This is a genomic window from Streptomyces sp. NPDC048417 (assembly GCF_040651615.1).
Classification (GTDB): domain Bacteria; phylum Actinomycetota; class Actinomycetes; order Streptomycetales; family Streptomycetaceae; genus Streptomyces.
The window spans coordinates 57252-112339 of record NZ_JBEZKI010000026.1 but is presented as its reverse complement, the minus strand read 5'-3'; the positions used below and the strand labels follow the sequence as shown (position 1 = coordinate 112339).

The window sequence follows — 55088 nt, the reverse complement described above, 5'->3', positions numbered from 1 at the left end:
TCGACAACCGCCTCTCTGGCCGGGACGACGAAACCGTCACGCTGTGGGCCGGCCCCCCGGGCTGGGGCACGCGCGCGGAAGCGGTCTTCACGGCCCGCACACCAACCCACCTGATCGCCGCGACGGCAGCCGCCATGGCGGACTCAGCCCCGGCGCTTCGTGAGCGGCACCAGATCAACCGCAAGGTGGAGCACCTGATCACGCTGACCCCAGCCGGCCCAGCCGCCGATCCCCAGATCTCTCGGGCTCCGACCCCACTCGACGTACGCCGCACCGCTGTCGCCCAAGCCGTCCACCGCGCCGCACGCACCCCGCAGACAGCAGCCGACCTCCGCGTGATGGCCGCTCGCAGTCGCACCGCGACTCCGGCACAGAGTCGGTCGAGCAACCTCGCACACGCAGCCGTGGCCAAGCCGCTGGCCAGCCCGTCGACCCCACGGCACAGCCGCTGACTCCCGCCCCCGGATTCTCCGGGACATCACCTCTGACTGAAGCAGCACCTCCGAATACCGGGAGTTCCGTCATGACCGACGCCACCGCACTCGACCAGGCCACAGCCATGATCGAGAAGGCCTGGGGCCGCCCCATCGACGTGCTGGAGACCCTCGCGGTCCGCCGCCCCGTCGAAGACCCGCTCCTGCGCTCGGCGATGCATATCCGTTCGAGCCTCGTCGTCTCAAACAACGCGGTCGCCGTCCACCAGGACCGCTTGCACGCCCTCACCCGGCCCGGCCATGTGCCGGCCTTCTACGACCAGGAGCGGATCACCAGCTCGGCGGTGGACCTGCGGGTCGCGCAGGCCGAGAGCCGCACGGCCCTGCAGGCGATCAGCCACGTGATCGAGGCCCGCGACGCCGCCGTGACCGCGGACCGTGCACCGGCACTCCGCCTGGCCCAGGCCGCTGTCGCCCGCTCCGCGCACGCACCGCGCGACCTGGGCCAACCACCGGACCAGCCCGCCCCGTCGACCGCTGTCGGCGCGACAGTGGCCGTGACCGGGCCCCGACGGTAACCGGTCAGTCCGCGTCTTCGTTGCGATGGGCCTCCCCGAACCGGGAGCCCACCGCGCGGGCCAGCTCCGCCAACGTCAGCTCGACGCGCCGCCCGTCCGCGATCCGGCGCTCCACCACGGCTTCCCCGTCACGCCGCATCTCGGCCTGGGTGTTCACGGCCCACTGCCCGTCGGCCACCATCGCGATGTCGCCCACCGTCCACGGCCGCCCGGCGCTGCGGATCTTGCGCTCCAGCCCGGCACCGCCCCAGTGTCTGCTCGGCTCCGCCACGCCTGCTGCCCCTTCGGCTCTGTGCGGCCCTGCGCCGCAACCGACTTACGACAACCGGCCGCGCCGATCCATTCCCCGGCCCGCCGGTCTTTCGTCCCCGGAGGCCACTTCGCCCACGGCAGACAGCACCTTCCCGGAAACGACTACGTACTTCGGCACACCGCATGTCAACGTACGAGTGTCGGAAAAACCGCAGGTCAACGAAGGGACCGTCCACTCTTGAACGCCTCCAGCACCCTCCTGCCCGCTGTCGTCCGCCCCGCCGTCGAGGAACGCGCCTGGCTCTCCAGCGACCACTGCGCGGGCCCAGTGCTCGAACTGCTCGGCGCACTCGGCTGGGCAATCGTCGACACCCCGGAGGCCAACGTGCACTGCACCAGCCCGGACGGCCGCGTCTACGTCGGCTGGCTCCCCGAGGACACCGCCGCCTGGAAGCGCGGCATCGTCTGGCAGGTCCGAGTCATCCCCGCCGACGCCGAGCCCTGGATCCAGGAGTTCGGCCCCTACACCCCCTCCGAGGCCGTGGCCGGTTTCCTCGCCGCGCTCATCGCCAACCCCAGCCGCTGAAACGCTCGGCAGCCGGTCTCCCTCCAGTCCGCCGCACGCACTGCCCCGCCGCCGGTCGGCTCACATGCCGGGCCGACCGGCCCCGACCAAATCGAGAGGAACACCCCTTGACCCACCGCGCGCCGCTGACCAGCCACCACGCCGACGGCACCGACTGCCCAGCCGAGCACAAGCACACCACCTCCGGCAAGCCGCTCCACCCCGACTGCCCCGGCCGCGCCTACACCCAGGCCATCTGCTCGTGCGGCGACTGGCAGATGAAGAACCCCGGCAAGGGCTACGTCAACGAGTCCCGCAGGCGGCACCTCGCCAACCACCCCAAGCCGGACCCGACCGGCCCGAAGGTCTTGCGCGACCTGCTCCGCCTCGACGCCCGCTGACGCTCCACCACCACACTGATTCACCAGCCCATCTCACTCTCGGAGGTTCCCGTGCCCCACTACCTGACCGTCGGCCACCTACTCCGTCAACTTCAGAACCTCGACCCCGACCTGCCGATCCGCCTGGCCGTCAACCCCGACTGGCCCTTCGCGCACTACCTCGGCACCGACGTCGTCGTGGGCGACGGCATGGCGTTCATCGCCGAGGACGGCCAGGAGGGCTACCTCCCGGCAGCTGTCCGCAACGCCCTCGCCTGGGCCTGACCCGCCGTACCGACCCGGTCCAGGAGGCCCCGATCTCACCGCGACCCCACCCCTTCGCCGCCCGCCCGCTGCACGCCCTCGCCGTGCGGCCCATGCCGTCGGGAGCGCGCGGCGCACTGGTCCAGCGCGTCTCCACCCTCCCGGAGGGACCGCTCGACGTCTCCTGGCTCCCGGCGGGCACCCCCGGACTCCCGCTCGGCCGTATCCGCCTGCACTGGGAGCCCGCCTCCCGCGCGGGCTGGGACGTAACCGCCCACCTCGGCCTAACCACCACCGAGGTCCTCCTCGCCTCCTGGCCCGCCGCCCCCGACAACTGGCCGCGCCTGGTCCGCCCCACCATCCACGAGGTGACCGGCCTGTGCGCCGCCCTCGCGGTCGCCACCGTCGCCCTGGACATATCTAACCGCCTCGCCGAGGTCTGACCGCAACCGCAGAAGGCCGCCCCGCGCCGACCGGCAGGGGCGGTCTTGCCGTACGCCCGCCCATCCGGATCTTGCGTACGCTCATCACCGACGAACGAGGAGGACACGATGGCCGACGACCAGCAGCTCTGGGGATATCCGGAGGTCGCCGCCCACCTGGGCATCAGCGTCCGGGCCGCCCGCAGCCGCAAGAGCCGGGGCAGTCTGCCGGAGCCCGACGACACCAGCGTTCCGGACCGGCCCCGCTGGAGGCCCTCCACCTTCCAAGGCTGGCAGCCGGTCGGCCGAGGGTTCCGCAGCGACCTGCACGGCACCGGCCAGCACGACAGCACCGCATCCGGCTGACCGGCGGTCGGCCCCGCCCGTAGTCTGCGGCCATGGCGACCGACTCACCGATGCCGTCCCCGCTGTACCCGGCACCCGACAGCGCCGTGCTCCGGCTGATTGTCGGCAACGCCATCGCATCGGTCCGCAACGGCGAAGCCTCGGTGGAGGAGGCGATCCACCACGCGCACGTCCACGGCTGGTACGCCCACGTCCAGGGCGAGGACGACTGCCCCGGCTGCGACTTACGCGGCCAGCTTCCCAAGCACAGCAACCGCGGCTGAGCGCGGCTAGATTCCGGAGCCCGCAGCTCGGCCAAGCGTTCGCGCGACTCGCCGCACCAGGGTGGTCGGCTTCAGGTTCCGTTCCACCCTGAGCAAGTAGCTGACCGGAGAGCCACCGAGCTGAGCATCGCGTGCCTCCGCCGTGGCTTGGCGCAGGGTCGCGGCGGCGACCGCGAGACTTCCAGCGGCGATCGGCACGTTGCCTGCCCAGCCGCTCGCCGCAGCGGCAAGGGCGGGCAGTTCGAACTTGTAGTTCAGCGCGCTGTAGAAGGTTTTGAGGTTGAGGCCGCTCATTGCCTTGCGCAGCTCCTCAAGCGGCAGCGCGATGCTCTCGTCGAACTTCAGTCGAAGGTAATGCTCGAACGCCGCGCGGTCTTCGATGCCGGCCACATGCTCTCGCAGGTCCGTCGCAGCTTTGTCGACCGCTTGGGTGAAGGCATTGAATTCCGCTCGGTGGTCCTTCCGCAGTTGGATGATCTTCGCCACCGGCACCGAGCGCAGGCCGTCCGGGAGGACGCACTCCACGGCCATCAGCCCGAGTCGTGTTGACTGGTCAGAGCTTGCCGGTCGGGGCGGCTCGCCCAGCATGGCGGCAGCGATCCGGTCGCTGTCCCAGCCGTCCGTGGCGCTGTGGGCCGCGACCTGGTCCGTGATCGGCGCGTACCGCGTACGGCGGGCCAACTCCTGGGTGAGCACACACTTATAGATCCAGGCCAGGACCGGGTCCATAGCCAGCCACGTCACGTCCGTGAATCTGGCAACGCGCGACCGCATGGCTGGCACAGCGAGACCTGCACCGCGAAGGACGTCCGCAAGCTGTGGGTCTACCTCATGCGGGTACAGGCCGGCGAGGGGGCGTTCGTCACGCGGAAGCGTTCGCACGTCGTCAGATGAGGTCGGCTCCGCGTTGACGATGCGCTGTCCCATCATCAACGGCTCAGGCCGGTTCCCCCGATGCGCGTGGAAAGTTCGGGTGTCGGCAGTTGCCAGAAACCGTTGCCTCAGTTCGGCGCCGTGGTCCTCGACAGCCTTCAGGAAGGCTGGAGCGACAGCGGCTGCGGCTTCCCTGGGGTCCACGTCGGTGACGAAGTCCAGCTCGTCGCGCAGGGCCTTGACCAGGTCCGGGTCGGTTACAGGAAACCCGCGCGGGACGACCCGGGCAAGGCCCGGCCAGTAGAGGGCGGCGGCCTTGATCCACTGCTCATTACGGAAGTGCACGTACGGGTAGTAGAGGCCGATTCGCTGCACTGCTGCCCTTTCGCCGCGTCCTGTCGGCCTCGCCGGATGCGTCCGGGGGCCGACAGCATGCTACGCAAGCAGTGTGCGCCCTGGCGCATGGAACTGAGCGTGCTTTCTATACGGACGAATCTCGCCAATTCCGGGCCGGCCTTATTCCTCTGCGGGAACGCAGACCCCGCGCCACGTGTGTGGCTCACCCTCCCATCCACTGCGGATCATTCCGCACATCGTCGAGGAAGCGGGGAAGCGTGACTTTGATATTGAGGAAGAACTCGGGACGGTTCGCCGGATTCTCGCCTGCGGCAGCTGAGAGTGTTGCGGCGCTGGTACTTCCCAGCCACATGCCTGCCGCCAGATCGGTCAGGTAGTGCTCCAGACTCACGGCGGCATGGCGTACGTCGCTGTGCCCGACGGTAAACAAGGAATCGCGACCGGAGCGGGCAGCACCAACAGCAGCCAGGAACTTAGCCGGTACGACGTAGACATCACCGCTGCCGGGAATGAGCCAGTACGTCGCCGTCGAACTGAGCTCTAGCAGGGTGTCGAGCTGCAGGCGGTTGATCTTCCAGGAATCACTACGTGAGGCGCTGGGAATAAGGGCGTTGGCCTTCTTGACCTGCACCAGGTCACCGATCCTCGTGGTCAGCCGACCGGGGACCGTGACCTCGAGGACGATACCGATGTCCGCTCCGGTCGCCTTCTCCGCGTTCTTGGTCTCCTGGCGACTCGCCAGCGCTACCTCTGGAGAGTCGGGATCCGTCCACTGCCCTGCCTTCGATCCGGCGGCGAACCGTTGCCCGAGCTTCTCCAGCAGGCGGGCAGTGAGCGCTTCCTCGTCCTGCGCGCCGGATCGGGACACAAAGTCCATGAAGTCCTTGACCGCGCCCGCCACCGCTCCGCGTGTCAGATCCTCCAGACCGGTGCTGGCGAGCCACGTCGACGACGGAGCGTCGAGAGGCCTCGGGAAGACATGGCGCCGAGCGTCCATGGAGCCGCCCAGCGCGTCGATCAGCTTCTGCTCGATGGGGCCGCTGCCGTCGGCGATGGCCTGGATTCCTTCGGCCCGCCGCCGGACTTCTGGTACCGCGCTTCGTGTATTCGCCTTGACAGCCGCTCGCACTGACCGGTGCTGCTCGGCCAGGGCCAGTGTGAGGAAGACATCGAGACCGTCCAGGTGACGGGCAAGGGCGAGGAGCCAGGGGAGCGACCTGGACCACAGCGTGGGGCGGCGACTCACGGACTTTTCCACTCTGGCTCGGAGCCCCGCAGCCTCCACGGGGTAGCGCTCCACGCTGAACAGCGTCAGATCGCGCCACAGATCCACCAGCGCACGTTCAGTGTGCGGCGCCAGCCACCTCATCACCTTGCCGGCCTGGCCGCCTTCGAGATCCTGGTTGAGTTCGATCAGGCTCGCAGCAATGCCGCCGGCTATCGCGGCCGGCACCGGCAAGGCCTCGGCGACTCGGGCGGGGCTCTTGAGACGAGCCATCCACTCCACCAGGCCCGGGGTCGACGGGTACATGCGGCCGCCTGTGACCCAGCTACCGATCGTCAACCGCAGCAGGTGCTGCTCGACCAAGGAGCCATGCTCGTCTACCAGCCCTTCAAGGCCGCATGCCGTCGCAAATTCATCGGCCGCAGGAGGACGAGTACGCAGTACGTCCAAACAGCATCGGGGGCAGTTGGGGTCCTGGCGGCGGTAGCGGTAGTCGTCACGATGGGGGATGTGGTCCACCGGGCGACAGTACGCGGCGCGGTCAACATCCCACCGTGAAGTGGCCGGATCAACACGGGACCTGGCTTCATACGTAACGGACGGCGGGCAGTCCGGCAGTCGGCACCGCCATGGGAGCACGCCCGACACGTTGATGCCGTTTGGTCGGCTTGTCCGCCGATTCCCGCCAGCTCGGTTCGTATTCGGTGGGTGGACCGCTCGACTCGATCCACTCGGATGCGCCCCAGACCGGCTCAGCGTGCGGAGCTGGCCGCTGTCGTACCGGAGATAATTCCGCTCACTACTCCAGGTACGAGCCGGCGAAGGCGCCGTCGAAGCCGAGTGCGATCAGGCCCTGCTCGACGCTGGGGTAGGTCGTCCCGTCCGGGATGGCGATCATGGCGTCGAAGTCGGCACGGCTGATCTCGGGCTCGAGCCACTGGTTGCTGCAGCGGCAGCGGACCCAGACATTGCGGCCGTGGTTGATGAGCAGCCAGTCGCGCCGGGCCCGGCAGGCCGAGCACATCACGGGGATCCCGCGCAGGGACAGCTCCGGCGGGTGGCTGAGGCAGCGCGTTGCGCCGGTTCCGCTGGGCGGCTGTGTCTCGTACTGGAGTTGCGGCAGCGGATCGCTTCCGGCCGGGGCGGCGGGCAGGACGAGGGTCGGCTCTACGCGGTGGTCGGTGGTTCTGAGCACGAGCGTCATCTCCCGGTCGAGGCCTTCTCTTCATCCGTAACAGCCGGTGGAGCCGGTTGTCCATGGGTTTCGCGCAGTCCGGCAGGCCGGTGGCAGGCCTGCCGGACTTCTGGTCAGCGGCGCGGCGGGCGGCTACGCGGGTCCGGTGCGGCGGGCCTCGGCGAGGCCGGGGGGGCGGCCCGGACGCCGGTCCGGTTGGCCGGAGGCTGGGCGCGACCGGTGCTGGCCTGCGGGCTTCGAGTGGCTCCGCCAGGGTGGGCGGGGAGCTGGGCAAGACGGCGCAGTCGCCAGACCAGGACGTCATTCACGTCCTCGGCTGTGTCGAGTTCGCGCATGGCGATGGCCTTCTGCAGGAGGGCCTTGGGGTCGTGGCCTGCCTGCTCGGCCTGGGCCAGGGTGGCGGCCAAGGCGTCGCTCTTCGTGCTCGTGCCGGGTCGGGTGCGGTTCTCGGGCAGGGCGGCGCGGATGGTGGTCTCGTAGGCGCGGCGCTGAGCTTCGGGCAAGGCTCGGCCCTGGTCGCGCAGGGCCTGCATGGGTGCGGCAGCGGCCTGGCGGTAGGCGGCGCGAAGGTGCTCGGCGGCCTGCCGGGAGGCTTCGGCCTGCTGGGCGTGACCGCGTGCGGAGTGCCAACGGGCGGCGGCCAACGCCACCAGGACCAGAGTGGAGACGAGCATGGCGGTGGTGCCGCCATCTTCTCCTCGGCCGAGCGCGCCGCCGGCCTGGATGATGCCCCGGGCCGCCGAGCGGATCGCCCGGGTGTCGGCGCGTTCGGCTCGGACGTGGCTGCGGGTGGCTCGTTCGAAGGAGCGAGCAGCGGCGCCAAGTTCGGCGCGGGTGGCGGCCGGAGAGGTCTGGGCGACCGCGTCCAGGAGTTCGCCCACTCCTACGAGTTGGGCTGCGGCATCGTCGTCGTCGCTGTCCAGGAGGATCGCGGCGCGCTCGGCGACCCCTGTGGCGGTGCGTCGCCCCCGTGCTGGTGGCGACCAGTCCGATGGGCCGCTGTCGGCCTCCCGCATCATGACCGCGTCGGGAGTTCCGTCGGCAAGGCGGCGCTGGATCTTCGGATAGGAAAGGTCGGGGGCCAGGGTCGAGCCCGCGAACCAGACCGGCTCGCGGTCACGGTTGCGGTCCCCGGGCAGCGCGACCGTGTAGCCGAGGACGTCACCGGAGGGGGCGTGCCGGAGCTTGACGCGCAGGCCCGCCTCACGAAGGCGGGTGAAAAACTCGGCTTCGCTGGCGGCCCCGGCAACGGCCTGGCGGACGGCCTCGCGCAGCATTTCGCGCGGTGTCTCGGGTCGGCCGACCCGCTCCGCCTTGAAGCGCTCGGCGCTGGTGGGCGTCTTGGCTCCGGTGCCGTCGCCGGGCTTGAGCCGGCGCAGGCCCATCTCCTGTTCGATGCGGCGGCATTCGGCCTGGGCCTTCTTGAAGTCGTAGTTCATCCTCGGGCGGCGCAGATCGCCTCGGACCATGGTGGCCACGATGTGGATGTGGTCGTCCGCGTGGCGCACCGCGACCCAGCGACAGCCGTCGGGATCGCCTTCGGGGGCGAGGTTGACGGCGTGGACCAGGCGGCGAGCGACGGTGTTCCACTCGGCGTCGGTCAGGGTCCGGTCGCCGGGGTCGGTACGGACCGAGCAGTGCCAGACGTGCTCAGCCGGGGCCTTGGGGCCTGCCTGCTTGACCCGCATGTCCAGGGCGGCGGCGAGCCGGGCGAGGGTGACCTTGGGGTCGGGGTCGGGGCTGGTGTCGCGGCCGGGGAGTCCAGCGCCCATGGCCCCATTCTGCCTACGGCCAGGCCGAGTTGAGGCGCAGCCAGAGGCGAGACCAGGTGGAACTGACCGAACCAGCCCATGTGCGACAGTTGGGCTGGATTCAGCCGGGATGAACTGGCCTCACGTCAAGGGGTGGAGCGCAGAAACCCACGGACAGATTGTCCGGTCGCGCTCACTACTCAGCGGCATCAAGGCGTCGCGCTCAGTTGCCGATCGGGGTCGAGGGCCACTCCTTCTCCACCGCGCACGAGCACATCCAGTTGCCCGGCGAGCTGAATACCGCACCACTCAACGCTGGCCAGAAACGCCTACTTGGCAATGCCATCACGCGCTTCCACACTGCCCACCAGATTCACCACAGGGGAAGGGGATCCAATGCCCAAGCGGAAGGTGCGCCGCACGAAGGCGCGACGGCAGCGAGAACTACGCCAACGGGCAGGTATAGCGGCGGCCGGTATCGCGGCCGTGCTCTTCGTCCTGTGGCAGTCGCCGTGGCTCCTGCTGGGCATCGCCGGAGCAGGGACTGTGGGCATCGCCGCCTGGCTTCTATGGAAGGCCCACAAACGAGAGCGCGCCGGCGACCGCACGTGGCGTGAACAGGACCGGCGCATGGAACTGGAACGCTCCATGACCACCATCGACGCCATGACCTGGCAGGACTTCGAACACTACGTGGCCGAGTTGTGCCGCCGAGACGGCTGCACCAACGTCGCTGTGGTCGGCGGCTCGGGGGACCTTGCCGCAGACATCCTCGGTAACATGCCCGACGGGCGGCGCTTGGTCGTACAGGCCAAGCACTACGCGCCCCACCGCACGGTGCCCAGCGGCGACATGCAGAAGTTTGTCGGCATGGCCTTCAACGAACACCACGCGGACGTCGCCCTGTTCGTTGCCATCTGCGAGTACGGAAAAGCCGCACGAGACCTCGCGATCAAACACCAAATCGTGGCTCTGAACCGCAACTTGTTCGGCTCCTGGAATAGCGGAGCACCACTGGAATCGCTCCTGTCCTTGAGTGGGACCGGCGGCGGAGTGCCCCGCCGACGCTCGGCAAGAAGGCGCCCGGAAAAGGCTTCCTGATCTCTCCACGGGTGTCTGCAGCCTCCGCTGTCTGTTGTGTGGAGATCGCCCGCGAGGTGGTGGCGCCCGCCGGGTGGATCGGCAGGGACGGAGACCAGAACTGGTGGCGCCGGGGACCGCAATTCCCTAACGCTGACGCAATGCCCAACACGATCACCCCGCGCCTTCAGTACAGCTCCACAGCCGTACGCCCGCGCTGAGCCGACCTGCCACGGGACGTCCGTCGGCTTGTCTCCCGACGCCTGGGCGGCGCGGTGGGCGCCGGGCCGAGGGCCGGAAGCGGGTTCACCAGCGGCTTCGCCGCCGTGCTCCATGGCGCCAACGGGCCCGAGTTCGTCAAGGCAGTCAACGCCAAGGGCAACGCTGTGATCGCCGACTGCTACCAGCAAGAGGCATTGATCAACCACGCATTGCCGACCGTGATGAGGATCCCGCGCCTGTGGCGGGCCGCCATGTACCAGGCACTGGCTGGCAGCTCCTGGTACATCGACGGTGGCTACGCCTTGGAGTAATCGTCGGCATGCATCGTGGGTCAGGGGACAGGTAGCCAGGCGATGCTGAAGGGGAGTTCCGTGACGCCTGAGCCATCTGCGACTGTTACAGATCTTCGCGTCCAACCGGTCCATTACCTGCTGGACCGTGTGGGGGCGACGACTTGAGGTACTCCTGGACCGCGAGACGACAGTCTGCAAGCGCCGCTCCTGCGGAGCATGGACTAATCGCGATACGTGGGTGCGGATTGAACGGCGCGAACTCAACAGGATCGACAGTCAGAGCTGGAACGGCACCGAGTGCGACCGCCCTGAGCGGGATGGCAAAGCTCGCCTGGCACTCGGGCACGGTGCGGCGGGGGACAGACGGCACGCAGCGTGGAGAGTCGACTCTCTCTGTCATACCTTGAAGGAGGTAAAGCTTGTCAACGTCATACGACGTTCACTGGGCAATGATCACAAGGGGCTGCCCTTCGGAAATCGGCGGGTGAGGCAACGACCTCAGCGTGCCCCGGCTGCTGCGGCTTGGTCTACGTCACTCAGGCCGCTTGATGCTCAATTCGTGGATGTACGTCGGCTATCAGCACAGGTTCCGCGACACCCGGCTGGGCGACGCCGGCACAGGTGACGATCGCCCTCTCAGCAGACACGTCACCCTGCAAGGACACCAGAGTTGCGGTGTGCTTCGCTGAGATGGGGATTGCCAGTTCGAACCAAGTGTTCTTCCCCGCTGCGCAGGGATGCGATCCCCACTCTGTTGCCAATGCGGCGACAAGGAAGAGGCCGCGCCCATGCTCGTCCGTGGACAACGCCTCGGACGAAGCCACCAAGGCGGGGTCAACATCAGTGACTTCCACGCGGAGCCGCTCTCCAGTCCACCGTACGCACACCACGCACGCGGCCTTCGTGTGCGTGACCGAGTTCGCGACCAGTTCCCCGGTGAGCAACTTCAAGTCGTGGATCAGTTCCTCGCCCAGATCCAGCCCAAGACGCCGAGCACGGTCCGCGACGCGGTCCCGTGCTGCCGACACCGCCTCGACCAGAGGCGGGACGGTGAACGCGTAGGGCGATTCTTCGAGCGGGCGCGACATGGATGGAACCTCTCGACGGGCAGGAGCCAGGGCAGCAGCGCGATCTCCCATAAATGAACGGATCGCTCGCCGACCTCGCCGGGCAGCCCCACAGGGCAACCGGGAGATCCGGTAAATGCCCGGCAAGTGGCGGATGACCACCATGGACCACAGGCCGCCGACGCCCTATCCCTCTGGTGATATCACCGTCGCGATGTCAATGAGACTGCGCCAGCCACTCGCCCAGGGCCGCGACGGGTGCAGTTCCTTTCCGGGGAAGCTCGTGATCAGGCCAGGGCTCCGTCGTTCTCGCGATCGGTGAGGAATGATCACGTGAGTCCGAGGGCGGCCGGTGGCCGGGTCATGTCCCGCCCGTGATGACGCAGGCCCGCGGCGATGTTGTTCCACCCGGTCAGGCGGAGCGCGCCGATGGCCAGGTTCCGCAGTGAGGCCATCGCCCGCGGCGCACCGGCCGTGCGTACTTGCGAGGCGTCCTCTCCGAACGTCACGTCCCTGACGTGGTGCTCACGATTCTCGATAGCCCAGTGCCCGCGAACGCGTTCCGCAAGGTCACCGGACTCGACGAGACCGACGCCGACTCTTGAAGACTGGGGGGCTGACCTGGGATTTCATCGGTCTGCCGGGCACGGGAGGTGTGTCGCTTCCAGGACGGTCGTTCCGGCACAGTCACCCTGAGTTCGTGAGCAACCACCCTCTCATCGTCGTGGAGGCCCCGGACGCACGGGGGTTGCGGGCCGTGCGCGTGCGAGGAGAGACCGTCGGTCGGGTCTGGTCGGCGCGCGGGCTGAGACGCCTTCTCCGGCGGGCGGGCCTGCCTCCGGACGACCTTGATGTCGACGCCCCCGGCCGGGTCCACTGGGAGGCGGATAAGTCCTCCTGGCCCGACTGTCCATGGCGAAGACGCGCCGCCGGCGCCTTGATGGCGCTGGGCCTCCTGGTCTCGGCCGCGGTCCTCTTCCATGTGGGCACTACGGACGCGTTCAACGCCCTGGCGTACGGCGGTCGCGTCGTGGGCGTCGCCTTCATCGCCGCGGCGCTGGCCGAAGCGGTCGCAGCGCTGGCCGTGTGCGACTACTGGGGCAAGAGGGCTATCCGATACTCGGGCCCGGTCGTCCTGGCGGGCGTCGGCACCGTGCTGGTCACGGATCTGCTGTTCCTGATCACACAGATCCAGGGCCGGGATTACACCCCGCTCCTCGGGCTGTGGATCGGCCTGGTGCTTTGGGCGGTCTGGGCCCTGTGGACTCTGACACGGCAGAAGGTGTGGCAGGCGATCCAGCATCCCAGGGGCATCGCACTGAGCGTCGTGGTGTCCGGAGTCATCGGGCTGGTGAGCCTGACCTATTCACAGATGTACGTCCCATACTCCACTCCCGTGAAAATCCCGTTCAGCATCTCGTTCGGCGAATCCACCCTCAGTGCGGACGGCACGGCGCTTCACGTTCCGGCACATGTGGAGTTCCGCAACACCGGTTCGGTGAGGGTCTATGTCGTCGGCACCATGTGGACGGTCCTAGGGTGGCCGACTCAATACTCGGAAAAGGGCATCGGGGAGAGCGATTGGAAGTGGGAGACGTTGAATTACGACCGAACATTCAAGCACGTAAAGTATGGGGACTCGCACATGTTGGGCACCGGGAAGTTCGCCGACCCGGGCAGTCGGCTTGACCCGGGGATGGACTTCTCGCACGACTTCGTCATCGATGTGCCGCTGCGATCCGGGCTCGGTCGCGTCGAGATCGACGCGACCGCCTCCTTCGTCCGAGCCGACCGAGGCAAACTGGGAAACAGCTATGCGAGTTCGCGTGAAGTCTCCTGGGACTCGGAAACCTGGAGGCATCTCCGGGATGCCCCAGACTGGCTCACACAGAAAGGAGACGATTTCTATCGCTTCCACTCCAAGATTTACCACAGCAGCGAGATGCTGAACCTGACGCACTCCACGGACTATGCGACGGGCTGGTGGGTGTTTCCGAAAGGGGGATTCGACGTAGCCAAGGGAGATACCAATCCCTGGCTGGACGTTTCCATTTCCCGAGACCCGGAAGGTAAGGAAACACTGAGCGATTCAGAGCAGGAACCCTACGGAATGACCACAGAAAAACAATCGACTGAACGCACAGTCGATCAGCTCCTTCGGGCCGCGAAGAAGTAGCGCTCCGCGGCCCAGGGCTCGTCGTCCTCGCGATCGGTGAGGAATGATCACGTGAGTCCGAGGGCGGCCGGTGGCCGGGTCATGTCCCGCCCGTGATGACGCAGGCCCGCGGCGATGTTGTTCCACCCGGTCAGGCGGAGCGCGCCGATGGCCAGGTTCCGCAGTGAGGCCATCGCCCGCGGCGCACCGGCCGTGCGTACTTGCGAGGCGTCCTCTCCGAACGTCACGTCCCTGACGTGGTGCTCACGATTCTCGATAGCCCAGTGCCCGCGAACGCGTTCCGCAAGGTCAGCAGCGTTCGCCTGGTACACCGTCAGGCTCGTGAGCGCGTAGACGCGTTCAATCGAAACCCTCCCGGTGCGCAGGGAGCGTCGTCGGCGGACAATCTGCAGGGCCTGGTCGGCGTACGGGAACGGCAGTCCCGGCACGGTGGCGGCCTTGAGCCGGCGGATCTCGTCGCGGCCGTGCGCGGTGGCCCGGGTGCGGTCCAGCAGCGGAACCTCCTTCCATGGCAGGTCCTTCACCGGCGTGTGCAGGCTCGGGTGGTTGCCCTTGAGCACGGCGATGTAGTGCGCTCTCTTCTCCTCGACCAGGAACTTTGCGTGGTCGGTCTGGGTCAGCAGCGCGTCGAAGGTCACCACCGCGCCGGTCAGGTCCAGCGGGTCCAGCAGTGGCCGGAATGCGGTGATCTCGTTGCTCTTGGCGTCGACCTCGCGCTGGGCCAGCACGATGCCGTCGTCGCGCAGAGCCGAGATCAGGTGGACGCAGCGGCCGTCGGAGCGGATCGCGCCGCGCAGAGACTTGCCGTCCACTGCAACGGCTGCCCGTACCGGGCGGGTCGGCGGGTGTCCCTCCTGGCCGGCGGCGCGGGAGGCGGCGGCACGAGCGGTGAGCCAGCCGCCGATCGCCGCGTCGAACGCGTCGCCGTCGATGCGCTGCAGTACTCGGCGCACGGTCGCCTCGCTGGGCGCCCGGCAGGGCCGGTCCGGATCACGCAGCGCGGCCCCGCAGCAGAACAACAGCCGGTCAGAAGCATCGGCGGCCCACTCAGCGATTGCAGTGAGGGACTTCGCTCCGGCCAGGACCGCGCAGGCGGCCACAGCCAGAACGTACGGCAGCGGGTGACGGCGGCCCCGGCGGCGGCGCGGGTCGGGCAGGCAGGACAGCCGAGCCAGCAGATCGGGTAGCTCGTCGGGGCAGGCCGGATCACAGCCCGCGAGTTGACCCAGCCCGGCGGGAATGGGTGACGGTGGAGCAGCAGGCACGGTCTTCCGTTGTGGTGATCAGCGAACTCGATAGTCCATGATCACCGGAATCCGTGCCTGCGCGCGTATCCGCCGCCCTTCACGAACCGCCCATCACCGCCGACTTGAGGCACCGGGCACATACCGGCAGCTTCAGGCCAACCGCGAGAACGACGGAGCCCTGTGCTCCGACGGCTGTCGCGAATGCCCAGCCCAGAGGCCTCGCGCGCCCCTCCGTTCCAGGGACTTTTCAGGGACTTTCAGCTCTGTCCGAGGGACTTCCGAGGGACGTTTCGCCGCCTAATGCGGTAAGCCCCCGAAAGACCGGAAAGGGCCTCCGACGCAGGTCAGAGGCCCTTTCCTAGGAAAAGCCGCAGGTGGCGGCAGACGAGTCGGGCTGTACGCCGGGTTCTGTGCCCCGGTCCCTCGCGGGTGCCGGGGTGACGGCCATCCATCTAGGGCCGGTGTTGCCACCGGCCTCGTGCGGTCTACCCGGGGGCTCGGGCGGGCAGCCCTCGAACGTCCCCGCAGAAGCACCGGGGTGCTTCCTTTTGACCTTGCTCCGGGTGGGGTTTACCTAGCTGCCCAGGTCACCCTGGGCACTGGTGGTCTCTTACACCACCGTTTCACCCTTACCCAGCGCCTGAGCGCTGGGCGGTTTGCTTTCTGTGGCACTGTCCCGCGAGTCGCCTCGGGTGGCCGTTAGCCACCACCCTGCCCTGTGGAGCCCGGACGTTCCTCGGGAAGCCCCCTGAGGGGACTCCACGCGGCCGTCCGCCCGGCTCGTCTGCCGTGTCGACCATGTTACCGGGCGCCGGCCTCGTCTCGTTCCGGCCGGGGGTCCGCCCCGCGGCGGAGCCACTGACGGGCGGGGCGCACCGGCACCGGGTCCGGGTCCGCCGACCCCTTCGGTGCCGAGGCCATCGTCGCCAGTACCGACCCCGCCAGGATCAGCGCGAAGGAGACCCCGATCGTCGCGGTGAAGCGCTCGTCCAGGAACAACGCGCCCGCCGCCACCGCCACCGCCGGGTTGACGTACGTGATCACCGTGGAGCGGGTCGGGCCTATCTCCTTGATGAGCTCCAGGAAGGCGACGAAGGCCACCGCGGTGCACAGGACGCCCAGGGCGAGGAGGGAGAGGAGGGCCCCGGAGGAGGGCATCGAGGCGGGCCAGGTCGCGGCCGCCGCGGGGGCGTAGACGATCGTCGCCAGGGTCAGGCAGGGGGCTATGAGCTGCAGTGTCGGGACGTCCTTCAGGCGGCGGGCCGCTATCAGGGGCGCCGTCGCGTAGCCGATGACCGTGAGCAGGACCTCGCCCAGGGAGCGGGCGTCGCCGCCGGTGAGGTGGGGGACGGTCAGGACGCCCACGCCGGCCAGGCCGATCAGGAGGCCCGCGATCCGGCGTGTGCCCAGGTGTTCCGTGTCGCCGAAGTAGCGAGCCGCGACCACGCCCACGATCGGCACGCCCGCGATCAGCAGGCCCGCCGTCGAGCTGGACAGGTGGCGTTCCGCGTCCGTGAGCGTGAACCACGGGCCCATGATCTCTATGCACGCGAAGGCCAGCATCGGGCGCCAGTGGGTGCGGATCGTCAGCCACAGGCCTCCCTGGCGGATCGCCAGGGGGAGAAGGAGCAGGGCGCCCACCGCACAACGCGCGAACACCACCATCGACGGGGACACCTCGTCCACCGCCACCTTGATCATCAGATAGGGGATACCCCAGATCACTCCCATGAGGGAGAAGAGGAGCCAGCCTCGTGCAGTCATGCGCACAGCATCGGTGTCAGGAGCGTCCCGCGTCTTGAACGCTGTTGCGGTAGGCGGCGGGGGTCACGCCCAGCACCCGGCGGAACCAGCGGGTCAGGTGGGCCTGGTCGGCGAAGCCCACCAGGGCGGCGGCCTCGGCCGGGCGTAGGCCCGCCTCCAGCAGACCGCGGGCCCGGGTCACCCGGTACTGGGCCAGCCAGGCGTACGGCGGGACGCCCATCGTCGTACGGAAGGCCCTGAGCAGCTGGTAGCGGGAGAGGCCCAGGTCGGCCGCCAGGTCGGCGAGTGAGGGTGGGGCGGTGAGTTCGTCGGCGAGTCTGTCCCGGACGAGGAGGGATATGTGCTGCGACCCGGGGACGTGGTCCGTTGCCGGGCGGGCCGTGGAGTGGCGGCGGGACAGGGCCGTCAGGAGCCAGGGGAGGCGGGATTCCGCTTCCAGCGGGTCGGGGCAGATGGCCAGGTCGGTGTGGGCCTGGCGGAAGGCCGCGGCCAGTTCCGGGTCGTCCAGCACCGGGTCGCGGAAGTGCGGTGTGCCGTCGGTCAGGGTGCCCTCGGCGAGGAGGGACGGGCCGGCGTACAGGGCGCGGTAGGCGTAGCCGTCGGTGGCCGTGGCCGGACCGCCGGTGTGCATCTCACCGGGCGCCAGGACGACGATCGAACCGGGGCCGGTGCGGATGTGGCCGCCCCGGTAGTCGATGATCTCGGAGCCGCCCACGCACACCCCGATCGTGAACTCGGCGTGTGCGTGCGGGGCGTAGATGTGGCGTTCGAAATGCGCCGTCAGCAGGTCGAGCGGCGGCCCGCAGCGGCCCAGCCGAGCCCTCGTCCACCGTGCTTGTTCTGCCACCTTCGCCACCCCCATGTGCGCCCCCTGCGCGCGTCAATGGTGCAACGCCCTCAGGTACCGGTTCCATCCCCCATCCGTTCCAGCGCGTCGAACGCCGCCCCCATCCGCACCCGGTGGTCCTCGGCGATCTCCGGGAACGGCTCGCCCGCGAGCTGGCGCCGCACGGAGGCGACGCACACCGCGCGGTACGCGGCGACGGTCACGGCCGCCAGCAGCTCCGGGTCGGCCTGCCCGGCCTCGGCGAGCGCTCCGGCCAGGGCCCGTTCCACCTCCTCGGCCCCCTCGCGGGCACGCGCCAGCAGGGCCGGCGAGGCGGCCACGACCGGCCAGAAGCCCTCGAAGCCCTCCCCCAGCCCGCCCAGCGGGTGCCCCGCGTCGATGAACCGGAAGGCCAGGTGGCGCAGCGCCGTGAGCGGGGGCTCGCCGGGGGCGCGGTCCCGTACCGCCCCGGAGAAGGCCCGGACGGCCTCCGGGATGCGGTCGAGGAACAGGTCCTCCTTGCGCGGGAAGTAGTTGAAGACGGTCATCGCCGAGACGCCCGCCGCCCGCGCGACCTCGGCGACGGTCACCCGGTCGAAGCCGTGTTCCCGGAACATCACCGTCGCGACGTTCGAGATCCGCTGCCGCGTCTCCCGCTTCTTGCGCTCCCGCAGGGACTCCCCTGGCCTGTTCTCATCGATCACAAGAAAACTATAGCCGCTCGAAACTTTTAGTGACTACAGTAAAGTCATGACGACGACGACAACAGAACGCAAGAACGGCGACGACTTCGACGTGGTGGTGGCCGGCGGCGGGCCCGTCGGGCTCTTTCTCGCCGGTGAGCTGCGGCTCGGCGGGGCGAGTGTGCTGGTCGTGGAGCGGCTGGCCGAGGTGGACGTGACCATCAAGGCCGGCGGCATCAACACGGCCGGCGCGGTGGCCCTCTACCGGCGGGGCATGCTGCCCGAGCTCGCGGAAGCCTGGGAGCGGAACCGGTGGCGGTTGCAGGCCTTCCTCGGGGAGCGCGGTGCGGACGCGTCCCGCACTCCCCCGAAGTTCGCCGGGCACTTCGCCGGGATCATGATGCGCGGTGACCTGTTCGACGGCTCCGACCCGGCGTTCGCCGACATCGGCCCCGCTGACCGGGTCGGCCTCGGTGTCCCGCAGGCCGACCTGGAGCGGATCCTGGCCGCCCGCGCCGAGCGGCTCGGCGTCGAGGTCCGCCGGGGCGTGGAGCTGACCGGCTTCGACGCCGATGGCGGCGGCGTGGTCGTACACCTCGGCAGCGAGGACGTCCGGGCCGGATGGCTGGTCGGGTGCGACGGCGGGCGCAGCACCGTCCGCAAGCTCGCCGGGTTCGACTTCCCCGGTACCGAACCGGAGATCACCGGCTATCAGGCGGTCGTCGAGATGAGCGGGAGCGAGCGGCTGGGGAAGGGGTGGAACACCACCGACGTCGGGACGTACGTCAACGGTCCCTTCCCCGGCCGGATCCTCACCGTCGAGTTCGAGGGGCCGCCCGCCGACCGCTCCGCGCCGATCACCGCCGAGGAGCTCCAGGCCGCCCTGCGCCGGGTGTCGGGGGTGCCCGAGGTGACCATCCACGAGGTGCACTCGTCGACCCGGTTCACCGACAACGCCCGGCAGGCGAGCACCTACCGAAAGGGCCGGGTGCTGCTCGCCGGGGACGCGGCGCATGTGCACTCGCCGTTCGGCGGGCAGGGGCTCAACCTCGGCCTCGGCGACGCCATGAACCTAGGCTGGAAGCTCGCCGCCGTCGCACGCGGCCGGGCCCCCGAGGCCCTCCTGGACAGCTACACCGGCGAACGGCATCCGGTCGGTGCCTGGGTGCTGGACTGGACCCGCGCCCAGATCGCCGTGATGCGGCCCGACCGGCACGCCCGCGCCCTGCGCCGGGTGGTCACCGATCTCGCGCTGACGCGGGACGGGACGACGTACCTCGTCAAGCAGATCTCCGGTGTCTGGCAGCGGTACGACCTGCCCGGCGAGCACCCGCTGACCGGGCGGAGCGCCCCTGACCTGGAGTTCTCCGACGGCACCCGGCTGGGCGACCGGCTGCATGGCGGCCGGGCGGTGCTGTTCGACCTCGCGGACGACCCGAAGCTGCGCGCCCGGGCGGAGGGGTACGGCGACCGGGTGGACGTCGTCGGTGCGGTCTGCCCGGGGCGGCCGGAGCTGACCGGCCTCCTCGTCCGGCCCGACGGGTTCGTGGCCTGGGCCGCGGACGGGGACGACGACCGGGGCGACGACCTCGACGACGCTCTGATCCGCTGGTTCGTCACCGCCTGAGCCCGCGGCTGCTCGGTTGACCTTGCCGCGACGTCAACGTCTGTACTGGTGTCATGCGGATCGGAGAACTCGCCGCCACCGTCGGCGTCACCACGCGCACGGTGCGGCACTACCACCACCTGGGCCTGCTGCCCGAGCCCGAGCGCCTCTCCAACGGCTATCGGGACTACACCCTCCGGCACGCCGTGGTCCTCGCCCGGATCCGGCGGCTGACCGAGCTGGGCCTCGGGCTCGCCGAAGTGCGGGACGTACTCGCGGACGACGCCGGCAAGGACCTCGTCGAAGTGCTCACCGAACTCGACGAGGACCTCGCCCGGCAGGAGGCGGGGATCCGGGACCGGCGGCAGCGGCTGCGGGCCCTGCTGGACGCGGGTGAACTGCCCGCCGAGGGGCCCGTCTCGCCGGAACTGGCCGCGCTGTTCGCCGAGACGGCTCCGCGGCTGGCCGGATCCCCGATGGCCGCCCGGGACCGTGAGGTGTTCGCCCTGATGGACACGGTGGCCGACCCGGCGGCACGGGACCGGCTGATGTCCCTCGCCGGTGCCATCGCCGGGTCGCCGCAGGCGACGGCCCGGGTCCACGAGGCCTACGCCCTGCTCGACGCGCTCGCCGACGCGGACCTCGGCGACCCACGGGTGGCCGAGGCCGCCCGGGTCCTCGCGGACTGCATCCCGCGCGAGGTCTTCCCCGAAGGCGCCGTGGACCACGAGGACAGCTTCCTGCGCGCCCTCTACGCCGACCTCGCCCCCGCGCAGGCCGCCGCGATCCGCCGGGCGCTGGACATCATCGACGGAGAACGACCGTGAAGGCCGTGTACGCCGTGCTCCGGCACGAGCTGAGGCTGCTGGCGAGTCTGGTGCTGTGGGCCGCCCGGCGCACGAGGGGCTCCGGAGAGCACTTCGGGTACGCCCGGGGCCAGGGCGCCGTGATGTTCGGGCTCGCGTTCGTGTGCGTGATCGAGACGGTCGCCCTGTCGGTGCTGCTGCGCGACTGGCCGGCCGTGCACCGGATCATGCTGGTCCTGGACGTCTACACGGTCCTCTTCGTCGTCGGCCTGCACGCGGCCTCCGTGGTCCACCCGCACCTGCTGACCCCGGACGCCCTGCACGTCCGCAACGGTGTCCGGCTCGACCTGCGCATCCCGCTGGACGCGATCAAGTCCGTACGGCACGAGACGCGTTACCAGCACGACCGGAACGCCGAGGCCCAACTCGACGTGCCCATCGGCTCCCAGACCTCGGTGACCCTCGAACTGGCCGCGCCCCTCGCCCACTTCACCCTGCTGGGCCGCCGCCGCGAGGTGAGCGTCGTGCGGTTCCACGCCGACGACGCCACCGGACTCGTACGACGGCTCACGCGGGCGCGAACCGCACCTTCGCCGTCCCCGGATCGGCCTGGGTCAGCCGCACCGGCAACCGCTCGCCCAGCGGAAGAGGCGCGCCGCCCTCGATTCGGCCTATGACGGCGGGCTGCTGCAACAGCACCTTCCCCACGGTCGGCTGACGCGGCTCGACCTCCACCACGCACCCGTCGAAGACCTCCCCGACCCGGTCCTTGAGCAGGGCCGCCTCGACGATGTCGACGCACTCCCGCTCCACCGTGCCCGCCCGCCGCGAGCCCTCGGCCATCTCCTTGGGGAGCAGGTCCAGCGCCATCAGCACCCAGTCGGGCGGGGCCTCACCGGCGGCCGCTGCCAGGCACAGCTCGGAGGCGTAGCGGTCGGCGAGGCGGCGCAGCGGCGCGGTGCAGTGCGCGTAGGGGGCGGCCACGGCCGCGTGGGTGGTGATCGCGGGCAGCACGCCGTCCCGGAAGACCGTGTAGCCGGCGCCGCGCAGCAGCGTGGTGCACTCCTGGAGGAAGGCCGCGTGGCGGGGGCGGCGCGGGTTCAGGGAGCGGATCAGCGCGGCGTACGAGACATGGTGCGGCCAGTCGATGTGCAGGGCGGTGGCGGTACGGCGCAGCCGTGCGACGGCGCCGTCGGGGGCGGTGGGCAGGGTGCGCAGGACGCCGGTGCCGTGGGCCAGCATCAGATCGGCCGCGGCCATGCCGGTGAGCAGGGAGATCTGGGCGTTCCAGGACTCGGCGGGCAGCGGGGCGCGGTAGCTCAGCCGGTAGGTGTGGTCGTCCTCGACGATCTCCTGCTCGGGCACGTTGAGCGAGATGCCGCCGCGCTCCACCTCCAGGCGTTCGCGTGCCTCGCCGATCTCCTTGAGCAGGGCGAGGGGTTCCTCGGCGGTCCCCTCGTCGATCTGCCCCTGCACGCCCGCGTAGTCCAGCTTGGCCCGGCTGCGGACCAGGGACCGGCGGACGTCGGCGGTCAGCGTCCGTCCCGCCTCGTCGAGGTCGATGGTCCACAGGACGGCCGGGCAGGTCTGGCCGGGGAGCAGGCTGGCCGCGCCCTCGCTGAGCAGGGCGGGGTGCAGCGGAACCCGCTCGTCCGGGAAGTAGAGCGTGTTCACGCGGTGGTGTGCCTCGGAGTCCAGCGCGCCGCCGGGTACGACGAAGGCGGCGACGTCGGCGATGGCGTACCGGACGCGGTAGCCGCCGCGGCGCCGGGAGAGGTGCATCGCCTGGTCGAGGTCCTGGGCGGTGGGCGGGTCGATCGTGAGGAAGGGGAGGTCGGTCGCGTCGTGGGCGGGCACGGCCGGGTACCTGGCGGCGCTCTCGGCCTCCAGGAGCACCTCGGTCAGGAAGCTCTCCTGGATGCCGAGGTCGGCCCGGAGCGCGGCGAGCGCGGCCCGGAGGGGAGCCTCGGGGGCACCCTTGACGCGTATGTGGCGGCTGGGCATACGACGAGCGTAGTCACATCGTGCCGGTCCGGCGCTCTACGCTGGCGCGGAGCGTCGGTGACGCGCTTGATGACGAACTTGATGTCGAGCTTGCTGGTGAGCTCGACGGTGATGAGGAGTACGTGTGCTGGTCCTGCTGCCGCCCTCGGAAGGCAAGGCGTCCTCGGGCCGTGGTGCCCCGCTGAAGCCTCAGGCGCTGTCCCTGCCGGGGCTCGCCGACGCCCGCGAGGCCGTGCTCGCCGAACTGGTCGACCTGTGCGCCGGTGACGAGGAGAAGGCGCGCGAGGTCCTCGGACTGAGCGAGGGGCTGCGCGCCGAGGTCGCCAAGAACACGGAGCTGCGGACGGCGGGCGCGCGGCCGGCCGGGGAGATATACACGGGGGTGCTGTACGACGCCCTCGGCCTGGCCTCCCTGGACACGGCGGCGAAGCGGCGGGCCGCTCGGTCGCTGCTGGTGTTCTCGGGGCTGTGGGGCGCGGTCCGGGTGACGGACCGGATCCCCTCCTACCGCTGCTCGATGGGGGTGAAGCTGCCCGGGCTCGGGGCGCTGGGGGCGCACTGGCGGAAGCCGATGGCCGAGGTGCTGCCGGAGGCGGCCGGGACGGGGCTGGTACTGGACCTGCGGTCGGCGGCGTACGCGGCGGCGTGGAAGCCGAAGGGGGAGGTGGCCTCGCGGACGGCGACCGTGCGGGTGCTGCACGCGCCGACGCGGAAGGTGGTGAGCCACTTCAACAAGGCGACCAAGGGGCGGATCGTACGGAGCCTGCTGACCGCCGGGATCGCGCCGAGCGGTCCGGGCGAGCTGGTGGAGGCGCTCGGGGACCTGGGGTACGAGGTGGAGGTGGCGGCGCCGGGGAAGGCGGGGCAGGCCTGGGCGCTGGATGTGTTGGTGGCGGAGGTGCACTAGGAGCCGGCCCGGGCAGCCCAGCCCATCCCCAGCCCAGCCCAGCCCAGCCCATTGCAGCCCAGCCCAGCCCATTGCAGTATGCGCAACGACCTTTGCGCGGTGCGCATCACCCCGGCAGGATGTCGGCCATGCCCACCTCCATGCTGGACCTCGCCCCCGTCGTCCCCGTCGTCGTGATCGAGGATGCCGGCGATGCCGTACCGCTCGCGCGGGCGCTGGTCGCCGGGGGGCTGCCCGCGATCGAGGTGACCCTGCGGACCCCGGCCGCGCTGGACGCGATCCGGGCGATCGCCGGTGCGGTGCCGGACGCGGTGGTCGGGGCGGGGACCGTGCTGACGCCGGGACAGGTCACGGAGTGCGTGGCGGCCGGGGCCCGGTTTCTCGTGAGCCCGGGGTGGACGGACGGGCTGCTGGGGGCGATGGCCGCGTCCGGGGTGCCGTACCTGCCGGGCGTGTCGACCGCCTCGGAGGTGGTGGCGCTGCTGGAACGCGGGGTGCGGGAGATGAAGTTCTTCCCGGCGCAGGCCGCCGGCGGCACGGCCTATCTGAAGTCCCTCGCGGGTCCCCTCCCGCAGGCCCGCTTCTGCCCGACCGGAGGGATCGGCGCGGACAACGCCCCGGAGTACCTCGCCCTGTCCAACGTCGGCTGCGTGGGCGGCACTTGGATGCTCCCGGCGGACGCCGTGGCCGCCCGGGACTGGGCCCGCGTCGAGTCGCTGGCGCGGGCCGCGGCGGGCCTCAGGGACGCAGGTGGGACGTGTCGTTGAAGAGCCGTACGCTCGCGTTGCCGTCCGCGTAGTAGGCCACCGCCGACAGCGAGGCCGCCGACAGTTCCATGCGGAACAGGGACTCCGCCGGGGCGCCGAGGGCGAGCCGCACGAACGTCTTGATCGGCGTGACGTGGGTGACCAGCAGGACCGTGCGGCCCGCGTAGGCCGCGACCAGCTTGTCCCGGGTGGCCGCGATGCGGGTCGCCGTCTCGGCGAAGCTCTCGCCGCCGCCGGTGGGGTGGGCCTCCGGGTCGGCGAGCCAGGCGTTCAGGTCGTCCGGGTAGCGCTCACGGACCTCGCCGAAGGTGAGGCCCTCCCAGGTGCCGAAGTCCGTCTCCTTGAGCCCCTCCTCGACGGTGACGTCCAGGCCGAGGCGCTCGGCGACCGCTCCGGCGGTCTGGCGGGTGCGGGTGAGCGGGGAGGCGAGGATCACCTCGATCGTGCCGCGCCGGGCGAGGGCGTCGGCGGCGCGCTGCGCCTGCTCCTGGCCGACGTCGGAGAGGGCGGGGTCGGTGCCGCCGCTGCCGGAGAAGCGTTTCTGGGGGGTGAGGGGGGTCTCGCCGTGGCGGAGGAGGACGAAGGTGGCGGGGGCACCGAGGTCGGGGGCCGAGCTCCAGCCGGGGCTCGCCACGGAGCGGGCGGCACGGGTGTCGGCGGTGGGCTTCTCGGTGGTCGTCACAGTGCCGGCCGGTGGGGGCTGGTCGCGCCCACGCGGCGGAGCCGCAAATGTCTCAGCCCCGCGCCCCTGACGGGGCGCTGACGATGCCGTCGGCGAATTCGCACCCGCCGAGCGCACGGCCCGCGCGTCGAGTTCGGCCGTCGACCGCGACGCCGACCACTGCTCGCCCCGCTTGCCCGCGTCCATCGCCTCGTTCGCCAGGCGGTCGGCGTGCTTGTTCTCGGCTCTCGGGATCCACTCGTAGGTCACCCGGTCCGCCGGGAACACCCGGGCCGCCTCTGTCGCCAGGGGCTTCATGTCGGGGTGTTTGATCTTCCAGCGGCCCGTCATCTGCTCGACGACCAGCTTGGAGTCCATGCGGACGTGGACGACGGCGGCCGGATCGAGGTCGTGCGCCGCGCGCAGGCCCGCGAGGAGGCCGCGGTACTCGGCGACGTTGTTGGTGACGACGCCGAGGTACTCGGCCACCTCCGCCAGCGTCTCGCCGGTCGCCGCGTCGATGACCACCGCGCCGTAGCCGGCCGGTCCCGGGTTGCCCCGGGAGCCGCCGTCCGCCTCGACGATGAACTCCCTTGCCACGTACGCCCCTTAAGTGTTCCTACAGACCCGACTCGGACGTGCGCACCAGGATGCGGCGGCAGTTCTCGCAGCGCACCACCGTGTCGGGCGCGGCCGAGCGGATCTCGTTCAGCTCGGTGATGGCGAGCTCCTGACGGCAGCCCTGGCAGCTGCGCGCGTACAGCTTGGCCGCGCCGATGCCGCCCTGCTGCTCGCGCAGCTTGTCGTAGAGCTTCAGCAGGTCCGCCGGGACCGTGCCCGCGATGACCTCGCGCTCCTTGGTGACCGTGGCCGCCTCGGCCTCGAGCTCTCCGGACGCGGCGTTGCGGCGGGCGGTGGCCTCGTCGATCCGGCCCTGGACGGCGCCGGTCCGCTCGGTCAGTTCGGCGACCCGCTCCTGGGCGGACTCGCGGCGCTCCATGACCTCCAGGACGACGTCCTCCAGGTCGCCCTGGCGCTTGGCGAGGGAGACGATCTCCTTCTGGAGGTTCTCCAGGTCCTTGGGGGAGGTGACCGCGCCGGAGTCCAGGCGCTGCTGGTCGCGGGCGGCGCGCTGGCGGACCTGGTCCACGTCCTGCTCGGCCTTGGTCTGCTCGCGGGCGGTGTCGCTCTCCTCGGTCTGCGCGGCCACGAGCAGGTCGCGCAGCTGGGTGAGGTCCTTCGTCAGCGAGTCGATCTCGGCGTGTTCGGGCAGCGACTTCCGCTTGTGCGCCAGCTGCTGGAGGCGGACGTCCAGGGCCTGGACGTCGAGGAGTCGGATCTGGTCGGCGGGCGCGGCGTTCAGTTGGGGGCTCCAAGGGAGGGGGAGTGGCTGGTCCAGGGGTCGGTGACCGTCTTGGAGACGTGCACGCGGAGGTCCCAGCCGTGGCGGTCGGAGATTTCGTCGAGCTGGGTTGCGGCCAGCTCGCACCAGGGCCATTCGGTGGCCCAGTGCGCCGCGTCGAGCAGCGCGAGGGGACTGTGGGCTACGGCCTCGGAGGCCGGGTGGTGCCGCAGGTCCGCCGTGAGGAAGGCGTCCACCCCGGCGGCGCGTACGACGTCGAAGAGGCTGTCGCCGCTGCCGCCGCTGACGGCGATCGTACGGACGAGGGCTTCGGGGTCGCCGGCGACGCGGATGCCCTGCGCGGTGGCGGGCAGCCGGGCGGCGGCCCGTTCGGCGAGGTCGCGGACGGTCACCGGGTGGTCCAGCTCGCAGACCCGGCCCAGGCCCCGGCGGCCCTCCGGGTCCGTCGGGTCCGGGACGAGGGGTCGTACGACGCGCAGGTCGAGGGCTCCCGCGAGCGCGTCGGAGACGCCGGGGTCGGCGGTGTCGGCGTTGGTGTGGGCGACGTGCAGCGCGATGTCGTTCTTGATGAGGGTGTGGACCACCCGGCCCTTGAAGTGGCTCGCCGCGACCGTCGTCGTACCGCGCAGGTAGAGGGGGTGGTGGGTGACCAGCAGGTCGGCGCCCAGCTTCACCGCCTCGTCGACGATGTCCCGCACCGGGTCGACGGCGAAGAGGACCCGGGTGACCTCCTGCTCGGGGTCGCCCACGACGGTGCCGACCGCGTCCCAGGACTCGGCCCGCTCGGCGGGCCACAGGTTCTCCAGCGCGGTGATGACTTCTGACAGACGGGGCACGGGGAAAGGCTACCTGCCTGTTCCCCGGGGCCGTACCTGCTCGTCCACGGGAGGCAACGCCCAGCACACCCGTCCCCGTTTCCTCAGGCGAATCGTCGAGTGTGCACCCGTATGTGTGAAGCCGTCGGCCGCCTCTCCCACGTCTGTGCGTGCGAAAACTAGCTTCGTTGCCGGAGGTGACCGAGCGATGACGGCCTGTGCGATCGAACCCTCGGCTGCGGACGAGGACGACAGCGCGCCGAGAGCGGGCTGCACCATCACGGCGGACGGGGCGTACGCGGCCCGGCTGACCCAGCAGGAAGGTTCCTGGTACCCGGAACGGTGGACGCTGGACGGCCCCGAGCCGTACGCCGTGCCACTGCCCGGCAACCAGCCCGAGGAGCCGGGCACCGAGGTGCAGCCGATGGGCGACGGGCGGGTGCTCATCCACCGGCTGGTGGAGGGTCGGCACCACTTCGCCCTGCTCTATCCGACCGGGCCCGGCACCGGTGAGCTGCCGCTGGGCGCGGTGGAGTGCCCGGACGCGGGCACCTCGCTGCGGCTGCTGCCGCCCGCGCCGGGCGGCGGTGACGCCTGCGCGCTCGCCGTCGGGCCGCGCTCCTCGGTGGTGTGGCTGGTGGCGGGCGGGGCCTTCGGGCCGGAGATGCTCGCGGTGGTTCCGGGGCGCTGTTCGGGCGGGGTCTGGCTGGACCGGGGCGGGCGGATGCTGGCCCTGGACCGGGAGCTGGGCGGGCGGACCAAGGCGGTGGTGGTCGACCTGGAGCGGGGCGGCGAGGTGTCGCCGCTGTTGCAGATCGCGGCGGACAGCGACGACCGGCTGCTGGTCGCCGACCCGGACAGCGGGCTGATCCTGGTCGCCTCGGACGCGCCCTCCCCCGGGCGGGAACGACTGGGCTGGGGCGTCCTCGGCAGCACGCTGCCGGTGCGCTTCCCGGAGAGCCTGCGGCTGGCGGAGTGCACGGTGACGCCGTTCGCGATCCAGCCGGGGCTGGTCCTGACGCCGGAGAGCTGCGGGGTGGCGCTGCGCATCGACGGGCCGGTCGGCAGCTGGGTCGGTGCCTGGCGGCCGAGGGCCCGCGGGGTGTGCCATCTCCCGGCGCCGGACGGGTGGTTGGCCGGCACCGGGTTGTGGACGCAGGGCGGGGTGCTGCGGCTGCCGTACGCCACGGGGGAGGTCCCGTGCGGCGTGGCGGAGGTCGCGGTGCCCTGGGGGGAGACGGGGGAGCACGGGGGGCCGGGGGACGCGGGCCCGGGGGATCCGGTTCTGGACGGCACGGCTGCCGGGGCGTCGGGTATGCCCTGGGAGCCGGCGGAACCGGATCCTCCGGAGCCTGTCGTGGCCCGGCCGGTGCCCCTGCAACAGGCTCCGCTGGGACGGCTCGTAACGAAGTAGAGAAGGCTTGTAACGAAGTAGCACCGGTCGGCGTGCCTGCCTGGATTCGCCCTGCGGTGGGTTGGTTAAACTCGCCGCGCTGTAAGAAAGATCATGTTGACGGGGTGAATTCTTCCGATGAGCGACACCAGCACGTCTCAGCACCTGTCCGCCGACCTGCACGAGTCCGACAGCCACGGCAAGCACCGTGGTCCGGTCTCGGCCCAGGACGGCGAATCGGCCCCGAGCGGCCGGCACCGCAAGCCGGAGCCGGCCGAGACCGCGGCCTGACGGTACGTACGACAGCGGCTCCGCCCTTGTGGGGTGGGGCCGCTGTCGTCTGTGGTCCTACTGCCGCTTCAGCCCCAGCACCTCCGCCGCCGCGAAGGTCTCCCCCGGCGGCCGGTCGGCGTAGTGCGGGGTGAGCAGGGCGTCGAGTTCGTCGTAGCTGAAGGTGTCCTGCTTGCTGTCGAACCTGGCCTGGACCCGCGGCCGTTCGACGATCGCGACCATGCCGCCGTGAACGACCAGCAGCTGGCCGTTGATCCGTTCGGCGGCCGGGGATGCCAGATAGCCGACGAGCGGGGCGACGTGTTCGGGGGCGAGCGGGTCGAGGCCCTCGGCGGGCCGCTCGAACCCGGCGAAGACGTCCTCGGTCATCCGGGTGCGGGCGCGCGGGCAGATCACGTTGGCGGTCACCCCGTACTTGGCGAGGGCGAGGGCGGTGGAGGTGGTCAGGCCGACGATGCCGCCTTTCGCGGCCGCGTAGTTGGGCTGGCCCGCGGAACCGGCGAGGAAGGCCTCGGAGGAGGTGTTGACGATCCGGCCGTACACCTTGGCGCCGCCGGCCGCCTTGGACCGCTCCCGCCAGTGCGCGGCCGCGAAGCGGGTGGTGTTGAAGTGGCCCTTGAGGTGGACCCGGATCACCGAGTCCCACTCGTCCTCGGTCATGGAGAAGACCATGCGGTCGCGCAGGATGCCGGCGTTGTTGACGAGGATGTCCAGCTTGCCGTGATGGGTTGTCGCCAGGGTGAGAAGGTCTCGCGCCTGTGCGAAGTCGGCGATGTCTCCGGTGTGGGCGACGGCCCGGCCGCCCGCGGCGCGGATCTCCTCGGCGACCTGCTCGGCGGGACCCGCGGAGGCCGTCCCCGAGCCGTCCCGGCCCGGCCGGCCGAAGTCGTTGACGACGACGGCCGCGCCCAGCCGGGCCAGTTCGAGCGCCTCGGCCCGGCCGAGCCCCCGGCCCGCGCCGGTGACGATCGCGCTGAGCCCTTCGAGTGGCCTTTCCGGCATACGGCGGCCCCTCAGATCTCAATGCAGGTGCGCAGGGCGGTGCCGGTGCGCATCTGGTCCAGGGCCTCGTTGATCTCCGCCAGCGGCACCCGGTGGGTGATCAGGCCCGCCAGGTCGACGCGGCCGGCCCGCCACAGGGCGATGGTGCGCTCGTAGGAGCCGACCACGTCCCCGCCGCCGTACATCGACGGCAGGATCCGCTTCTCGTCGAAGAACAGCTCGAACATGTTGAGCTGGAGGAAGTCGTCCATGGCGCCGGCGCCGACGACCACGAGGGTGCCGCCGCGCCGGGTGTTCTCATACGCCGTGCGGGCGGTGGCGGACCTGCCGACGACCTCGAAGACGTAGTCGAAGCCCTCGCCGCCGGTGACCTCCTGCTTGGCGCCGGGCAGTTCGTCGGGCGAGACCGCCTTCGTCGCCCCGAACCCGATCGCGGCCTCACGCCGGGACGCGACCGGGTCGACGGCGACGATCTCGGCCGCCCCCTTGAGCCGCGCCCCCTGGATCGCCGAGATCCCGACCCCTCCGCACCCGATCACGGCGACCGACGAACCGGCCTGCACATCGGCCGTGTTGAGGGCCGCGCCGAGCCCGGTGGTCACCCCGCAGCCGATCAGCGCGGCGATGTCGAAGGGCACGTCGTCCGGGATCGGCACCGCGCACCCGGCGTCGACCACGACCTCCTCGGCGAAGGTGCCGGTGCCCGCGAAGCCGAAGACGTCACCGCCGGGGCGCCTGAAGTTGGGGGTGCCGGCGTTCACGAACCCGGCCAGGCACAGCTCGGTCTGCCCGCGCTTGCAGGCCGGACACGCCCCGCAGGCCGGCAGCCAGCAGACGACCACCCGGTCGCCCGGCTTCACCCGGGTGACGCCCTCCCCCACCTCCAGCACCTCGCCCGCGCCCTCGTGGCCCGGCACGAACGGGGCCGGCTGCGGCAGCACCCCGTTCATCGCCGACAGGTCCGAGTGGCACAGCCCGGTGGCGCGCACCCGTATCCGCACCCGGCCCGGGCCGAATCCGACCGCCTCGACGTCGTCGAGGACCTCAAGCTTCTCCTGGCCTATCTCCTGCAGTACGGCTGCGCGCATGGTGCGGCTCTCCCCTCGACTGCCTTCTGGACCAAGCTGGATCAAGCTGGATCAGGAGTGTTCGACGATCGTGTCGGCGAGGACGGGCGCGTCGCCTCGCTCGACGGCACTGACGGCGACGCGGACCCGCGAGTCGCCCTGCCACATGCGGATGCGCAGGGTCTCCCCCGGGTAGACCACCCCGGCGAACCGCGTCGTGTACGACCGCACCCGGCTCACGTCCCCGCCGAGCAGCGTGTCCACGACCGCCTTGAGCGTCATGCCGTAGGTGCACAGCCCGTGCAGGATGGGCCGGTCGAAGCCGGCGAGCTTGGCGAACTCCGGGTCGGCGTGCAGCGGGTTGTAGTCGCCGGAGAGGCGGTAGAGCAGGGCCTGGTCCTCGCGGATCGGGCGCTCGACGGTCCGGTCGGGTTCGCCGGCGGGCGGGGCCGGCCGGGTGGAGGGGCCGCGGTCGCCGCCCCAGCCGCCCTCCCCCCGTACGAAGATCTGCGCGTCGTTGGTCCACAGCGGCCCGTCGGCGTCCGCGACCTCGGTGCGCATCACCAGGACGGCCGCCTTGCCCTTGTCGTACACGGCGGCGATCCGGCCGGTGGCGGTCGCCGTGCCCGCGACCGGGATGGGCCGGTGCAGGGTGAGGGACTGGCCGCCGTGCAGCACCTTGGCGAGGTCGACGTCGACACCGGGCATGGACAGTCCGCTGATCACCCCGGGCGAGCCGGCGCCCGCGACGGTGGCGAAGCTGGGCAGCACGTGCAGCCGGGTCTCCAGGGTGTAGCGCAGTTCGTCGGGGTCGGTCGCCGGGCGGCCCGCGCCGATGCCGAGGTGGTAGAGCTGGACGTCCCGGCGCTCCCAGCCGATCTCCCCGGACCGGGGTTCGGCGGCAAGGGCCTTGGCTGCGTCGATGGGCATACGGCTCCTGATGGCTCAAGACCCCGGTACGGCCGTCCGCACCGTCGGCCGCACCGAGGTCGTCACGGGCCGACCTAGAACGCGTTCCAGTCCGGCGCCCCTTGTATAGCCCAGCACTCGGCAGTTGTGAAGGCTCCTGACACTGTGTCAGGTCGGGCGGCGGTTCGCCGGCCGGTGACATTTGTCCTGCCCTAGTCCGTACAAGCGCATCTGCCGTGCGGCGGGCCCGGGTTCGTAGCGTTGTAGTCATGACACGGACAAGGACAGGTGGGACGGCAGGCCGGACAGAGCGTGCCGTGTCCTTCGCGGGGGCGGTCAAGACCTTCGGCGCGGTGCGCGCGGTGGACGGGGTGGACCTGGAGATCGGGCCCTGGCCCGGTTGCCCGGCGTACGGTCCCTCGAGGCGCGCGGCGACCGCGCGCTGCTGCGCAACGCCGACTGGACGCGACCGTGATCGCACTCGCCGCCCGGAACGCGATCCGCGGCCTGGAGGTCACGCCCACCTCCCTCGACGACGCGTTCCTGGCCCTGACGTCCGGCCCACGAACCGTTTCCCCGGCTGGCTGCGCGACGTCTCGCAGTACACCCCGACCCACCGCTTCGCCGAACTCGGCACCTCCGTCGCCGACGGGCGCAGCCCGGCACCCGGGGCGATCGCGGTCCTGACGGTGTGGCTGCTCGCGTTCGGTTCGTACGCTGTGGTGGCGTACCGCCGGACCGGGCGGACCGTGTGACCGGGGGAGCGAGAGAGATGTCCTGGATGCGAGGGATCACCTGCCAGATGCGCCGGTGGCGGGTGGCACGGACTCAGTGGAAGGCCGACATGGCGGAGTTCAAGGCCGCGCAGAAGGAGTCGCGGCGCACGGGCGAGTGGCCCGAGAACCCGGGTCCGCCGCCGACCGGCTTCTCCCTGCTGCCGTGGCTGCTGCTGGGACTGGGCTCCTTCTCCCACCTCCTCCAGGGCAAGACCCCCAACCCCTGGATCGGCGGCCTGGGCCTGTTCGCCTTCAACTCCCTCTACATCTACGTCGTGTTCCGCTCCTTCGTGAAGGAGAAGCGCGAGGCGGTCTCAACGCGGGTGGTGCTCGGCCTGATGGGCCTGCTCACCTGCGGCCTCGCCCTCGGCTACGGCGGCAGCTGGCTGTACTTCTTCCCGCTGCTCGGCCTCGCCACCGGTGCCTGCCTGCGCGGCCCGCGGCTGGGTCAGATCGGCCTCTCGCTGACCGCCCTCGCGGCGGCGGTCTCCGTGTTCCGGGTGGGCTGGGACGCGATCAACGTCGCCTACGGAACCTTCCTGTCCACCATGGTGACCGCCGCGATCCTCTCCCTGTCCGAGGCGGTACGGGAGCTGCGCGCGGCCCGCGAGGAGCTGGCCCGGCGCGCGGTGGAGAAGGAGCGACTGCGCTTCTCCCGGGATCTGCACGACCTGCTCGGCCACACCCTCTCGGTGATCGTCGTCAAGTCGGAGGCCGCCCGGCGCCTCGCCCCCCGTGACATGGACGCGACCCTCTCCCAGATCTCCGACATCGAGTCGGTCGGCAGGCAGGCGCTCACCGAGATCCGTGAGGCGGTCACCGGCTACCGCGAGGGCAGCCTGGCCACGGAACTCGACCGGGCCCGCTCGGTCCTCTCGGCGGCGAGCGTCGAGCCGGTCGTCAGGCAGACCGGGACGCCGCTCGCCCCGCAGACCGAGACACTGCTGGGCTGGGTGGTGCGCGAGGCGGTCACCAACGTGGTCCGGCACAGCGACGCCACCCGCTGCGAGATCACCGTCGACAGCGGCGCCGAGCAGGTCCGGTTGACGGTCACCGACGACGGCACCGGCGCGAACGCCGCCGAGCCCCGCCGTGAGGGCGTCGGCGGCACCGGCCTGAAGGGGCTGACCGAGCGCCTCGCGGCGGCGGGCGGCTCTCTCGAAGCCGGCCCGTCGCCACGCGGCGGCTTCACGGTCACCGCGGAACTCCCCACCGAGTCGCTGGAGTTGCTGACCGCTATGACGGTGGCGACTACGGCGCCCAGGGCGAACTGACGACCCAGCTCACGTCGTCGGTCCACGAGGTCGCGCTGTCCCAGGCGTTGGAACCGCCGTCGCTCGCTATGTAGACGTTGTAGTTGTAGTGGCGCAGATATCTCGTCGGGTAGTTGTACGAGGCGAACGAGGTGCCGGTGCCGCTCTTGCCGGTCTCCGGGCAGAACGTGGCGTCGGCCCTGAACGTGGCGGTGCCGTCCATGGGCTGCCTCAGGAGCTTGAAGTTGTAGTGCCGCAGGAAGTCGCCCGGGTAGTTCCGCGACTCGAAGGAGACGCAGGAGCTGCCGGCCAGTCCGCGGCGGACGATCCAGGTGGCGTCGTTCTTGTCCAGGGCGGAGCTGCCGGCGGTGATGGCGGAGAGGACGGCGGCGTTGGCCTGGTGGCGGACGTAGTCGGTGGTGCAGCAGGACGTCGTGGCCTTCAGGGAGATCTCCGAGGCGGGGTTGAGCGTGCCGGTGGAGCCGGTCGCGCCGCCGTAGCCGACGGAGACGATGTCGGACTGGACGGCGTTGTCGGCGGCGTCGGTCGGGATGCCGGAGGTCATGACGCCCTCGAAGAACGAGCCGATGGAGCCGTTGCTGTTGTCCCCGCCGGTGCCGAGGACGATCGCGCCCTCCTGGTGCATCGGTGAGTAGCCGCTGGTGGTGGGCTCACCGCCGGAATACGTGGTGGTGAGACCGCCGGATTGCGCGTTTCCCCATTTCAGTGCGAAATGGTCCTGGCCGTTGTTCTTCAGCAACGCGGTGACGAAAGGGATCGCCCCCGTCCCCGTGTTGGAGGAGTTGGTGCTGTAGCCGAGGTTGGACTGGAACAGCCCGTTCTCCAGGTCCGCCTGCACCCAGGGGCCCGAGCCGTAGCAGGGCGCGAACCAGCACTCGGTGCCGAAGTTGATGGCGTCCATGTGGCCGTTGCCGGTGTCCTTGTTGTTGGTCTCGGCGTTGCCGTAGTCGAAGCAGCAGCTGCCGTTGACATGGGTGCCGGAGGTGACCATGTACATCCCCTCGGCGGCGCCGTTGGTGGCGACACCGGAGGTGGAGTTGTCCCGGTAGCCCATGCCGGCCGAGATCTCCAGGCCGTAGACCTGGTGCCCGCCGACGGTCACCGGCAGCGCGTCCGCCGGGGCCCCGACATCGGCCGCGCCGGCCCCGCCCGCACCCTCGACGGTGAGGTCGTTGTGCTTGCTGGACTGGTCGTAGATCTTGGTGATGATGCAGGTCGTACCGGAGCAGAAGGAGTCCTGCGCGGGCGCGTTGGCGTATCCGCCGGCGGCCAGCAGACCGATGTCGGCCGTGGCGCCGTCCGAGGCGCGCTGCACCTGGTACAGGGATCCGCTGTACGACGAGTACAGCGCCCGGACCATGCTGTGCGCGGCCACGCACGGCGTGCCGGCGGTGGCGTAGACGTCACAGGGCAGCGAACTCGCGGCGGCGGCCTGCGGGGCGCCGGCCCCGACGACGAGCGCGGCGACGGTCGCGAAGGCCGCGAGCGCGGACAGCAGGGCTCTCCTGACGCGGGGCGGACAGGAGCGCAGGGCTCGTAGGGACACTGAGAACACGATGCACCTCTTCTTCGGTTCCTCGTAGGGCGGCGCGGGTTCCTGGTCGGTATACCGAACGTCGTTCGACCGAAATACCGAACCTATTCGGCGATCGAAATACCGACCATTGGCCGGGAATTCAGAGAATTGCAGAGGCGATTGTTTGAGCACGGTCAACCGCCGTCAAGCCCTGCGGCACGGAACAAGGACCACTCTTTGATTGCCGGGCCCGAGGCTAGGCTTGGGCTGTGTACGAGCCTGCGAACGAGATGCCCCGGGACCACCGGCCCGCCAAGTCGATCAGGGTGCTGCTCGCCGAGGACCAGGGCATGATGCGCGGGGCCCTCGCCTTACTGCTCGGCATGGAGCCGGACATCGAGGTCGTCGCCCAGGTCGCCACGGGTGACGCGATCGTGGACGCCACGCTCGTCCACCGGCCCGACGTGGCCCTCCTCGACATCGAACTGCCGGGGATCAGCGGCCTGGACGCCGCGGCGGAGCTGCGCGCGCAGGCGCCCGACTGCCGGGTGCTGATCCTGACCACCTTCGGCCGGCCCGGCTATCTGCGCCGGGCCATGGAGGCCGGGGCGGCCGGCTTCCTCGTCAAGGACGGGCCGGTGGAGGACCTGGCCCGGGCGATCCGGCAGGTGCTCACCGGGGAGACCGTGGTCGACCCGGCGCTCGCCGCGGCCGCGCTCAGCGCCGGGCCGAACCCGCTCACCGCCCGCGAGTGCGATGTGCTGAAGGCGTCGGTGGACGGCGCGACCGTCGCCGACGTCGCGGCGAAGCTGCACCTGTCGGAGTCGACGGTCCGCAACTACCTGTCCGCCGCGATCGGCAAGACCGGCACCCGCAACCGCACGGAGGCGGTACGGGAGGCCCGGCAGCAGGGGTGGCTGTGACCGGGCCTCCGCAAGAAACAGGTGACCTCCCGCGCCGTCTCGTCGACATGACCGATGACGAGACGCCCGGGCCCGTCCGCGCCCGGCACCAGCCTGACCGGCTTCGCGATCCCCTTGGCCGTTGCTCTTGACCGTGCCCACCGAGCAGCCCATCGCCTCCGCCGCCTGGGTCTCCGTCAGGTCCTCCCAGTAGCGCAGCACCACCGCCTCCCGCTGCCGCGCGGGCAGTTGGGCGAGCGCCTTGAGCAGGGCGCCGCGGTCGTCGGCCTGGACGATCCGGTCTCCCGTGTCGGCGATCTCGCGCACCAGGGGCGAGTCGTCCTTCGGCGCGAGGAACTCCTTGAGTTTCCTTCGGTGCCTGCGTGCGTGAAGAGGAGTCCGCGGGTCGCCCGGACCGTTGCCTCATCCAGCGGGCGTCGGCGAAATTCTTCCCGGCAGCCACAGCAGCATCAGCACCGCCCCCGCCAGCAGCAGCCCGGTGCTGGTGCGGAAGGCCAGCGCGTACCCCTCGGTCAGGGCCGCGCCCCCGCCGCCCGTACCGGTCCGGGCCGCCGCGACCGTCGACATCACCGCGAGCCCCAGCGAACCGCCCATCGTGCGCGAGGTGTTGACGAGCCCGGAGAGCAGCCCGGCCTCCCCCGGCGCCGCCCCGGAGGTGGCCAGCGCGGCCAGCGGGGTCGCGGCCAGGCCCGCGCCGAGCATCATCAGGATCCCGGGGAACATGATCGCCGTCGTATAGGCGCCGTGCGGGCCCATGGTCGACTGCCAGCCGAACCCGGCCGCCGCGACCAGCGTGCCCGTCACCGCCACCGGCCGCGCGCCCGCCCGCCGCATCAGCCGGGGCGCCAGCTTGGAGCCGACGAGCACCGCGACCGAGCTGGGCACCAGGGCGAAGCCCGCCTCCAGCGGGGAGTAGCCGAGGACGTTCTGGGCGTAGAGCGTCATGAAGTACCACATGCAGAACATCGCCGACCCGGACACCAGCATGGCCGCGTTGGCCGACGCCACCGTCCGCCGCCCCAGCAGGCCGAGCGGCATCAGCGGGGCCGCCGTACGCGCCTCGACGGCCAGGAACAGCCCGAGCAGGGCGAGCCCGGCGACCAGCGGGACCAGGGTGGCCGCCGCCGTCCACCCCTTGGCCTCGGTCTGCGAGACGCCGTACGCCAGCGTCGCCAGGCCCGCGGTCACCAGCAGCGCGCCGGGCAGGTCGAGCCGCCGTCCGTCGCCGGCCCGGCTCTCCGTCAGCCACACCACGGATCCGGCGAGGACCAGCGCGCCCACCGGCACGTTGATCAGCAGCACCCAGCGCCAGGACAGCACGTCCACCAGCACCCCGCCGACCAGCCCGCCGGCCGCGCCGCCGCCGGCACCGACCGCCGTCCAGGTGGCGATCGCCCGCGCCCGGGCCGGGCCCTCCGGCACGGCGGCCGTGAGCAGGGTCAGCGTCGAGGGCGCAAGCACCGCCGCACCCAGCCCCTGCACCGCGCGGGCGAGCAGCAACTGCCAGCCGTCCTGGGCGAGGCCGCCGCCGAATGAGGCCAGCGTGAACAGAGCGAGCCCGACCAGGAACATCCGCTTACGGCCGTACAGGTCACCGGCCCGGCCGCCGAGCAGCATGAAGCCGGCGAAGGCGATGGCATACGCGTTCACCACCCACTGCAGGCCCGACGCGCTCAGCCCCAGGTCCGCGCGCATCGACGGCAGCGCCACGTTCACCACGGACACGTCGAGCACGACCAGGAACTGCCCGGCACACGCCAGCGCCACCACCAGCCAGGTGGGGGGCTCGGTACGGCGGGATATTCGTGAGGTGTCCGCGGCTTCGAGCATGACCGTCATGCTCTCAAGCCGGTTACGGTCCTTGCATCGGCTTTTCGGCCCACCTGGTCCTCGGTCGCACGGCCTACACCGCCCCGCCCTTCGCGGCCGTACGGCCTACACCACCCCGCGCCCCGCCCTTCGCGGCCGTACGGCCTACGCCGCCTTCCGGAACATGGTCACCACCGCCGCCCCGCCCAGCCCGATGTTGTGCGCGAGCCCCACCCGCGCGCCCGGCACCTGCCGCTCCCCCGCCGTGCCCCGCAGTTGCCAGACCAGTTCGGCGGTCTGCGCGAGGCCGGTCGCGCCGAGCGGGTGCCCTTTGGAGATGAGCCCTCCGGAGGGGTTCACCACCCAGCGGCCGCCGTACGTCGTCGCCCCGGACTCGACGAGCTTGCCCGACTCGCCCACCGGGCACATGCCGAGCGCCTCGTACGTCAGCAGCTCGTTGACGGAGAAGCAGTCGTGCAGTTCCACGACGTCGACGTCCTCGATGCCGAGTCCTGAGCGGTCGTACACCTGCCGGGCCGCCGCCCGTGACATCGGCTGCCCGACGACGTCGATGCACGAGCCCGACGCGAAGGACTCCTCGGTGTCCGTCGTCATCGCCTGCGCGGCGATCTCGACGAGGCCGGTGAGCCCGCGCCGCTCGGCGAACCGTTCCGAGACGACCACGGCCGCCGCCGCGCCGTCGGAGGTGGGCGAGCACTGGAGTTTGGTGAGCGGGCGGTGGACGGTGCGGGCGGCGAGGATGCCGGCGACGTCGTACACGTCCTGGAACTGGGCGTACGGGTTGTACGCGGAGTGCCGGTGGTTCTTGGCGGCCACGGCGGCGAGCTGCGCCTCGGTGGTGCCGTACCGCTCCATGTGCTCGCGGGCCGCGTCGCCGAAGATCTGCGCGGTGGGCGGGGTCATCTCGAAGCCGTGCCGGGCGGCCATGACGCCGTAGTGCCGGGCGACGGGAGAGGCCGAGAAGTCTCCTCCGTCGGCGCCGCCGCCGAGCGCGCCCCTCTTCATCTTCTCGAAGCCGAGGGCGAGGACGCAGTCGGCCGCCCCGCCCTCGACGAGCTGCCGGGCCAGCATCAGGGCGGTGGCGCCGGTGGCGCAGTTGTTGTTGACGTTGTAGACGGGGACGCCGGTGAGGCCCAGTTCATAGGCGGCGCGCTGGCCGGCGGTGGAGGGCTGGAAACAGTAGCCGACAGGAACCTGTTCCACGTCGCCGTACGAGATCCCCGCGTCCGCGAGCGCGGACCCGCCCGCCTCCCGGACCATGTCCCAGTACTGCCAGTCACGGGTCTCGGGCTTCTCGAACTTGGTCATTCCGACCCCGGCGACGTACGCCTTCACGGCACTCACGGCGGCACTCATGGCGCGTGAGAGTAGAACACGTTCCACACATTGACCAGAGCCTGACGGTGAATCAGAAACCCATGGGACGGTCAAGAATTCGTTAGCAGCTCGAAGCAACGGAATAGTTGCCTGTGCATACGAGGTTTACCCACCACTTATCCGATGCCGGATCCGTCTCTTCTCGCACTTCCCGTCACTCTCTTGGCCCGGAGGCCTCACTCAATGACGCACACGACGACCGACCAGCCCGCCCGGGGCGCGAGCGGGGCCGTGGTCCCGGTACTCGCCTTCGCGGGCATCGTGGTCGCGGTGATGCAGACCCTGCTCGTTCCGGTGATCAAGGACCTGCCGCAACTACTGGGCACCGAGCCCAGCAACGCCACCTGGGTCCTGACCTCGACGCTGCTGTCCGGCGCCGTGGCCACTCCGATCATGGGCCGCCTCGGCGACCTGTACGGCAAGCGGCGGATGCTGATATTCAGCCTCTCCGTGATGGTGGTGGGCGCGCTGGTCAGCGCACTCACCAGCGAACTGCTCACGATGATCGTCGGCCGCACCCTGCAGGGCTTCGCCATGGGCGCGATCCCGCTGGGCATCGGCCTGATGCGCGACATGCTGCCGCGCGAGAAGCTCGCCTCGGCGATGGCCCTGATGAGCTCCTCGATCGGCGTCGGCGGCGGCCTCGCGCTGCCCGCCGCGGCCCTGGTCGCGCAGCACGCCGACTGGCACGCCCTGTTCTACGGCGCCGCAGGCCTCGGCGTCATGGCCATCCTGCTCACCCTCTTCGCCGTACCGGAGTCCCCGGCGCGCGCCGAGGGCACGTTCGACGTCCTGGGCGCGATCGGTCTCTCCGTCGGCCTGGTCCTCTTCCTCCTCCCGATCACCAAGGGCAGCGACTGGGGCTGGACCTCCGGCACCACGCTCGGTCTCTTCGCCGCCGCCGCCGTCGTCCTCCTCCTGTGGGGCGTGATGGAGCTGCGGGTCAAGGCTCCGCTGGTCGACCTGCGCACCACGGCCCGCCCGGCGGTGCTCTTCACCAACCTCGCCTCGATCATGGTCGGCGTCAGCTTCTACGTCGTCTCGCTGGTCCTGCCGCAGCTGCTCCAGCTCCCGAAGGCCACCGGCTACGGCCTCGGCCAGTCGATGGTCACCGCCGGTCTGCTGGTCGCCCCGCTGGGCCTGACGATGATGTTCACGGCCCCCGTCTACGCCCGGCTGTCCGCCAAGTACGGCCCCAAGACCACCCTGATCCTCGGCATGATGATCATCGGCATCGGCTACGGCGCGGGCCTCGGCCTGATGAGCGCGGCCTGGCAGAGCCTGGTCATCGCGGTGGTGCTGGGCGCCGGCATCGGCCTCGCGTACTCGTCCCTCCCGGCCCTGATCGTCGGCGCGGTGCCGGCGTCGGAGACGGGCGCGGCGAACGGTCTCAACACCCTGATGCGGTCCATCGGTACGTCCGTGTCCAGCGCCGTCATCGGCATGGTGCTGGCCAACACGGCGAACAACGTGGGCGGCGTCGCCATCCCGACCATGCACGGCTTCCGGGTCTCCTTCCTGATCGCGACGGGTGCGGTGGCCGTGGGCCTGGTCCTCGCCCTGCTGCTGCCGAAGCGCAGCGCGCCGGCGGTGGAGGCCGCGCAGCACACGCAGTTGCGGGCGAGCAGCGACGAGGACGCCGTGCTGGCCGACGCCGAGGAAGTGCTGCGGGGCTTCCGTGGGCGCGTGCTGGACGCCGCGGGCGTTCCGGTGGCCCGCGCCAAGGTCACGCTGATCGACCGGCGGGGGCGGCAGGCGGGGGCCACCCTGTCCGGCGACGACGGTACGTATGCGCTGGCGGTGCCGACCGAGGGCCCGTACGTGCTGGCCGCGAAGGCGGTCGGGCATGGGCCGTTGGCTTCTTCGGCGTCGCACGCGGGGGACGACCGGGCGGTCGACCTGGATCTCTCCTTGCCCGGGGAGACGGTGAGCGCCTAGCGGGCGCCGCGGTCTGCCGTGGGGCGGCTGCGCCGCGTGGGGGCTCGTCGCCCCCACGCGGCGCAGCCGTACATGGGTACAGCCCCGCGCCCCTCATGGGCGAGGGCCTCGCATTCGCACCCCCTGCCGCACCCCCTGCCGCACCCCCTGTCGGGGCTCCGGCAGGGGGTGCGGCAGCATGGGTGGCCGGAACGTCGTACGACCGAAGGGACCCCCATGGCCGTGGCCGCACCCGAGCCCGAGACTCTGGCCGCGTTCGAGAAGGCCAAGGGGTTCATGCCCCTGCACGAAGGGCTGGCGCTGTACTCGGCCGCCGTCGAAGCCGGAGCCCTCGGTCTCCCCCTCCTTGAGGTCGGGACGTACTGCGGGCGCTCCACGCTTCTCCTCGCCGACGCGGCGCGCGCCACCGGGGTCACCGCTGTCACCGTCGACCACCACCGGGGCAGCGAGGAGCAGCAGCCGGGCTGGGACTACCACGACCCGGAGACGGTCGACCCGGAGCTCGGGCTGATGGACACGCTGCCGACGTTCCGGCGCACCCTGCACCGGGCCGGGCTCGAAGACCATGTGGTCGCCGTCGTCGGCCGTTCCCCGCAGATCGCCGCGTTCTGGAACTCGCCCCTCGGGTTCGTCTTCATCGACGGCGGCCACACCGACGAGCACGCCACCGCCGACTACGAGGGCTGGGCCCCCCATGTGGCCCAAGGCGGGCTTCTGCTGATCCACGACGTCTTCCCGGACCCGAAGGACGAGTTCACCGGCCAGGCCCCTTACCGTGTCTACCTCCGCGCTCTGGAGTCGGGCGCGTTCACGGAGGTCTCGGCGCACGACTCGCTGCGCGTCCTGCGGCGAACGAGGGCGGGGATCTGAGGGCGCGGTTAGAGTCGCAGACGTGTCGTACACAGGCCCGGAATTCGATCCCTCGCGGCAGCGGCGCTCCCGGCGGGCGCCCATGACCGTCGCTCTCGCCGCGCTCGTACCCGGTGCGCTGCTCGGATGGGTGGTGTTCGAGGGGGTGGGGAAGCCCGCCGGGAGTGGCGGCGGGGAGACGGACGCGGCGACGCCCAGGTCGGCGCCCGTGTCGCCCGGCGACGACGCCAAGGTGCCCAGCCCCAGCGCGGCTCCCGCGCTCGAGGGCAAGGTCGTCGTCATCGACCCGGGGCACAACCCGGGCAACTTCCAGCACGCGTCCGAGATCAACCAAAAGGTGGATATCGGGACGAACTGGAAGGAGTGCGACACGACGGGGACCGCCACCAACGCCGGTTACTCCGAGGCGCGGTTCACGCTCGACGTCGCGCACCGGCTGCGGGCGCTGCTGGAGAAGCAGGGCGCCACGGTGAAACTGACCCATGACGGGGACCGGCCCGTCTGGGGACCGTGCGTGGACCAGCGGGCGAAGATCGGGAACGACGCGCACGCCGACGCGGCCATCTCCATCCACGCCGACGGGGCGCCCGAGGGCGACCGCGGCTTCCATGTCATCCTGCCCGCGTCCGTACACTCCGGCACCGCCGACACCCGCCCGATCATCGGCCCCTCGCGCACCCTCGGCGAGCACGTCGAGAGCGACTTCGCGAAGGTCACGGGGAGCGCTCCGTCCAACTACGTCGGCAACGGCACCGGCCTCGACGTACGTAAGGATCTCGGCGGTCTCAATCTGTCAACGGTTCCCAAGGTGTTCATCGAGTGCGGCAACATGCGCGATAGCAAGGACGCGGCACTGCTGACGAGCGGGGCCTGGCGGCAGAAGGCCGCGCAGGGAATCTCTGAGGGAATCGTGAGTTTCCTGCGCGGGTAGGCATCGGCAGGCGGATCCGGGCGGACACCCTGATCGTTCGGACGATAGTGTCCTTCCTACGATTCCTACGACGAGGGGCACACCCCCGCGACGCCTCCTCCGCCGACGAGACGACCTACGAAGGACCTGAAGTGAATATCCGCTCCCTCACTAGAGGCGACGGTGTGGTGATCGGAGCAGCGGTGTTGCTCTTCATCGCGTCGTTCCTCAACACGTTCGACAAGTCCGGCCCGAACGCCTGGGACAACCTCGGCCTGGTGATGAGCATGTACGTCGGCGGGATCGCCGGCGCGGTCCTGATCGTCCTCGCCCGCGCGCTGCCGCAGCCGCTGAAGTTCGTCGGTCTCGACCTGGGCCAGATCGGCGTCGGTCTCACCGTGTTCGCCCTGTGGACCGCGTTCTGGTCGACCATCGACCCGCTGGGCGCGTTCGACGACCTCAACACCGCCGACATCGGCGCCGGTTCCGGTCTGATCCTCGGCCTGATCGCGGCGCTGGTCCTGGCCGCGGCCGCGATCGCCACCCCGCTGGTGCCGGCCCTCCAGGCGGCCCTGATCCCGGCCCCCAAGCCGCAGGCCCCGCAGCCCTACGGCGCCCAGCCCTCCGGCGGCTACGGCTACCCCGGTGCCGCCGCCCCGCAGCAGCCGTACGGTGCCCAGCCGCAGCCCGGTCAGCCGTTCGGCCAGCAGCAGCCCCCGGCCGCCGCGCAGCAGCAGCCGGCCACCCCGGCACCCGACTTCTCGCCGTTCTGGTTCGCCGTCCCGGTGGCCCGGCCGCTGTTCGCGGAGGACGGCTCGGCCGCACCGATCGCCGAACTGGCCCCTGGCACCTGGTACTTGGCCGTCGAGCAGCGCGGTGTCGCCCTGGTGGCGCAGACGCAGGACGGCCGCCGTGGCGTGCTGCAGGACACCTCCGGGATCCAGCGCGGCTGATCCACCGAAGGACCACCTCGGCCCCTCGCCCTTCCGGGCGAGGGGCCGTTGTCGTACAGTCGTCCGTCGATTGTCTGACGTGTCGTCAGGAGGCTTGTATGCGGCTCGGGTTGGCGCTCGGATACTGGGGGCGGGGGCCCTCCCCGGACCATGTGCCGCTGGCGCGGGAGGCGGAGCGGCTCGGGTACCACTCGGTGTGGACGGCGGAGTCCTGGGGCTCGGACGCGTTCACCCCGCTCACCTGGATCGCCGCACAGACGACAACCATCAGACTGGGTACGGCCGTTGCCCAGATGGCGGCCCGCTCGCCGACCACCACCGCGATGCACGCGCTGACCCTGGACCACCTGTCCGGGGGACGGGTGATGCTGGGGCTCGGCCTGTCCGGGCCGCAGGTCGTGGAGGGCTGGTACGGCCGCCCGTTCCCGAAGTCGCCGCTGACCGCGACCAGGGAGTACGTGGACGTCGTACGGCAGGTGCTGCGGCGGGAGGGGCCGGTCGAGTCGGCAGGGCGCTTCCACTCCCATCCGTACCGGGGTCCTGACGCCACCGGTCTCGGCAAGCCGCTGAAGCCGATCACCCACCCGCTCCGGCCCGATCTGCCGATCCTGCTGGGCGCCGAGGGACCGAAGAACGTCGCCCAGACGGCCCGGATCGCCGACGGGTGGCTGCCGCTGTACTGGGCGCCGAGCCGGCCCGAGGTGTACGGGCCCGCGGTGGCCGACCTGCCGGAGGGCTTCCTGGTCGCCCCCATGGCCCAGGTGAAGGTCTGCGACGACGTGGCCGCCGGGCTGCTGCCCGTGAAGGCCATGCTCGGCTTCTACATCGGCGGGATGGGCCACGCGGCCCGCAACTTCCACGCCGACCTCATGGCACGCATGGGATACGAGGAGGAGGCGCGGCGCATCCAGGAACTGTTCCTGTCCGGGCGGCGCGAGGAGGCCGTGCTGGCGGTGCCGGACGCGTTCGCCGACGAGATCTCGCTGATCGGCCCGCGCGAACGCATCGCCGAGCGGCTGGAGTTGTGGCGCAAGGGCCCGGTGACCGATCTGCTGGCGCTGGCACCCGACCCGCACACCCTGAGGGTGCTCGCGGAGCTCAACTCCTAGCCCGTCAGCGAAAGATCAGCGGAAGATCAGCGAAGACGCCGGCCTCGACGGTGGCGATGCCCTGGTGGGGCCGGGGCCCGTCCACGGGCAGCAGCAGAGAGAGCGGGCCGGCGAGGGCCGGCGGAAGGGCGAGCAGGACCCGGCGCGGGAAAGGGCGCCGGGGTCTTCGGCCGAGGCCGAGCCGGGGCTCGTCGGCGGTGACGGGTCCGGAGTCGGACACCTGCGCTCCTGCCTCTCCGGGGGCAGGATCATCGGGGACCGCCTCGAACAGTCTCCGCCAGAAGCGTCGACTCCGGCCGAACACCGGGCGGACGAGCCGCCCACCGGGCGTACGACACTCGGACACTCCGGCGCCGTTCCCGAACCGCGTTTCTCAGTGGGTGAGTTGAGACGCCGAAGGCACCTGGTTGGTGACCGGGGCGCCGGCGCTCTTGCCCGCACCCTTCACGTTGTTGATGACGTCGTTGAACGAGCTGGCCGCGTTCCCGTCGCCCTTGCGGAGCTTGGACGGCAGGTCCTTCAGCGCGTCGATGCCCGACGAGAGCGGCGCGACGGCCTTGGACAGCAGCGGGTCACCCTGGGCGTTCCGCTTGGCGGCCTGGAGCCGGTTGTAGGCGAAGGTGCCCGCGAGACCGGCCTTGATCAGGGCGAAGGTGCGGCCGTGGGCGCCCTTCTTGAACTTGCCGGCCTTCCAGGGCTTCACGATCCACTGGTAGGTCGCGCCGGCCGCGAGTGACGCGTTGGCGACGAACCGGGTCTTCGCGAACTTCTGTTTCTCGGCGGACGTACTCGGACTGGGCGTGTCGGCCACGGGTGCCGCGGCCATGCCGGTGTCGGTGGACTTGCTCTGAGTGCTGCTGCATGCGGTCACGCCGGCGACGAGTGCGCAGCAGAGGGTCAGCGCGACGACCAGGCGCCGTATCGGTACGGGCACGGGGTCCTCCCGTGTGTCTCGATGTCCTCCCCGAGCGATTGCTTCCTCCGGCAGCGTCACCCAGACGGCCGCACCTCGCCACTCGGGGAGAAGCCTGTACAGGTTTCAAGGACCGTTCTGCGGCAACCCGGACCGTATGTCCCCTGCTTATCGGAACGGCCCCAACCAGGCCGGCACGGTCGTGGCGATCGTTGCCGATGTGATGGCCCTCATCCTGGGCCTGTGGATCCTGATGTACCTGCTGGACGCGAACCGGGCGAACAGCCTGGTCCAGTTCATCCATGACGCGGCCAGCTGGCTGGCCGGCTGGTCACGCGACCTGTTCACGTTCGACGAGGCGTGGGCGAGGGTGGTGGCAGGATACGGCCTCGCGGCGGTCGTCTACCTGTTCGTCGGCCACGCGATCGCCAACCGGATGCACCGCCACTGAACAGCGCCCGCCGGGGGCGCGCCCCGGCAGGGGCGCGGGGCTGTATCGGTATACGGCTCCGCCGCGTGGGCGCGACCAGCCCCCACGGCGCCGCACCCGCCGTACGCCGCGCCCCCGGCCCTCAGGCGCAGCAGTCCACCTCGAGCCCGCTGGGAAGCTGCGCTCCCCCGAACACCGCACACGTGGCGTCATGCCCCCCGAGCGCGGCCACGGCCAGCAACAGCGACCCCGCCGTCCACGTGGTCAGCTCCCGCGGCCAGATCGCGTCGTCCTCGAAGACGTATCCGGTCCAGTACAGCCCCGACGCCGCGTCCCGCAGATGCTGGATGGACTGCAGGATCTCCAACGCCCGGTCGGACTCGCCCACCGCCCACAGCGCGAGGGCGAGTTCGGCCGACTCCCCGCCCGTCACCCACGGATTGGGGACGACGCACCGCACCCCGAACCCGGGTACGACGAACCGCTCCCAGTCCTTCTCGATCCGCGCACCCGCCTCCGCACCCGTCAACGCCCCGCCCAGCACCGGGTAGTACCAGTCCATCGAGTACCGGTCCTTGTCCAGGAACCGCTCCGGGTGGCGCCGTATCGCGTGCCGCAGCGCGCCCACCGCCAACTCCCAGTCCGGCTGCGGCTCTTCCCGCTGCTCGGCGATGGCGAGCGCGCAGCGCAGCGCGTGGTGGACCGACGAACTCCCGGTCAGCAGCGCGTCGTCGGTGGCCGTCCCGTCGTCCTCCCGGCGCCAGCCGATCTCGCCGCCGGGCTGCTGCAACCGCAGCACCCACTCGACGGCCGCGTAGACGGCGGGCCACATCCGGTCGAGGAAGGTGTCGTCGCCGGTGGAGAGGTAGTGGTGCCAGACTCCCACGGCGATGTAGGCGACGAAGTTGGACTCGCGGGCGCGGTCGGTGACGTCGTCGTACGCGCCGTCGGCGTAGGCCGCGTACCAGGAACCGTCCTCGTTCTGGTGCTCGGCGAGCCAGGTGTAGGCCCGCTCGGCGGCGGTGTGCTCCCCGGCCGCGTCCAGCGCCATCGCGGCCTCGGTGTGGTCCCAGGGGTCCAGGTGGTGCCCCCGGAACCACGGGATCGCGCCGTCCTCCCGCTGTACGGCGAGGATGCCGCGGACGGTCGCGGCAGCCTGCTCGGCGGTGAGGACCCCGGGCAGGACGAGGTGTTCTGTCCGGGGGGTGGTCACTTGGCGGCCACCTCGGTGTCCGCGGGGGCGTCGGTCCCGGCCTCGGCCCGGGGCAGGTGCGGCTTGGTGGCGTAGACGACGAAGCTCTTGCCCATGACCGGGTTCAGCGCCTGCTCGGCCACGCGCGTGGCCAGCGGCTTCTTCATGATGTCCCAGACGAGCAGCTTGTGGTACGCCCGTACCGGCAGCGCCTTGTCGTTGTCGACGCCGAACGCGCACTTCAGCCACCAGTACGGCGAATGCAGCGCGTGCGCGTGATGCGTGCCGTACGGCCGCAGACCGGCTTCCTTGATCTTCCCGACCAGCTCGTCGGCCTTGTAGATGCGGATGTGTCCGCCCTCGACCTCGTGGTAGGCGTCGGAGAGGGTCCAGCAGACCTTCTCGGGGCCGTAGCGCGGCACGGTGACGGCTATCCGCCCGCCGGGCCTGAGCACGCGCACCATCTCGGCGAGCACGCCCTTGTCGTCGGGGATGTGCTCCATGACCTCGGAGATGATGACGACGTCGAAGGACTCGTCGGGGAAGGGGAGCGCCAGCGCGTCGCCCTCCATGGCGGTGGCGGTCGCGCCGGCCGGGGCCTCGCCGGCCTCCTCCATCGCCGCGAACCACTTGGCGACCTCGCGGATCTCCTCGGCGTTCTGGTCGAGGGCCACGACCTGGGCGCCGCGCCGGTAGCACTCGAAGGCGTGGCGTCCGGCCCCGCAGCCGAGGTCCAGGACGCGGTCACCCGGGGCGAGCGGGAACCTGGAGAAGTCGACGGTCAGCACGTAGCCCTGCCTTCGGAATTGACAACCTCTGAAGAGACAAAGTCCGGGGAGACGGCCGCTGGGGCCTCCGACACCACGGGGCGTTCGACGGCCCTGGTCGCCGGGCGGCCAGCCGCCGGGGTGGCGGGGCCATCGGCCGCCGTGGCCGCAGGGCGGTCGGCAGCCGCGGTGGCGGGGCGGTCGGCAGCCGCGGTGGCGGGGCGGTCAGCAGCCTCGGCCCCAGGACGAACGACCGCCGTGGTCCCAGGACGAACGACCGCCGTGGTCCCAGGACGAACGACCGCCGTGGTCGCCGGGCGGGCGACAGCCGTGGTCGCCGCCGGGCGGGCAGCCGTCGCAGTCGCCGGGCGGGTCTCGGTTCGTTTCGGTGACGCGGCGATCGCCTCGCGGTACCGGGCCACCGTGCCCTCCGCGGCGCGGGCCCAGGTGAAGTGCCGCAGCACCCGCTCACGGCCGGCCCGGCCCAGCCGTACCCGCAGCTGAGGGTCGCCGAGGAGGCGGCTCAGGCCGACGGCCAGTGCGTCGGCGTCGCCCGGCGGCACGGCCAGGCAGGTCTCCCCGTCCCGTCCGGCGACCTCGGGAATCGCGCCGCCCGTCGTGGCGAGCAGCGGGGTGCCGGTCGCCATGGCCTCGGCGGCGGGCAGCGAGAAACCCTCGTAGAGCGACGGCACGCACGCGACCTCGGCCGAACGGACCAGGTCGACGAGTTCGGCGTCGGAGATGCCCTTCACGAACTCGACGGCGCCGTCGAGGCCGTACCGCTCCATGGCCTGTGCGACGGGCCCCTCGGCGGGCCGCTTGCCGACGACGACGAGGTGGGCGGCGGGGTGCTCGGTCCGTACCTTGGCGAGGGCCTCGACCAGGAAGACCAACCCCTTCAGGGGCACGTCCGCGCTGGAGGTGGTGACGATCCGCCCGGGCACCTGCGGAACCGCGGGATTCGGCGCGAAGAGGTCGGTGTCGGCGCCGATGTGGACGACGTGGACGCGGTCCTCGCGTACGCCGAGATGGTCGACGATCTCCTGGCGGGAGGTGCCGGAGACGGTGAGCACGGAGGGCAGCCGGCGGGCGACCCGCTTCTGCATCCGGGTGAAGGCGTACCAGCGCCGTACCGACAACCGCCGCTTCCGCCCCTCGGCCGCGTCCAGCTCCAACTGCCGGTCGACGGTGATGGGGTGGTGGATGGTGGTGACGAGGGGCGCGCCGACGTCCCCCAGCAGGCCGTATCCCAGCGTCTGGTTGTCGTGGACGATGTCGAACTCCCCGGCGCGGGCGCGCAGATGGCGGCGGGCGCGGAGCGAGAAGGTCAGCGGTTCGGGGAAGCCGCCGGTCCACATGGTGGCCACTTCGAGCGCGTCGACCCAGTCCCGGTACTCGTCCCGCCCGGGCGTCCGGAAGGGGTCCGGGGAGCGGTACAGATCGAGGCTGGGCAGCTCGGTGAGGCTGAGCCGGGGGTAGCCCTCGTCGAGGACGGGGTACGGCTGCGAGCCGATCACCTCGACACGGTGACCGAGGCGGGCCAGCTCGCGGGAGAGGTGCCGTACGTAGACGCCCTGGCCGCCGCAGAACGGGTTCCCTTTATAGGTGAGGAGCGCGATGTCGAGCGGTCGCTCGCCGTCGGCGGCGGGTTCCTCGTCGGCACCCGCCCGCCTGGCCTCAGCGGTCACTCTGGGCCCCCTTCTCCCTGCATTTTCCCGCGAGGTTACGCCGGGACGCTAATCTAGAACAAGTTTCAGACTTGATCGTTCAAGAGGCTCTGAATCTACCGGCAGGTAGGGGCGGAGTGAGCAGTGGATCAGGTGATTCGCGCCACGACGCGACCCCTGCCATGCTGTCTGATCACTCGCCCTGAGCACTGCCCTCACCGACTGTCACGGACGGGACCCATGCCTGCGGAAGCCAAGGTGGACATCGGCGCCAGATCGGCCACCCCGCCGCTCACCGAGCGGCAGGAGGCCCGGCGCCGCCGGATCCTGCACGCGAGCGCCCAGCTGGCCAGCCGGGGCGGTTTCGACGCGGTGCAGATGCGTGAGGTGGCCGAGTCCTCGCAGGTGGCGCTGGGCACGCTCTACCGGTACTTCCCGTCCAAGGTCCATCTGCTGGTCGCGACGATGCAGGACCAGCTGGAGCACATGCACGGCACGCTGCGCAAGAAGCCTCCGGCGGGCGAGACGGCGTCCGAGCGGGTCGCCGAGACCCTGATGCGGGCCTTCCGGGCACTTCAGCGCGAGCCGCACCTGGCCGACGCGATGGTCCGGGCCCTGACCTTCGCCGACCGCAGCGTCTCCCCCGAGGTGGACCAGGTCTCCCGGCAGACGACGGCGATCATCCTGGACGCGATGGGCCTGACCGACCCGACCCCCGCCCAGCTCTCCGCCGTCCGCGTCATCGAGCACACCTGGCACTCGGCCCTGATCACCTGGCTCTCGGGCCGCGCCTCCATCGCCCAGGTGAAGATCGACATCGAGACGGTGTGCCGGCTGATCGACCTGACGGAGCCGGGCGGGAAGCCGTAGGGCACACGGCACCGGGACGGGAGGGCATGCGAAGACCTACGAGACGGGTTCCCTTCGCCGGCATGGTCCGGATCAGGTGTTGGGGGTCGCCGTCCGGCCCAACCGCTGCCTTTCGACCTCTCAGCCCGACCGTCGACGTCGGCACCGGCGGATGCGTATGCATCTGCGTCACGCCTGAGTCGGCTACTCCGGTCGGACTCCCTCACTCGCCTCGTAGGCTGATACCAGCATAGAACGCGCAGAGAGGAATGGAACACCCCAATGGTGGATTTTTTCTACTTTTCCTGATATCGCGCGTACGCGAACGCTTCCGGGACGTCGGCCCACGCCTCTGGCGCCGACCCGTGCCTCTGGCGCCGGCCCACCGTCTCCAGCCCGCTCCGGCTCCGCCCGATCGCGGTCTCCCCCGCCCAGCGCTCCAGCAGCAGCCGGACCGCTGCCTCCGGGGCCGCCAGGGACACCCGCTGGGCCCCCGCGTGGATCGTCGGCAGGCCGGCCCCGGGCCACCGGCGGGCCGGCCCCGGGCCATCGGCGGGCCGGCGCCGGGCCACCGGATCGGCCGCCGGGGGTGAAAAGACTCTGGCGGGACCCCCGCGCCTGATCGGAGAATCTCCTCCATGGCACTCATCCACCACACCCCCCTCAAGCCGACCAAGGTCGAACTCCTCGCCGGCTGGCTCCCCAGCCGCCCCTGGTACCACGGCCCCGCCGCACCGGAGTTGGTGAAGGCCGGCGGGTTCCGGCTCGACGACCCGGAGGGCGAGGTGGGGATCGAATTCATGGTCGTCGCCGAGGGCACGGACGTGTATCTCGTACCGCTCACCTATCGCGCCGCCCCGCTCGACGGCGCCGAGCACGCGCTCGTCGGCACCATGGAGCACGGTGTGCTCGGTACGCGCTGGACCTACGACGGCTGCCACGACCCCGTGCTGACGGCCGAGTTGGGCGCCCTGATCGAGGGGCGTGCCGCGGCGCAGGCACAGAGCATCACCGACACCCCGGACCGGGAGGTCGCCCGCGGATACACCGGCGCGGGCCCGCTCCCCGGCATCGGCGCCCCCGTCGACACCGACGAGAGCACCGAGTTCGCCGTTGCGGACGACGGCCTGGTCCTGCGGCTGCGGCGCGTACTGACCCCCGGCTCGCTGCCGCCCGCCGACGCGGCCGGGCATGTCACCGGAGCCTGGCAGCAGCCGGACGGCACGCGCGGCAGGGCGCTGTTCGCCGCCCTTCAGCCCCGCTAGTCCTCGGGCGGAAGCCAGTTCCTCGGGCCGGAACCAGCCCTCAGGCGGAAGCTACCGGGATTCATTCGCAGTGCTCCGGCCTTCAGGCCGGGGGTGAAGCGAATCTGATGGTCGCGGCGCGGAGCGTCGCGGCATCTTCCGGCGGAGCCGGACGTGGTGGTGGCGGGAGATGGGGGAATCAGGGTGATGATTCGTTCGTGTGTTCTCTCTGGTGGCACAGGTGCGACGTTCGTCCGCATGCTGGAATACAAAGCGGCCCGGTACGGCCGCACCCTGGTCAGGATCGGCCGGTTCGAGCCGACCTCCCAGACCTGCTCGACCTGCGGCGTCAAGGACGGGCCCAAACCCCTGAACATCCGGGAATGGACCTGCACCGCCTGCGGCACCGTCCACGACCGGGACCACGACGCCGCAATCAACGTCAAACAGGCCGCCGGACTGGTGGTATCGGCCTGCGGAGCGCCGGTAAGACCAGGAGCAATCCCGGCACAGCGCGAAGAAACAGGAAGCCACGGATTCCCGGCCCAAGCCCGTGCCGCGTAGCGGCACAGCAACGATCGAGAAGACCAGAATCCTCGCCCTTCAGGGCGAGGAGCATGTCAATCCTCGGGCGGGAAGACGGGTTCCCCGCTGCCCAGCAGGGTGATCGTGATCGCCTCCACCGGGCAGTTCTCGGCCGCGTCGAGGATCCTGCCGTTGGCGTCCGTCTCCGGGTCCACCGGGTGGGACTGCATGGCGGAGTCGAGGCGGAAGGCCCCGGTGGCGCGGTTGACGCACTGGGCCGAGCCGATACAGATCGAACGGTCGACCTCGACGTGCCAGCGGTCACCCATGGCGGCCTCTCACCCCTCCCAGCCGGCCGGGAGGTGGATCATCTTGTGTTCCAGGAACTCGCTGTAGCCCTCGGGCCCGAACTCCCGCCCCAGACCGGAGTTCTTGTAGCCGCCGAACGGCCCGAGCATGTCCAGGCTGAAGGTGTTGACGGAGTAGGTGCCGGTACGGACCTGACGCGCGACCTCGATGCCGTGCTCCACGTCCGCCGTCCACACGCTGCCGCTCAGCCCGTACTCCGAGTCGTTCGCGATCTTCAGGGCCTCGGACTCGTCGCCGTAGGGGAGGAGGCAGATCACCGGACCGAAGATCTCCTCGCGGGCGATCCGCATGGAGTTGTCGACGTCGCCGAAGAGGGTGGGCTCGACGTACCAGCCCTTCTCCAGGCCCGCCGGACGGCCGCCGCCCGTGAGGATCTTCGCGCCTTCCTCCTGGCCGATCCGGATGTAGTCCAGATTCCGTCGCTGCTGGCGGCGGGCGACGAGGGGGCCCACCTGGGTGGCCGGGTCCAGCGGGTCGCCGACCTTCAGGGCGCTCGCCGCGGCCGCGAGGGCGTCGGCGAACTCGTCGTAGCGGGAGCGCGGGACGAGGATGCGGGTCTGCGCGACGCACGCCTGGCCGTTGTTCATCCAGGCCGCGGGGACGATCCCGGCGACGGAGGCCGCCACGTCGGCGTCCGGCAGCACGACCGCGGCCGACTTGCCGCCCAGCTCCAGCGTCACGCGGGTGAGGTTCCGTGCGGCGACCTCCATCACCCGCTTGCCGGCCGCGACCGAGCCAGTGAAGGAGACCTTGTCGACGCCCGGGTGCGCGACCAGGTACTCACTCACCTCGCGGTCCGCCGGGAGGATGGACAGGACGCCGTCCGGCAGCCCGGCCTCCTTGGTGATCTCACCGAGTATGTAGGCGTCCAGCGGCGACTCCGGGGACGGCTTGAGCACCACCGTGCAGCCGGTGAGCAGCGCGGGGGCGAGCTTGGCGGCGGCCACGAACTGCGGCACGTTCCAGGGCACGACGGCCGCCACGACCCCGACCGGCTCCCGCCGCACCAGGATCCTCCCCAGGACCCCGTCGCGCGTCTCCTCGTACGTGAAGTCGCGTGCCACCTTGATCGCCGAGTCCCACACCATCATCGCGCCGAGCGCCTGCGCGAGCACGCTCCACGAGTACGGCGAACCGTTCTCGGAGGAGATCACCCGCGCGATCTCCTCGTGCCGTACGGCGATCGCGTCCTTGATCCGGGTGACGACCTCGACCCGCTCCGCAAGGCTCATCCGCGGCCAGGGCCCCTCGTCGAAGGCCCGCCGCGCGACCCCGACCGCCCGGTCCACATCCTCCCGCGAGGCATGCGGCACCCGCCCGAAGACCTCCTCGGTGTGCGGCGAGACCACCTCGATGACGTCCTTGCCCAGAGGGTCGGTCAACTCCCCGCCGATGAACAGCTGTCCGTGTTCCAGGAACTCGGTCATGACGCCCCGCCACCCTTCCTGACGATGTTTCAGAACTGATACCAGTTCTAGTTGAACTAAGCCAGGGCAGGGACCAACTAGGTTCCCACCAGCGGTTTTCCCGCTGGCGGGGAGTGCCGTCACGCCGCGTGGGCAGTCCGTGGGCCGCCATCGCCCCCCATTACCGTTTTGGTGGCCCCGCAATGGGGCGCCCGGCCGTCCTGATACTCCTGGAACGGTTCGGGTCCCCAGCCCAGATCCGCAAGGCCGGACGCCGACGGCTGATCACGGTGATACGACCGAAGGCACCGCGGATGGCCGAGCGGCTGGTCGAGGACATCTTCGCCGCACTGGACGAACAGACCGTCGTCGTCCC

At 70.9% G+C, this 55088-nt stretch carries 55 protein-coding genes, 1 other RNA gene, 7 pseudogenes and 1 riboswitch (2 of these 64 cut by a window edge); of the genes and pseudogenes, 33 read left to right on the top strand and 30 right to left on the bottom strand.

The window, feature by feature from the left end; genetic code table 11:
- Nucleotides 1–452, top strand: partial view of a DUF317 domain-containing protein gene (locus AB0D59_RS35505; protein ID WP_362574521.1) — the 3' portion only. Its footprint begins 496 nt before the window's first position; only the last 452 of its 948 coding nucleotides appear in the window; the start codon falls outside the window, past its left edge; the stop codon is at nt 450–452.
- Nucleotides 453–523: 71 nt separating this feature from the next.
- The gene (locus AB0D59_RS35500) at nt 524–1012 is read left to right on the top strand and encodes a hypothetical protein (RefSeq protein WP_362574519.1); all 489 of its coding nucleotides are present in this window, start codon (nt 524–526) and stop codon (nt 1010–1012) included.
- A gap of 4 nt (nt 1013–1016) precedes the next feature.
- Here the strand turns inward: AB0D59_RS35500 and AB0D59_RS35495 are convergent, their stop codons facing one another.
- Complete coding sequence (locus AB0D59_RS35495; protein ID WP_362574517.1) at nt 1017–1283, bottom strand: hypothetical protein; 267 nt, start codon at nt 1281–1283, stop codon at nt 1017–1019.
- Between the two features lie 219 nt (nt 1284–1502).
- Here AB0D59_RS35495 and AB0D59_RS35490 point away from each other — a divergent pair, with 219 nt between their 5' ends.
- The 6 genes from AB0D59_RS35490 (at nt 1503) to AB0D59_RS35465 (ending at nt 3524) form a co-directional block, all read left to right on the top strand.
- Nucleotides 1503–1850 (top strand): DUF317 domain-containing protein, encoded by a 348-nt coding sequence (locus tag AB0D59_RS35490; RefSeq protein ID WP_362574516.1) that lies wholly within the window; start codon nt 1503–1505, stop codon nt 1848–1850.
- A 107-nt stretch (nt 1851–1957) separates the two neighbouring features.
- The gene (locus AB0D59_RS35485; RefSeq protein WP_362574514.1) at nt 1958–2230 is read left to right on the top strand and encodes a hypothetical protein; all 273 of its coding nucleotides are present in this window, start codon (nt 1958–1960) and stop codon (nt 2228–2230) included.
- Nucleotides 2231–2281: 51 nt separating this feature from the next.
- Nucleotides 2282–2494: a hypothetical protein gene (locus AB0D59_RS35480; protein ID WP_362574512.1), complete on the top strand. Its 213-nt coding sequence runs from the start codon at nt 2282–2284 to the stop codon at nt 2492–2494.
- A 92-nt stretch (nt 2495–2586) separates the two neighbouring features.
- Nucleotides 2587–2916 (top strand): esterase, encoded by a 330-nt coding sequence (locus AB0D59_RS35475; RefSeq protein WP_362574510.1) that lies wholly within the window; start codon nt 2587–2589, stop codon nt 2914–2916.
- A gap of 108 nt (nt 2917–3024) precedes the next feature.
- Entirely contained in the window at nt 3025–3261 is a 237-nt protein-coding gene (locus AB0D59_RS35470; protein ID WP_362574508.1) for a MarR family transcriptional regulator, read from the top strand.
- Between the two features lie 32 nt (nt 3262–3293).
- On the top strand, nt 3294–3524 hold the full coding sequence (locus AB0D59_RS35465) for a hypothetical protein (RefSeq protein ID WP_362574506.1): 231 nt from the start codon (nt 3294–3296) through the stop codon (nt 3522–3524).
- 6 nt (nt 3525–3530) lie between these two features.
- Here AB0D59_RS35465 and AB0D59_RS35460 read toward each other — a convergent pair whose 3' ends face one another.
- The 4 genes from AB0D59_RS35460 to AB0D59_RS35445 form a co-directional block, all read right to left on the bottom strand.
- Entirely contained in the window at nt 3531–4772 is a 1242-nt protein-coding gene (locus AB0D59_RS35460; RefSeq protein WP_362574504.1) for a DUF6236 family protein, read from the bottom strand.
- A 184-nt stretch (nt 4773–4956) separates the two neighbouring features.
- The gene (locus tag AB0D59_RS35455) at nt 4957–6498 is read right to left on the bottom strand and encodes a hypothetical protein (RefSeq protein WP_362574502.1); all 1542 of its coding nucleotides are present in this window, start codon (nt 6496–6498) and stop codon (nt 4957–4959) included.
- A 280-nt stretch (nt 6499–6778) separates the two neighbouring features.
- The gene (locus AB0D59_RS35450; RefSeq protein WP_362574501.1) at nt 6779–7183 is read right to left on the bottom strand and encodes a hypothetical protein; all 405 of its coding nucleotides are present in this window, start codon (nt 7181–7183) and stop codon (nt 6779–6781) included.
- Between the two features lie 104 nt (nt 7184–7287).
- The gene (locus AB0D59_RS35445; RefSeq protein ID WP_362574499.1) at nt 7288–8946 is read right to left on the bottom strand and encodes a mobilization protein; all 1659 of its coding nucleotides are present in this window, start codon (nt 8944–8946) and stop codon (nt 7288–7290) included.
- Nucleotides 8947–9321: 375 nt separating this feature from the next.
- Here AB0D59_RS35445 and AB0D59_RS35440 point away from each other — a divergent pair, with 375 nt between their 5' ends.
- The 3 genes and pseudogenes from AB0D59_RS35440 to AB0D59_RS35430 all read left to right on the top strand — a co-directional run.
- Nucleotides 9322–10026 (top strand): restriction endonuclease, encoded by a 705-nt coding sequence (locus tag AB0D59_RS35440; protein ID WP_362574497.1) that lies wholly within the window; start codon nt 9322–9324, stop codon nt 10024–10026.
- Nucleotides 10027–10280: 254 nt separating this feature from the next.
- Complete coding sequence (locus AB0D59_RS35435) at nt 10281–10538, top strand: hypothetical protein (RefSeq protein WP_261692197.1); 258 nt, start codon at nt 10281–10283, stop codon at nt 10536–10538.
- Between the two features lie 42 nt (nt 10539–10580).
- Nucleotides 10581–10858, top strand: a pseudogene (locus AB0D59_RS35430) (hypothetical protein); the annotation flags it as partial.
- Between the two features lie 198 nt (nt 10859–11056).
- Here AB0D59_RS35430 and AB0D59_RS35425 read toward each other — a convergent pair.
- Nucleotides 11057–11608, bottom strand: coding sequence for an ATP-binding protein (locus AB0D59_RS35425; protein WP_261692198.1), 552 nt, complete (start codon nt 11606–11608; stop codon nt 11057–11059).
- 308 nt (nt 11609–11916) lie between these two features.
- A pseudogene (locus tag AB0D59_RS35420) lies at nt 11917–12156 on the bottom strand (ISAs1 family transposase); the annotation flags it as partial.
- A 131-nt stretch (nt 12157–12287) separates the two neighbouring features.
- Between AB0D59_RS35420 and AB0D59_RS35415 the strand changes: the two are divergent.
- A complete protein-coding gene (locus tag AB0D59_RS35415; protein ID WP_362574495.1) occupies nt 12288–13763 on the top strand; it encodes a hypothetical protein in 1476 nt (491 codons plus the stop codon).
- A gap of 47 nt (nt 13764–13810) precedes the next feature.
- Here AB0D59_RS35415 and AB0D59_RS35410 read toward each other — a convergent pair whose 3' ends face one another.
- The 5 genes from AB0D59_RS35410 to AB0D59_RS35390 all read right to left on the bottom strand — a co-directional run bounded on the left by AB0D59_RS35410 (nt 13811) and on the right by AB0D59_RS35390 (nt 18304).
- Complete coding sequence (locus tag AB0D59_RS35410) at nt 13811–15028, bottom strand: ISAs1 family transposase (RefSeq protein ID WP_362574493.1); 1218 nt, start codon at nt 15026–15028, stop codon at nt 13811–13813.
- Nucleotides 15029–15391: 363 nt separating this feature from the next.
- Nucleotides 15392–15793: RNase P RNA component class A (rnpB, locus tag AB0D59_RS35405), an RNA gene on the bottom strand.
- 18 nt (nt 15794–15811) lie between these two features.
- Nucleotides 15812–16774: a DMT family transporter gene (locus tag AB0D59_RS35400; protein WP_362574492.1), complete on the bottom strand. Its 963-nt coding sequence runs from the start codon at nt 16772–16774 to the stop codon at nt 15812–15814.
- A 16-nt stretch (nt 16775–16790) separates the two neighbouring features.
- On the bottom strand, nt 16791–17621 hold the full coding sequence (locus AB0D59_RS35395) for an AraC family transcriptional regulator (RefSeq protein WP_362574490.1): 831 nt from the start codon (nt 17619–17621) through the stop codon (nt 16791–16793).
- Nucleotides 17622–17671: 50 nt separating this feature from the next.
- Complete coding sequence (locus AB0D59_RS35390; RefSeq protein WP_362574488.1) at nt 17672–18304, bottom strand: TetR family transcriptional regulator; 633 nt, start codon at nt 18302–18304, stop codon at nt 17672–17674.
- Nucleotides 18305–18350: 46 nt separating this feature from the next.
- Between AB0D59_RS35390 and AB0D59_RS35385 the strand changes: the two genes are divergently transcribed.
- Genes AB0D59_RS35385 through AB0D59_RS35375 form a run of 3 tightly spaced genes read left to right on the top strand, consistent with a single transcriptional unit; the run spans nt 18351 to nt 21372 of the window.
- Nucleotides 18351–19910 carry an FAD-dependent monooxygenase gene (locus AB0D59_RS35385; protein WP_362574486.1) on the top strand — a complete coding sequence of 520 codons (1560 nt, stop codon included), beginning with the start codon at nt 18351–18353 and terminating at the stop codon, nt 19908–19910.
- Nucleotides 19911–19963: 53 nt separating this feature from the next.
- A complete protein-coding gene (locus tag AB0D59_RS35380) occupies nt 19964–20716 on the top strand; it encodes a MerR family transcriptional regulator (protein WP_362574484.1) in 753 nt (250 codons plus the stop codon).
- Nucleotides 20713–21372 (top strand): hypothetical protein, encoded by a 660-nt coding sequence (locus AB0D59_RS35375; protein WP_362574482.1) that lies wholly within the window; start codon nt 20713–20715, stop codon nt 21370–21372. The genes AB0D59_RS35380 and AB0D59_RS35375 overlap by 4 nt, the downstream gene beginning before the upstream one ends.
- On the opposite strand, the gene AB0D59_RS35370 is transcribed toward AB0D59_RS35375, so the two are convergent.
- Nucleotides 21263–22699 (bottom strand): RNB domain-containing ribonuclease, encoded by a 1437-nt coding sequence (locus AB0D59_RS35370; protein ID WP_362574481.1) that lies wholly within the window; start codon nt 22697–22699, stop codon nt 21263–21265. The two genes, AB0D59_RS35375 and AB0D59_RS35370, sit on opposite strands and share 110 nt — an antisense overlap.
- Before the next feature lie 124 nt (nt 22700–22823).
- Here AB0D59_RS35370 and yaaA point away from each other — a divergent pair, with 124 nt between their 5' ends.
- Together yaaA and AB0D59_RS35360 are read left to right on the top strand one after the other, a co-directional pair.
- A complete protein-coding gene (yaaA, locus tag AB0D59_RS35365; protein WP_362574479.1) occupies nt 22824–23606 on the top strand; it encodes a peroxide stress protein YaaA in 783 nt (260 codons plus the stop codon).
- A gap of 119 nt (nt 23607–23725) precedes the next feature.
- Nucleotides 23726–24373 (top strand): bifunctional 4-hydroxy-2-oxoglutarate aldolase/2-dehydro-3-deoxy-phosphogluconate aldolase, encoded by a 648-nt coding sequence (locus AB0D59_RS35360; protein ID WP_362574477.1) that lies wholly within the window; start codon nt 23726–23728, stop codon nt 24371–24373.
- On the opposite strand, the gene AB0D59_RS35355 is transcribed toward AB0D59_RS35360, so the two are convergent.
- Genes AB0D59_RS35355 through AB0D59_RS35345 form a run of 3 tightly spaced genes read right to left on the bottom strand, consistent with a single transcriptional unit; the run spans nt 24345 to nt 27233 of the window.
- Nucleotides 24345–25634, bottom strand: a complete 1290-nt coding sequence (locus AB0D59_RS35355; protein WP_362574476.1) for a bifunctional RNase H/acid phosphatase — start codon at nt 25632–25634, stop codon at nt 24345–24347. The genes AB0D59_RS35360 and AB0D59_RS35355 overlap by 29 nt on opposite strands.
- Before the next feature lie 19 nt (nt 25635–25653).
- On the bottom strand, nt 25654–26397 hold the full coding sequence (locus tag AB0D59_RS35350) for a C4-type zinc ribbon domain-containing protein (RefSeq protein ID WP_351692877.1): 744 nt from the start codon (nt 26395–26397) through the stop codon (nt 25654–25656).
- Entirely contained in the window at nt 26394–27233 is an 840-nt protein-coding gene (locus AB0D59_RS35345; protein WP_362574474.1) for a Nif3-like dinuclear metal center hexameric protein, read from the bottom strand. The genes AB0D59_RS35350 and AB0D59_RS35345 overlap by 4 nt, the downstream gene beginning before the upstream one ends.
- 187 nt (nt 27234–27420) lie before the next feature.
- Between AB0D59_RS35345 and AB0D59_RS35340 the strand changes: the two genes are divergently transcribed.
- Together AB0D59_RS35340 and AB0D59_RS35335 are read left to right on the top strand one after the other, a co-directional pair.
- Nucleotides 27421–28626, top strand: coding sequence for a hypothetical protein (locus AB0D59_RS35340; RefSeq protein WP_362574472.1), 1206 nt, complete (start codon nt 27421–27423; stop codon nt 28624–28626).
- Nucleotides 28627–28743: 117 nt separating this feature from the next.
- Nucleotides 28744–28896: a hypothetical protein gene (locus AB0D59_RS35335; RefSeq protein WP_351692390.1), complete on the top strand. Its 153-nt coding sequence runs from the start codon at nt 28744–28746 to the stop codon at nt 28894–28896.
- 57 nt (nt 28897–28953) lie between these two features.
- Here AB0D59_RS35335 and AB0D59_RS35330 read toward each other — a convergent pair whose 3' ends face one another.
- Genes AB0D59_RS35330 through AB0D59_RS35320 form a run of 3 tightly spaced genes read right to left on the bottom strand, consistent with a single transcriptional unit; the run spans nt 28954 to nt 31895 of the window.
- Nucleotides 28954–29898 carry a 3-oxoacyl-ACP reductase gene (locus AB0D59_RS35330; protein WP_362574470.1) on the bottom strand — a complete coding sequence of 315 codons (945 nt, stop codon included), beginning with the start codon at nt 29896–29898 and terminating at the stop codon, nt 28954–28956.
- A gap of 11 nt (nt 29899–29909) precedes the next feature.
- Nucleotides 29910–30986 carry a Zn-dependent alcohol dehydrogenase gene (locus AB0D59_RS35325; RefSeq protein ID WP_362574468.1) on the bottom strand — a complete coding sequence of 359 codons (1077 nt, stop codon included), beginning with the start codon at nt 30984–30986 and terminating at the stop codon, nt 29910–29912.
- 51 nt (nt 30987–31037) lie between these two features.
- On the bottom strand, nt 31038–31895 hold the full coding sequence (locus tag AB0D59_RS35320; RefSeq protein WP_362574467.1) for a MaoC/PaaZ C-terminal domain-containing protein: 858 nt from the start codon (nt 31893–31895) through the stop codon (nt 31038–31040).
- Between the two features lie 373 nt (nt 31896–32268).
- Here AB0D59_RS35320 and AB0D59_RS35315 point away from each other — a divergent pair.
- From AB0D59_RS35315 to AB0D59_RS35305, 3 genes and pseudogenes are all read left to right on the top strand, one after another.
- Nucleotides 32269–32432: pseudogene (locus tag AB0D59_RS35315) on the top strand (ABC transporter ATP-binding protein); the annotation flags it as partial.
- A 14-nt stretch (nt 32433–32446) separates the two neighbouring features.
- Nucleotides 32447–32629: pseudogene (locus tag AB0D59_RS35310) on the top strand (ABC transporter permease); the annotation flags it as partial.
- 17 nt (nt 32630–32646) lie between these two features.
- Nucleotides 32647–33924 carry a sensor histidine kinase gene (locus AB0D59_RS35305; protein WP_362574466.1) on the top strand — a complete coding sequence of 426 codons (1278 nt, stop codon included), beginning with the start codon at nt 32647–32649 and terminating at the stop codon, nt 33922–33924.
- On the opposite strand, the gene AB0D59_RS35300 is transcribed toward AB0D59_RS35305, so the two are convergent.
- Entirely contained in the window at nt 33902–35470 is a 1569-nt protein-coding gene (locus AB0D59_RS35300) for an alpha-L-arabinofuranosidase B (RefSeq protein ID WP_362574619.1), read from the bottom strand. The genes AB0D59_RS35305 and AB0D59_RS35300 overlap by 23 nt on opposite strands.
- Before the next feature lie 260 nt (nt 35471–35730).
- On the opposite strand from AB0D59_RS35300, the gene AB0D59_RS35295 reads away from it, so the two are divergent.
- Nucleotides 35731–36363, top strand: coding sequence for a response regulator transcription factor (locus AB0D59_RS35295; protein WP_362574617.1), 633 nt, complete (start codon nt 35731–35733; stop codon nt 36361–36363).
- Here AB0D59_RS35295 and AB0D59_RS35290 read toward each other — a convergent pair.
- From AB0D59_RS35290 to AB0D59_RS35280, 3 genes and pseudogenes are all read right to left on the bottom strand, one after another.
- Nucleotides 36279–36732: pseudogene (locus tag AB0D59_RS35290) on the bottom strand (sigma-70 family RNA polymerase sigma factor); the annotation flags it as partial. The gene AB0D59_RS35295 and the pseudogene AB0D59_RS35290 overlap by 85 nt on opposite strands.
- Nucleotides 36733–36765: 33 nt before the next feature.
- A complete protein-coding gene (locus AB0D59_RS35285) occupies nt 36766–38193 on the bottom strand; it encodes an MFS transporter (protein WP_362574464.1) in 1428 nt (475 codons plus the stop codon).
- Nucleotides 38194–38337: 144 nt separating this feature from the next.
- Nucleotides 38338–39549 (bottom strand): lipid-transfer protein, encoded by a 1212-nt coding sequence (locus AB0D59_RS35280; protein WP_362574462.1) that lies wholly within the window; start codon nt 39547–39549, stop codon nt 38338–38340.
- Between the two features lie 204 nt (nt 39550–39753).
- On the opposite strand from AB0D59_RS35280, the gene AB0D59_RS35275 reads away from it, so the two are divergent.
- From AB0D59_RS35275 to AB0D59_RS35255, 5 genes are all read left to right on the top strand, one after another.
- Complete coding sequence (locus tag AB0D59_RS35275) at nt 39754–41508, top strand: MFS transporter (protein WP_362574460.1); 1755 nt, start codon at nt 39754–39756, stop codon at nt 41506–41508.
- A 216-nt stretch (nt 41509–41724) separates the two neighbouring features.
- On the top strand, nt 41725–42378 hold the full coding sequence (locus AB0D59_RS35270) for a class I SAM-dependent methyltransferase (RefSeq protein WP_362574458.1): 654 nt from the start codon (nt 41725–41727) through the stop codon (nt 42376–42378).
- A 22-nt stretch (nt 42379–42400) separates the two neighbouring features.
- A complete protein-coding gene (locus AB0D59_RS35265; RefSeq protein WP_362574456.1) occupies nt 42401–43309 on the top strand; it encodes an N-acetylmuramoyl-L-alanine amidase in 909 nt (302 codons plus the stop codon).
- A 131-nt stretch (nt 43310–43440) separates the two neighbouring features.
- Nucleotides 43441–44241: a hypothetical protein gene (locus AB0D59_RS35260; RefSeq protein WP_362574454.1), complete on the top strand. Its 801-nt coding sequence runs from the start codon at nt 43441–43443 to the stop codon at nt 44239–44241.
- Between the two features lie 98 nt (nt 44242–44339).
- Complete coding sequence (locus tag AB0D59_RS35255) at nt 44340–45350, top strand: LLM class F420-dependent oxidoreductase (RefSeq protein WP_362574453.1); 1011 nt, start codon at nt 44340–44342, stop codon at nt 45348–45350.
- A 4-nt stretch (nt 45351–45354) separates the two neighbouring features.
- Here the strand turns inward: AB0D59_RS35255 and AB0D59_RS35250 are convergent, their stop codons facing one another.
- Nucleotides 45355–45570, bottom strand: coding sequence for a hypothetical protein (locus tag AB0D59_RS35250; protein ID WP_362574451.1), 216 nt, complete (start codon nt 45568–45570; stop codon nt 45355–45357).
- 153 nt (nt 45571–45723) lie between these two features.
- A complete protein-coding gene (locus AB0D59_RS35245) occupies nt 45724–46284 on the bottom strand; it encodes a hypothetical protein (protein WP_362574449.1) in 561 nt (186 codons plus the stop codon).
- A 136-nt stretch (nt 46285–46420) separates the two neighbouring features.
- On the opposite strand from AB0D59_RS35245, the gene AB0D59_RS35240 reads away from it, so the two are divergent.
- On the top strand, nt 46421–46714 hold the full coding sequence (locus AB0D59_RS35240) for a hypothetical protein (RefSeq protein ID WP_362574447.1): 294 nt from the start codon (nt 46421–46423) through the stop codon (nt 46712–46714).
- A 121-nt stretch (nt 46715–46835) separates the two neighbouring features.
- On the opposite strand, the gene AB0D59_RS35235 is transcribed toward AB0D59_RS35240, so the two are convergent.
- The 3 genes from AB0D59_RS35235 to AB0D59_RS35225 are packed head-to-tail and all read right to left on the bottom strand — an operon-like array spanning nt 46836 to nt 50340.
- Nucleotides 46836–47906, bottom strand: coding sequence for a prenyltransferase/squalene oxidase repeat-containing protein (locus AB0D59_RS35235; protein ID WP_362574445.1), 1071 nt, complete (start codon nt 47904–47906; stop codon nt 46836–46838).
- Nucleotides 47903–48673, bottom strand: coding sequence for a class I SAM-dependent methyltransferase (locus tag AB0D59_RS35230; RefSeq protein ID WP_362574443.1), 771 nt, complete (start codon nt 48671–48673; stop codon nt 47903–47905). Before AB0D59_RS35230 ends, AB0D59_RS35235 begins: the two co-directional genes overlap by 4 nt.
- Complete coding sequence (locus AB0D59_RS35225) at nt 48667–50340, bottom strand: glycosyltransferase family 4 protein (RefSeq protein WP_362574441.1); 1674 nt, start codon at nt 50338–50340, stop codon at nt 48667–48669. The genes AB0D59_RS35230 and AB0D59_RS35225 overlap by 7 nt, the downstream gene beginning before the upstream one ends.
- Nucleotides 50341–50559: 219 nt before the next feature.
- Between AB0D59_RS35225 and AB0D59_RS35220 the strand changes: the two genes are divergently transcribed.
- The 3 genes and pseudogenes from AB0D59_RS35220 to AB0D59_RS35210 form a co-directional block, all read left to right on the top strand.
- Nucleotides 50560–51189 carry a TetR family transcriptional regulator gene (locus tag AB0D59_RS35220; RefSeq protein WP_362574440.1) on the top strand — a complete coding sequence of 210 codons (630 nt, stop codon included), beginning with the start codon at nt 50560–50562 and terminating at the stop codon, nt 51187–51189.
- 32 nt (nt 51190–51221) lie between these two features.
- Nucleotides 51222–51403: riboswitch (TPP riboswitch) on the bottom strand.
- Between the two features lie 403 nt (nt 51404–51806).
- Entirely contained in the window at nt 51807–52433 is a 627-nt protein-coding gene (locus AB0D59_RS35215; protein WP_362574438.1) for a 1,4-alpha-glucan branching protein, read from the top strand.
- A 222-nt stretch (nt 52434–52655) separates the two neighbouring features.
- Nucleotides 52656–52976: pseudogene (locus AB0D59_RS35210) on the top strand (zinc ribbon domain-containing protein); the annotation flags it as partial.
- A gap of 56 nt (nt 52977–53032) precedes the next feature.
- Here the strand turns inward: AB0D59_RS35210 and AB0D59_RS35205 are convergent.
- Nucleotides 53033–53266, bottom strand: a complete 234-nt coding sequence (locus AB0D59_RS35205) for a ferredoxin (RefSeq protein WP_362574436.1) — start codon at nt 53264–53266, stop codon at nt 53033–53035.
- A gap of 9 nt (nt 53267–53275) precedes the next feature.
- Nucleotides 53276–54733: an aldehyde dehydrogenase gene (locus tag AB0D59_RS35200; protein ID WP_362574434.1), complete on the bottom strand. Its 1458-nt coding sequence runs from the start codon at nt 54731–54733 to the stop codon at nt 53276–53278.
- 173 nt (nt 54734–54906) lie between these two features.
- Between AB0D59_RS35200 and AB0D59_RS35195 the strand changes: the two are divergent.
- Nucleotides 54907–55088 (top strand): annotated as a pseudogene (locus AB0D59_RS35195) (transposase); its annotated part runs 501 nt beyond the window's last position; the annotation flags it as partial.

Bases quoted from the DNA above. Each gene is read 5' to 3' on its own strand.
- AB0D59_RS35500 (WP_362574519.1), top strand. From the start codon at position 524: ATGACCGACGCCACCGCACTCGACCAGGCCACAGCCATGATCGAGAAG.
- AB0D59_RS35475 (WP_362574510.1), top strand. From the start codon at position 2,587: ATGCCGTCGGGAGCGCGCGGCGCACTGGTCCAGCGCGTCTCCACCCTC.
- AB0D59_RS35470 (WP_362574508.1), top strand. From the start codon at position 3,025: ATGGCCGACGACCAGCAGCTCTGGGGATATCCGGAGGTCGCCGCCCAC.
- AB0D59_RS35465 (WP_362574506.1), top strand. From the start codon at position 3,294: ATGGCGACCGACTCACCGATGCCGTCCCCGCTGTACCCGGCACCCGAC.
- AB0D59_RS35450 (WP_362574501.1), bottom strand. From the start codon at position 7,183: ATGACGCTCGTGCTCAGAACCACCGACCACCGCGTAGAGCCGACCCTC.
- AB0D59_RS35445 (WP_362574499.1), bottom strand. From the start codon at position 8,946: ATGGGCGCTGGACTCCCCGGCCGCGACACCAGCCCCGACCCCGACCCC.
- AB0D59_RS35440 (WP_362574497.1), top strand. From the start codon at position 9,322: ATGCCCAAGCGGAAGGTGCGCCGCACGAAGGCGCGACGGCAGCGAGAA.
- AB0D59_RS35425 (WP_261692198.1), bottom strand. From the start codon at position 11,608: ATGTCGCGCCCGCTCGAAGAATCGCCCTACGCGTTCACCGTCCCGCCT.
- AB0D59_RS35400 (WP_362574492.1), bottom strand. From the start codon at position 16,774: ATGACTGCACGAGGCTGGCTCCTCTTCTCCCTCATGGGAGTGATCTGG.
- AB0D59_RS35385 (WP_362574486.1), top strand. From the start codon at position 18,351: ATGACGACGACGACAACAGAACGCAAGAACGGCGACGACTTCGACGTG.
- AB0D59_RS35380 (WP_362574484.1), top strand. From the start codon at position 19,964: ATGCGGATCGGAGAACTCGCCGCCACCGTCGGCGTCACCACGCGCACG.
- AB0D59_RS35370 (WP_362574481.1), bottom strand. From the start codon at position 22,699: ATGCCCAGCCGCCACATACGCGTCAAGGGTGCCCCCGAGGCTCCCCTC.
- AB0D59_RS35360 (WP_362574477.1), top strand. From the start codon at position 23,726: ATGTCGGCCATGCCCACCTCCATGCTGGACCTCGCCCCCGTCGTCCCC.
- AB0D59_RS35340 (WP_362574472.1), top strand. From the start codon at position 27,421: ATGACGGCCTGTGCGATCGAACCCTCGGCTGCGGACGAGGACGACAGC.
- AB0D59_RS35335 (WP_351692390.1), top strand. From the start codon at position 28,744: ATGAGCGACACCAGCACGTCTCAGCACCTGTCCGCCGACCTGCACGAG.
- AB0D59_RS35330 (WP_362574470.1), bottom strand. From the start codon at position 29,898: ATGCCGGAAAGGCCACTCGAAGGGCTCAGCGCGATCGTCACCGGCGCG.
- AB0D59_RS35325 (WP_362574468.1), bottom strand. From the start codon at position 30,986: ATGCGCGCAGCCGTACTGCAGGAGATAGGCCAGGAGAAGCTTGAGGTC.
- AB0D59_RS35320 (WP_362574467.1), bottom strand. From the start codon at position 31,895: ATGCCCATCGACGCAGCCAAGGCCCTTGCCGCCGAACCCCGGTCCGGG.
- AB0D59_RS35305 (WP_362574466.1), top strand. From the start codon at position 32,647: ATGTCCTGGATGCGAGGGATCACCTGCCAGATGCGCCGGTGGCGGGTG.
- AB0D59_RS35295 (WP_362574617.1), top strand. From the start codon at position 35,731: ATGCCCCGGGACCACCGGCCCGCCAAGTCGATCAGGGTGCTGCTCGCC.
- AB0D59_RS35285 (WP_362574464.1), bottom strand. From the start codon at position 38,193: ATGCTCGAAGCCGCGGACACCTCACGAATATCCCGCCGTACCGAGCCC.
- AB0D59_RS35280 (WP_362574462.1), bottom strand. From the start codon at position 39,549: ATGAGTGCCGCCGTGAGTGCCGTGAAGGCGTACGTCGCCGGGGTCGGA.
- AB0D59_RS35275 (WP_362574460.1), top strand. From the start codon at position 39,754: ATGACGCACACGACGACCGACCAGCCCGCCCGGGGCGCGAGCGGGGCC.
- AB0D59_RS35270 (WP_362574458.1), top strand. From the start codon at position 41,725: ATGGCCGTGGCCGCACCCGAGCCCGAGACTCTGGCCGCGTTCGAGAAG.
- AB0D59_RS35255 (WP_362574453.1), top strand. From the start codon at position 44,340: ATGCGGCTCGGGTTGGCGCTCGGATACTGGGGGCGGGGGCCCTCCCCG.
- AB0D59_RS35240 (WP_362574447.1), top strand. From the start codon at position 46,421: ATGTCCCCTGCTTATCGGAACGGCCCCAACCAGGCCGGCACGGTCGTG.
- AB0D59_RS35220 (WP_362574440.1), top strand. From the start codon at position 50,560: ATGCCTGCGGAAGCCAAGGTGGACATCGGCGCCAGATCGGCCACCCCG.
- AB0D59_RS35215 (WP_362574438.1), top strand. From the start codon at position 51,807: ATGGCACTCATCCACCACACCCCCCTCAAGCCGACCAAGGTCGAACTC.
- AB0D59_RS35205 (WP_362574436.1), bottom strand. From the start codon at position 53,266: ATGGGTGACCGCTGGCACGTCGAGGTCGACCGTTCGATCTGTATCGGC.
- AB0D59_RS35200 (WP_362574434.1), bottom strand. From the start codon at position 54,733: ATGACCGAGTTCCTGGAACACGGACAGCTGTTCATCGGCGGGGAGTTG.